General features: G+C 72.0%; 47 protein-coding genes and 2 riboswitches (1 of these 49 only partly in view). Of the genes, 17 read left to right on the top strand and 30 right to left on the bottom strand.

Translation table 11 applies throughout. The features are described from left to right. Positions 1-90, bottom strand: partial view of a biotin synthase BioB gene (bioB, locus tag FF041_RS26520; protein ID WP_153525180.1) — the 5' end (the start) only. 1,071 nt of this gene lie to the left of the window's left edge; only the first 90 of its 1,161 coding nucleotides appear in the window; the start codon lies at positions 88-90; its stop codon lies beyond the left edge, outside the window. A gap of 206 nt (positions 91-296) precedes the next feature. On the opposite strand from bioB, the gene FF041_RS26515 reads away from it, so the two are divergent. Both FF041_RS26515 and FF041_RS26510 read left to right on the top strand, forming a co-directional pair. Next, on the top strand, positions 297-1,463 hold the full coding sequence (locus FF041_RS26515; protein ID WP_153525179.1) for an 8-amino-7-oxononanoate synthase: 1,167 nt from the start codon (positions 297-299) through the stop codon (positions 1,461-1,463). A 208-nt stretch (positions 1,464-1,671) separates the two neighbouring features. Next, positions 1,672-2,103, top strand: coding sequence for an ATP-binding protein (locus FF041_RS26510; RefSeq protein ID WP_153525177.1), 432 nt, complete (start codon positions 1,672-1,674; stop codon positions 2,101-2,103). A gap of 171 nt (positions 2,104-2,274) precedes the next feature. Here the strand turns inward: FF041_RS26510 and FF041_RS26505 are convergent, their stop codons facing one another. The 4 genes from FF041_RS26505 to FF041_RS26490 all read right to left on the bottom strand — a co-directional run bounded on the left by FF041_RS26505 (position 2,275) and on the right by FF041_RS26490 (position 6,797). Next, positions 2,275-2,751, bottom strand: coding sequence for a C40 family peptidase (locus tag FF041_RS26505; RefSeq protein WP_153483977.1), 477 nt, complete (start codon positions 2,749-2,751; stop codon positions 2,275-2,277). Positions 2,752-2,754: 3 nt separating this feature from the next. After that, a riboswitch (cyclic di-AMP (ydaO/yuaA leader) is annotated at positions 2,755-2,909 on the bottom strand. A 442-nt stretch (positions 2,910-3,351) separates the two neighbouring features. After that, positions 3,352-4,020 carry a hypothetical protein gene (locus FF041_RS26500; RefSeq protein WP_153525204.1) on the bottom strand — a complete coding sequence of 223 codons (669 nt, stop codon included), beginning with the start codon at positions 4,018-4,020 and terminating at the stop codon, positions 3,352-3,354. Beyond that, positions 4,020-4,358 (bottom strand): hypothetical protein, encoded by a 339-nt coding sequence (locus tag FF041_RS26495; RefSeq protein ID WP_153483976.1) that lies wholly within the window; start codon positions 4,356-4,358, stop codon positions 4,020-4,022. Before FF041_RS26495 ends, FF041_RS26500 begins: the two co-directional genes overlap by 1 nt. 3 nt (positions 4,359-4,361) lie before the next feature. Beyond that, complete coding sequence (locus FF041_RS26490; RefSeq protein ID WP_323392773.1) at positions 4,362-6,797, bottom strand: glycoside hydrolase domain-containing protein; 2,436 nt, start codon at positions 6,795-6,797, stop codon at positions 4,362-4,364. A gap of 435 nt (positions 6,798-7,232) precedes the next feature. Here FF041_RS26490 and FF041_RS26485 point away from each other — a divergent pair, with 435 nt between their 5' ends. Next, positions 7,233-8,810: an alpha/beta hydrolase gene (locus tag FF041_RS26485; protein WP_323392771.1), complete on the top strand. Its 1,578-nt coding sequence runs from the start codon at positions 7,233-7,235 to the stop codon at positions 8,808-8,810. A 158-nt stretch (positions 8,811-8,968) separates the two neighbouring features. Here FF041_RS26485 and FF041_RS26480 read toward each other — a convergent pair whose 3' ends face one another. Further along, complete coding sequence (locus tag FF041_RS26480) at positions 8,969-9,676, bottom strand: lysophospholipid acyltransferase family protein (protein WP_323371772.1); 708 nt, start codon at positions 9,674-9,676, stop codon at positions 8,969-8,971. A gap of 550 nt (positions 9,677-10,226) precedes the next feature. On the opposite strand from FF041_RS26480, the gene FF041_RS26475 reads away from it, so the two are divergent. From FF041_RS26475 to FF041_RS26460, 4 genes are all read left to right on the top strand, one after another. Beyond that, positions 10,227-10,742, top strand: coding sequence for a lytic polysaccharide monooxygenase auxiliary activity family 9 protein (locus tag FF041_RS26475; protein ID WP_153525171.1), 516 nt, complete (start codon positions 10,227-10,229; stop codon positions 10,740-10,742). A 114-nt stretch (positions 10,743-10,856) separates the two neighbouring features. Continuing rightward, positions 10,857-10,943, top strand: a riboswitch (cobalamin riboswitch). Positions 10,944-11,111: 168 nt separating this feature from the next. Then, complete coding sequence (locus FF041_RS26470) at positions 11,112-12,194, top strand: FecCD family ABC transporter permease (RefSeq protein ID WP_323392787.1); 1,083 nt, start codon at positions 11,112-11,114, stop codon at positions 12,192-12,194. After that, a complete protein-coding gene (locus FF041_RS26465) occupies positions 12,194-12,988 on the top strand; it encodes an ABC transporter ATP-binding protein (protein WP_153525168.1) in 795 nt (264 codons plus the stop codon). Before FF041_RS26470 ends, FF041_RS26465 begins: the two co-directional genes overlap by 1 nt. A gap of 61 nt (positions 12,989-13,049) precedes the next feature. Next, positions 13,050-14,072, top strand: a complete 1,023-nt coding sequence (locus FF041_RS26460; protein WP_153525166.1) for an ABC transporter substrate-binding protein — start codon at positions 13,050-13,052, stop codon at positions 14,070-14,072. A gap of 48 nt (positions 14,073-14,120) precedes the next feature. Here FF041_RS26460 and FF041_RS26455 read toward each other — a convergent pair whose 3' ends face one another. Both FF041_RS26455 and FF041_RS26450 read right to left on the bottom strand, forming a co-directional pair. Beyond that, positions 14,121-16,004, bottom strand: coding sequence for an NAD-binding protein (locus tag FF041_RS26455; RefSeq protein WP_153525203.1), 1,884 nt, complete (start codon positions 16,002-16,004; stop codon positions 14,121-14,123). 214 nt (positions 16,005-16,218) lie between these two features. Further along, positions 16,219-17,637 carry an FG-GAP-like repeat-containing protein gene (locus tag FF041_RS26450; RefSeq protein WP_194292187.1) on the bottom strand — a complete coding sequence of 473 codons (1,419 nt, stop codon included), beginning with the start codon at positions 17,635-17,637 and terminating at the stop codon, positions 16,219-16,221. Between the two features lie 268 nt (positions 17,638-17,905). Here FF041_RS26450 and FF041_RS26445 point away from each other — a divergent pair, with 268 nt between their 5' ends. The 3 genes from FF041_RS26445 to FF041_RS26435 all read left to right on the top strand — a co-directional run bounded on the left by FF041_RS26445 (position 17,906) and on the right by FF041_RS26435 (position 20,510). Continuing rightward, complete coding sequence (locus tag FF041_RS26445; RefSeq protein WP_228388641.1) at positions 17,906-18,367, top strand: hypothetical protein; 462 nt, start codon at positions 17,906-17,908, stop codon at positions 18,365-18,367. A gap of 284 nt (positions 18,368-18,651) precedes the next feature. After that, positions 18,652-19,902, top strand: a complete 1,251-nt coding sequence (locus tag FF041_RS26440; protein WP_153525162.1) for a wax ester/triacylglycerol synthase domain-containing protein — start codon at positions 18,652-18,654, stop codon at positions 19,900-19,902. Continuing rightward, complete coding sequence (locus FF041_RS26435; protein ID WP_153525160.1) at positions 19,899-20,510, top strand: hypothetical protein; 612 nt, start codon at positions 19,899-19,901, stop codon at positions 20,508-20,510. The genes FF041_RS26440 and FF041_RS26435 overlap by 4 nt, the downstream gene beginning before the upstream one ends. 269 nt (positions 20,511-20,779) lie before the next feature. On the opposite strand, the gene FF041_RS26430 is transcribed toward FF041_RS26435, so the two are convergent. Further along, entirely contained in the window at positions 20,780-21,850 is a 1,071-nt protein-coding gene (locus FF041_RS26430) for a polyprenyl synthetase family protein (protein ID WP_153525201.1), read from the bottom strand. Positions 21,851-21,943: 93 nt separating this feature from the next. Next, complete coding sequence (locus FF041_RS26425) at positions 21,944-23,035, bottom strand: polyprenyl synthetase family protein (protein ID WP_323392767.1); 1,092 nt, start codon at positions 23,033-23,035, stop codon at positions 21,944-21,946. 422 nt (positions 23,036-23,457) lie between these two features. On the opposite strand from FF041_RS26425, the gene FF041_RS26420 reads away from it, so the two are divergent. Further along, positions 23,458-24,012 (top strand): ATP-binding protein, encoded by a 555-nt coding sequence (locus FF041_RS26420; RefSeq protein ID WP_153525199.1) that lies wholly within the window; start codon positions 23,458-23,460, stop codon positions 24,010-24,012. Here the strand turns inward: FF041_RS26420 and FF041_RS38180 are convergent. The 5 genes from FF041_RS38180 to FF041_RS26400 all read right to left on the bottom strand — a co-directional run bounded on the left by FF041_RS38180 (position 23,998) and on the right by FF041_RS26400 (position 28,508). Beyond that, positions 23,998-24,156, bottom strand: a complete 159-nt coding sequence (locus FF041_RS38180; RefSeq protein WP_194292186.1) for a hypothetical protein — start codon at positions 24,154-24,156, stop codon at positions 23,998-24,000. The two genes, FF041_RS26420 and FF041_RS38180, sit on opposite strands and share 15 nt — an antisense overlap. A gap of 64 nt (positions 24,157-24,220) precedes the next feature. Then, on the bottom strand, positions 24,221-25,177 hold the full coding sequence (locus FF041_RS26415; protein ID WP_153525158.1) for a cytochrome c oxidase assembly protein: 957 nt from the start codon (positions 25,175-25,177) through the stop codon (positions 24,221-24,223). A gap of 169 nt (positions 25,178-25,346) precedes the next feature. Beyond that, positions 25,347-26,372, bottom strand: coding sequence for a 6-phosphofructokinase (locus FF041_RS26410; RefSeq protein WP_153525156.1), 1,026 nt, complete (start codon positions 26,370-26,372; stop codon positions 25,347-25,349). Between the two features lie 137 nt (positions 26,373-26,509). Beyond that, positions 26,510-27,238, bottom strand: a complete 729-nt coding sequence (locus tag FF041_RS26405) for a type 1 glutamine amidotransferase (RefSeq protein WP_153525154.1) — start codon at positions 27,236-27,238, stop codon at positions 26,510-26,512. A gap of 31 nt (positions 27,239-27,269) precedes the next feature. Further along, positions 27,270-28,508 carry a MurT ligase domain-containing protein gene (locus FF041_RS26400; RefSeq protein WP_153487499.1) on the bottom strand — a complete coding sequence of 413 codons (1,239 nt, stop codon included), beginning with the start codon at positions 28,506-28,508 and terminating at the stop codon, positions 27,270-27,272. A gap of 114 nt (positions 28,509-28,622) precedes the next feature. Here FF041_RS26400 and def point away from each other — a divergent pair, with 114 nt between their 5' ends. Next, the gene (def, locus tag FF041_RS26395; RefSeq protein WP_153525153.1) at positions 28,623-29,180 is read left to right on the top strand and encodes a peptide deformylase; all 558 of its coding nucleotides are present in this window, start codon (positions 28,623-28,625) and stop codon (positions 29,178-29,180) included. Between the two features lie 269 nt (positions 29,181-29,449). On the opposite strand, the gene FF041_RS26390 is transcribed toward def, so the two are convergent. After that, the gene (locus FF041_RS26390) at positions 29,450-30,127 is read right to left on the bottom strand and encodes a TetR family transcriptional regulator (RefSeq protein ID WP_153525151.1); all 678 of its coding nucleotides are present in this window, start codon (positions 30,125-30,127) and stop codon (positions 29,450-29,452) included. A gap of 180 nt (positions 30,128-30,307) precedes the next feature. Here FF041_RS26390 and FF041_RS26385 point away from each other — a divergent pair, with 180 nt between their 5' ends. Beyond that, a complete protein-coding gene (locus FF041_RS26385; protein ID WP_153525149.1) occupies positions 30,308-31,546 on the top strand; it encodes an acyl-CoA dehydrogenase family protein in 1,239 nt (412 codons plus the stop codon). 108 nt (positions 31,547-31,654) lie between these two features. On the opposite strand, the gene FF041_RS26380 is transcribed toward FF041_RS26385, so the two are convergent. The 3 genes from FF041_RS26380 to FF041_RS26370 are packed head-to-tail and all read right to left on the bottom strand — an operon-like array spanning position 31,655 to position 35,605. Then, a complete protein-coding gene (locus FF041_RS26380) occupies positions 31,655-32,140 on the bottom strand; it encodes a glutathione peroxidase (protein WP_153487505.1) in 486 nt (161 codons plus the stop codon). 32 nt (positions 32,141-32,172) lie between these two features. Continuing rightward, positions 32,173-33,051: an acyl-CoA thioesterase gene (locus FF041_RS26375; RefSeq protein ID WP_153487506.1), complete on the bottom strand. Its 879-nt coding sequence runs from the start codon at positions 33,049-33,051 to the stop codon at positions 32,173-32,175. 40 nt (positions 33,052-33,091) lie between these two features. Continuing rightward, positions 33,092-35,605 carry a DEAD/DEAH box helicase gene (locus tag FF041_RS26370; RefSeq protein ID WP_323392762.1) on the bottom strand — a complete coding sequence of 838 codons (2,514 nt, stop codon included), beginning with the start codon at positions 35,603-35,605 and terminating at the stop codon, positions 33,092-33,094. A gap of 173 nt (positions 35,606-35,778) precedes the next feature. Here FF041_RS26370 and FF041_RS26365 point away from each other — a divergent pair, with 173 nt between their 5' ends. Continuing rightward, entirely contained in the window at positions 35,779-36,570 is a 792-nt protein-coding gene (locus FF041_RS26365; protein WP_153525146.1) for a metal-dependent hydrolase, read from the top strand. Positions 36,571-36,753: 183 nt separating this feature from the next. Here the strand turns inward: FF041_RS26365 and FF041_RS26360 are convergent, their stop codons facing one another. From FF041_RS26360 to FF041_RS26345, 4 genes are all read right to left on the bottom strand, one after another. Further along, positions 36,754-38,535 (bottom strand): ABC transporter ATP-binding protein, encoded by a 1,782-nt coding sequence (locus FF041_RS26360; RefSeq protein ID WP_153525198.1) that lies wholly within the window; start codon positions 38,533-38,535, stop codon positions 36,754-36,756. A gap of 20 nt (positions 38,536-38,555) precedes the next feature. Continuing rightward, positions 38,556-40,349 (bottom strand): ABC transporter transmembrane domain-containing protein, encoded by a 1,794-nt coding sequence (locus tag FF041_RS26355; protein ID WP_153525144.1) that lies wholly within the window; start codon positions 40,347-40,349, stop codon positions 38,556-38,558. Positions 40,350-40,522: 173 nt separating this feature from the next. Further along, a complete protein-coding gene (locus tag FF041_RS26350; protein WP_153525142.1) occupies positions 40,523-41,971 on the bottom strand; it encodes a Gfo/Idh/MocA family protein in 1,449 nt (482 codons plus the stop codon). Positions 41,972-42,130: 159 nt separating this feature from the next. Further along, on the bottom strand, positions 42,131-44,335 hold the full coding sequence (locus FF041_RS26345) for an MMPL family transporter (RefSeq protein WP_153525140.1): 2,205 nt from the start codon (positions 44,333-44,335) through the stop codon (positions 42,131-42,133). 498 nt (positions 44,336-44,833) lie between these two features. Between FF041_RS26345 and FF041_RS26340 the strand changes: the two genes are divergently transcribed. Next, the gene (locus FF041_RS26340; RefSeq protein ID WP_323392758.1) at positions 44,834-45,298 is read left to right on the top strand and encodes an SRPBCC domain-containing protein; all 465 of its coding nucleotides are present in this window, start codon (positions 44,834-44,836) and stop codon (positions 45,296-45,298) included. A gap of 91 nt (positions 45,299-45,389) precedes the next feature. Further along, the gene (locus tag FF041_RS26335; RefSeq protein WP_194292185.1) at positions 45,390-46,652 is read left to right on the top strand and encodes an FAD-dependent oxidoreductase; all 1,263 of its coding nucleotides are present in this window, start codon (positions 45,390-45,392) and stop codon (positions 46,650-46,652) included. A gap of 83 nt (positions 46,653-46,735) precedes the next feature. Here FF041_RS26335 and FF041_RS26330 read toward each other — a convergent pair whose 3' ends face one another. From FF041_RS26330 to FF041_RS26300, 7 genes are all read right to left on the bottom strand, one after another. After that, a complete protein-coding gene (locus FF041_RS26330; RefSeq protein WP_153525138.1) occupies positions 46,736-47,962 on the bottom strand; it encodes a cytochrome P450 in 1,227 nt (408 codons plus the stop codon). Between the two features lie 224 nt (positions 47,963-48,186). After that, positions 48,187-48,588, bottom strand: coding sequence for a hypothetical protein (locus tag FF041_RS26325; protein WP_153525136.1), 402 nt, complete (start codon positions 48,586-48,588; stop codon positions 48,187-48,189). 307 nt (positions 48,589-48,895) lie between these two features. Continuing rightward, positions 48,896-49,942 (bottom strand): ketoacyl-ACP synthase III family protein, encoded by a 1,047-nt coding sequence (locus tag FF041_RS26320; protein ID WP_153525134.1) that lies wholly within the window; start codon positions 49,940-49,942, stop codon positions 48,896-48,898. Positions 49,943-50,020: 78 nt separating this feature from the next. Further along, positions 50,021-51,595 carry a phosphopantetheine-binding protein gene (locus FF041_RS26315; protein WP_153525132.1) on the bottom strand — a complete coding sequence of 525 codons (1,575 nt, stop codon included), beginning with the start codon at positions 51,593-51,595 and terminating at the stop codon, positions 50,021-50,023. Continuing rightward, the gene (locus FF041_RS26310) at positions 51,585-53,177 is read right to left on the bottom strand and encodes a class I adenylate-forming enzyme family protein (RefSeq protein ID WP_153525130.1); all 1,593 of its coding nucleotides are present in this window, start codon (positions 53,175-53,177) and stop codon (positions 51,585-51,587) included. The genes FF041_RS26315 and FF041_RS26310 overlap by 11 nt, the downstream gene beginning before the upstream one ends. Continuing rightward, complete coding sequence (locus FF041_RS26305) at positions 53,174-54,226, bottom strand: ketoacyl-ACP synthase III family protein (RefSeq protein WP_153525128.1); 1,053 nt, start codon at positions 54,224-54,226, stop codon at positions 53,174-53,176. Before FF041_RS26305 ends, FF041_RS26310 begins: the two co-directional genes overlap by 4 nt. A gap of 210 nt (positions 54,227-54,436) precedes the next feature. Next, entirely contained in the window at positions 54,437-55,681 is a 1,245-nt protein-coding gene (locus FF041_RS26300) for an MFS transporter (RefSeq protein WP_153525127.1), read from the bottom strand. 183 nt (positions 55,682-55,864) lie between these two features. Between FF041_RS26300 and FF041_RS26295 the strand changes: the two genes are divergently transcribed. Then, entirely contained in the window at positions 55,865-57,427 is a 1,563-nt protein-coding gene (locus FF041_RS26295; protein WP_153525125.1) for an MFS transporter, read from the top strand. Positions 57,428-57,543: the final 116 nt, after the last annotated feature.

The raw sequence follows: 57,543 nt of genomic DNA, 5'->3' as shown, positions 1-57,543 counted from the left end.
GTCGGAGGTCGCCAGTACGGCGAGCGCCTCTTCACGGGTCGGCGGCTCGCGCCGCAGCCCCTTCTCCACCAGCGTGTTCAGCAGGTCCATGACGCCGATCCTGGCGCACGGGAGACGCCCGGGGAAAGGTGGAACCCCACAACAGACCCTGGCCGACGTGTGTGCAGGACCACATTCGCCGTGCGGACGGCCCCGGCTAGGGTCTGTGCGCTGCCTACAAAAAGCCCTTCGCGCCACCGAATCCGTCAATCCCCCGGTGCCCCGGGGACCTTCGCACCGGAAGAGGCCCGACGACCATGACCCAGGATCCTTTCGAGTGGATCGAGGACGAGTCGCGCCGTCGTGAGCGGGCGGGCCTCACCCGGGTGCTCCGGCCCCGTACCGCCGGGGCCCGGCCGCTCGATCTGGCCGGGAACGACTATCTGGGCCTGACCCGCCATCCGGAGATCACCGGGGCGGCGGCCGAGGCGGCCCACCGCTGGGGCGCGGGCGCCACCGGCTCCCGGCTGGTCACCGGCAGCACCGCGCTCCACGCCGAACTCGAAGCCGAACTGGCCGCGTTCTGCGGATTCGAGGCCGCGCTGGTGCTGGCCTCCGGCTACGCGGCCAATCTCGCCGCGGTGACCGCGCTCAGCGGGCGGGAGTCGCTCATCGTCTCCGACGCGGGCAATCACGCCTCCATCGTGGACGGCTGCCGGCTGTCGCGCGCCCGGACCGCGATCGCCGCGCACACCGACCCGGACGCGGTGGGCAAGGCGCTCGACGCCGAGCCGGGGCGGCGCGCGCTCGTGGTCACGGACTCGGTCTTCTCGGTGGACGGGGACGTGGCTCCGCTGGCCGCGCTCGCCGAGCTCTGCCGGGCGCGCGGCGCGGCGCTGCTGGTGGACGACGCGCACGGTCTCGGCGTACTCGGCGACGGCGGGCGGGGCGCGCTCCACGCGGCGGGTATCGCGGGCGGCGCGGGGGTGGTCGCCACGCTCACCCTCTCCAAGTCGCTGGGCAGCCAGGGCGGTGCGGTCCTCGGACCGGCCAGGGTGATCGGCCATCTGGTCAACACCGCCCGGACCTTCATCTTCGACACCGGTCTGGCCCCGGCCGCCGCCGGAGCGGCGCTGGCCGCGCTGCGGCTGCTGAAGCGCGAGCCGGAGCGCGCGGACCGGGTGCGCTCAGCCGCGGGAGCGCTCCACCGCGGTCTCACGGCACGGGGTCTGACGGCCGTCCGGCCCGACGCCGCCGTGGTCTCCGTACGGGCGCCGTCGCCCGAGGCGGCGGTGGAGTGGGCGGCGCGGTGCGGGGCCGCCGGTCTCGCCGTCGGCTGTTTCCGTCCTCCGTCGGTGCCGGACGGCATCTCGCGGCTGCGGTTGACGGCCCGCGCCGATCTGACCGGCCCGCAGATCGCACATGCGGTCTCGACGGTCGCCGGGACCGCGCCGCCCGACGCGGTGGGCGCTCGGATGCTCTGAGCCGGATGGGGGGTGTCCCTGACGATCCTGCACGCCACGTCGCAGAGTTCACCGTTTTGAGCGACAGATATCTGCACATCTTGGTGGATCGCCGCATCCGGGGACACGAGGAATGGCAGTCTGGCGGCCAGCGCAATCCGTGGCCGCCCGCGTCATTCCCCGGCTTCGAGTTCGGAGCCCGGCCGCGGTGGGGAAGGGAAGCGTCGCCATGGCAGACATCCGGGAAGCCTCCGTCACTCTGCCGAGCGATCCCGCCTCGGTGGCCGCGGCACGGAGATTCGCCGCCGACGTCGTCGCGGAGTGGGGACTGCCGGCCGGCGGCGATCCCGTCCACACCGTCAGGCTGATCGTCTCGGAACTCGCCACCAACGCCGTGCAGCACACCTTCGGACAGTCGCCCGCCTTCACGGTCGATCTGGCGCTGGAGCTGGGCGACGGGCTGCGCATCGGGGTGACCGACAGCCATCCGCGCCAGCCGCAGCGGCTGCCCGCGGCGGTACGCCAGGACAACGGCCGCGGCATGGCGATCGTCCGCAGCCTCACGGCGGAGGGCAGGGGGAGACTCACCGTCACCCCCACCCCGCAGGGCGGCAAAACGGTCTGGATCGCGCTGCCCTGGGCCGCCCCGGCCCACAGCTGAGAGCGCGCGCCACCGGCCCTGCGCGCGCCACCGGCCCTGCGCGCGCCACCGGTCCCGCTCGTCCTGGCGGTCCTGCGTGTGCGCGCCGGTCCTGCACGGAACCGCCGGTCCCGCGCATCCCGGCGGTCCCGTGCGGCCCGCCGGGGCCTTCACGGGATCGCCGGGAGACCGTCAGCCCACCCGGCCGTATCTGACGTTCTTGCTCCAGATCTTGTCCAGCTTCACCCAGGAACCCCGCTTGGGCGAGTGCCAGATCTTTCCCTTCCCGGCGTAGATGCCGACGTGGTAGACGTACCCGCCGGAGTGGAAGAAGACCAGATCACCGGCCTTGCGCCCGGACGCCGACACCCGCTTGGTCCGGTTGTACTGCTGCTGTGCCGTGCGCGGGAGCTTCTTGCCCGCCTTCTTGTACGAGTAGAGGGTCAGCCCGGAGCAGTCGAAGCGAGAGGGCCCGGTGCCGCCGTACCGGTACGGCGAGCCCTTCTTCGACGCCGCCACCTCAAGCGCCTTGCCCGCGTGGGAGGACGCGGCCTGCGCCTCGGGGGTACCCCCGGGCACCAGGAGCGAACCGCCCATGGCGGCGAGGGTGAGGGCCGAGACGGCCCCCGCGCGGCTCATCAGAAACGGGACGTTTGTCTGCGCACTCATGCGCAACCCTTCGTCAGCCGCCTGTGAAGGATGACCTGTCGGGTTCGGGCGGACGAAGGTGCCCGGCCGCTTGACGCGGCTTCACCCCGAGGGACTGCCGGATGCCGGCTGCCCCGTACTGCCTGGGTCCTCCACTCCTGCCGAAGCACTTCCTGTCGACCAGTCATCCGAAGCGGCGGCAGGACTCGGCGTCCGCCCGGACCGCCCCGCCGAGGTGACGGGGGCTTGTCGTCCCAGGGATCTTGACCCACGGCATGGCGAAATTCCGAGCAGAAACGGCGATATGTGAGTTTTACCACCCTTGCTCTGTTCAGGTGGACATGGCCGGGAAGGGGTCCGGCCCACGACACCTGAGCATGCCCGTACCAGCGGCGGAATAGTGCATTCCGCAAGATCGTCCTTCATGATGCGCAACTCGACCGCAAATGCAAAGGGAGCCGTGCATACATCAAATGGGCCAGTCCTCCTGGTACCCGAATGGCGGTTGACGCGGTCCGGAATCAGACCCTCGGGCCTCGGAGACGAGCGGGAGCCCGCTCCGGTATGTGACCGGAGCGGACTCCCGCTCGATGGCGACCGCTCGCCGCGGTGCGGAGGGCGTTACGCGGTGCGGAGGGCGAACTTCTTCGCCTGCGCCCGTCGCTTCGGTTCGAACGCGTCGACCGCGCCCGCACCCTCACCCGGACTGTCGTTCCAGCCCTGGATCTTCCGTGCGACGCCCTTCAGCTTCGGGTGACCGGGCTTGAGCGCGATCTCGAAGTGGGACTCCTTGGGCGTGCTCAGATCACCGCCCCACACCACGGCTCCGTCCAGCTCCACCAGGATGTCCCGGACGATCACCAGTTCCCGCGGGTACAGACCGCCCTTGACGCCCACCGGGTAGCCCTCCGGGCGGATCGCTATCGCCGTGCCGGACAGATAGTTCGACTCGTACCGCGCGCGGGTCCGGCGCGACCGGGTGTGGCCGTGCACATCCCCCCGCCGGAGCTGGTCGATCTCGTAGTGGAAGCGGCGGGCCACATGCAGCAGGATCACGGCCGTGTCGCCGCCGGCGAGGCGCACGGTGCGACCGCTGCCCTCGATGGCGAACTCCTCGGCCTCTTCCAGCACCGGCCAGCCGTTCGCCGACCGGTTTCCCCGCCACACCCCGGACGCCGCCGGGGCGGCGGCAGCCGCGGGACCGGCCGCGCCGAGCGACCCGAGTACTGCCACACCGGCCGCCGCGCCGGTGGCGCCGACGAACCGGCGCCGTGAGAATTCGCGAACCATCACGACTTTTCCCTCCTCATTCTCAGACGGGAGGCCGCAGACCACACGGCGGCCCCCACACACGCCACGCTCAGCGATGACAGGACGACGATCGCCGGGTTCACCCAGACCGGAACGAGGTCGTAGTCGGCGTCGCACTTGCTGGTCAGCGGGAACCGCCCCTGCTGCTCCTCCAGATGCTCGTCGTGGTATGCACGGTCGAGCGGGCGCCCGACGGAGGCACAGGTCTCGACGATGTCGAGACCGCTGGAGAAGACGCCCGTGAACCATGAGACGCCCAGCAGCGCCGTGGAGGCGATGGCCAGCGCCAGCCACGCCACTGGACCCAACCGACGCATTGGTCACTTCCTTGCAGAGCGCCTCTCGGCGCGCGCCTCGGCAGCGCGCAGATAGGCCTGATGGTTCTTCCGGTACGTGGCCGCCTTCCGCGCCTCCGCACCGGTGCGGGCGAGGAGCGTATCAACGAAGCCCTGTTCGAACGGCTCCAGTTCGCTGGCGCTGAGCATCACGGGAAGGGTCTTGATGCCGCCCCGATACGTGACCAGACCGCCCTGCGCCAACACGACTTCCTTGTCGTCCGTCGCGGTGAGGATGTTGTGCGCCAGGAACTTGGCGTCCGTGGCGTTCCCGTTGAACCGGCCCTGCCAGTACCGCTGGAAGCGCTTGAGCCCTCCGCCGAGGTGGTAGAGCTCCCGGACCGCGGTGGCGATGTCCTTGCCGCCGCGCACCGCATCGGCCAGCAGCCAGGCGTCCGCGTCCTCGATCAGATCGTTGAAGCCGAAGGAGGAGGCCACCCCGACCTTCGCCAGATTCGCCATGGCGAACGCATGGCCGGAAGGGTAGGTGGACAGGGCATGACGCCACTCGGCGTAGAACGTCAGAAGGTCGCCGCCCCAGCCCGCGACATCGCCTTCGTTGACGGAACGGGGATTGGCGGGCTTCCACGACACGTAGTGGCCGTTGGCCGATGCCATCAGGTGTTCCGCGCCCAGTTCATGCCCGGTGAACGGATCCGTGAACTCCGTCTTCACATACATGCCCTTGGAATTCGCGAACTTCACGAATCCGCTGTCGTAAGAGCCGATCAGGATGTCCCAGTCCCAGTCGCCGTACCGCTTGTGGCGTATGTACTCCATGACGAGCTTGTTCGGGTCGCCCTTGCCGTACTCCCTGGCGATCTGGAGAAGTTGTGTGACGTAGCTGATGAACTCGTCCGCCGGTCCCGTGGGCCGGTTGACGGAGCCCTCGCCCGGATCCGCGCCCGAGACCGCGTTGCGGTCCAGGTCGAAGGTGTCCGCCCCGTTGACGACCTTGAATTCCTTGATCTGGTTGTAGGACCAGTTCGCCGGGATCGGGAAGCCGAGATTCCCGGAGAAGCCCCAGGACATACCCGAGACAAAGGAATAGCGGGCACCTGTCTGCTTCGTCACGTTCGCGCAGACGTTCCGCGATCCGTAGACGCCGTGGACATACCGCTTGCCCTTGCTGGCCAGGCCGGCGGCGACACCGTGGAAGTAGGTGACGATGCCCTCGGGGCTGCCGTCGATCTCCTGCTGGGTGGCGTCGTAGTCCACCGCGAAGTAGATCGTCGTGCCCCGGTTGAAGCCGTAGCCGACACAGGCGTCATGCGCCTTCAGGGCGTGCTGGAATCCCGCGGTGTAGGTGAAGTCGCTGAGCCTGCGCGCGTTGTCCTGATAGATCGGGAAGACCCGCAGCCCCGCGTCGAAGATCGTCTTGAGCTCCCCGGGCTTGATCTCCTTGTCCAGGGTCGAACCCGGCGGGTCGTACACATAACGGCCCACGAGCAGATAGCCGTTGTCCTTCAGATACTTCGCCCGCGAGGGGGTGATCTCGAACCGGGTGTCGCTGCCGTTCACCGGACGGTCCGGGTCGCCCGTCGACACCAGGAGCTGCGCCCAGGTCTGATAGTCCCCCCGGCCCGACTCCGGCCACAGCTTGGAGAACGCCTGGAAGACCGACACCCACTCGGCGAGCTTGGCGTCGAAGGTGCTGCGCCAGGTCGTGGGAGTGCCCGGGTCGCTGCCGCCGGACGGCACCGGCGAGTTGAACACACACGCGGCCGAGAACATCTCGACGAAGATGCCGGAGTCGCCCTGGGCCAGATTCTTCGTCTTCAGCGCGGCCTGCGTCGCCGGACCGAAGTTCCCGTTGGGAGTGGCGATGCCCAGCTCGTACTGGAGACCGGTCATCAGCGCCTTCTGCACATCGCGGGAGTAGATCCCGTCGCAGGGGCCGATGCTGTAGGCGCTCCTCTGCCAGTAACGGCCGTTCAGCCAGCGCTGGATCGAGCGGATCTCGTCGGTGCCCGTGCCCACCCTGACATAGGCGTCCATGTTGAGGATGCACTTGAAGATGGCCGGGGTGGTCTGGCCGCCCGCGGTGCCCATGCCGCCGTCGGGCAGGCCCATGTCGAGACGCAGGTTCTTCACGGCCTCGGTGGTGACCGCGCCGTACTCGCCGAAGCCGTTGGCGCCCCAGTAGCCTTTGCAGAACAGGCCGTGCTGGATGATGCGGACGATATTACTGTTCGTGTTCCAGCCGAACCCGATGTCGCCGAGGGCCTGGAGCTTGGCGATCGTGGTGGGCCCGAAACTGGCGACCAGCGGGCTGATGCCCAGCTCGTGCTGGAGGCCCATGGTCAGGGCCTCCATGGTGGACCAGCCCGTACGGCCGTCCTCCGGGCACCGCTTGTATCCGGCGACGCTCCCGTAGGTCGCGTTCACCCATTTCTGGGCGTCGAGAACTTTCGCGTCCACGTTCAAACTCCGTTCTCCGGCTTACACAGTTCGCGTCGCAGAGCTCCTCGACGGAGGTCTCGTCGGGCGCAAATGGTGGTGCTGGTGGGGAAGTTGACGCTACGGGATTGATGATCTTCCCGTCCTCTCCGCAGGCGTCGGCGGCGGTGATAAGCACCGCGGAGGCGGCGATAGGCGCCGCGGTGGCGGTGATAAGCACCTCCCGCACCGCGCCCCGCGCCGTCCGGAGGCGGAGGGCGACGGCCCGGCCGGTCAACAGGCGGGCCCTCGCGCGGTGATTCGGGTCCGCGCCCCGCTCGCCGCGGTCTGTACCGCTGAGCGGTACATCACGTACCGGTTATTGGTTCGGTAAAGAAACACCTGTCCTATCTGTTGCCGACGACACCCGAGACGGGAGTATTCGCCCAGGTCCCGACAACAGAAGGCGAGTTCCAGGTGAGACGCACAGTGGTGTCCGGTGTGACCGGCACTCTGATAGCGGGTGCGCTCATAGCGGGCGCGGTCGCGGCTCCGGCCGCGACCGCGGAGACCCGTCACAGCGGCTGGTCCGAGGCGCGCGGTGTCCAGCTCGCCGCCGAACGCGCCGCCGCGCAGGGCATCGACTGGGCGGACTGCCCCGCCGACTGGGGAATCCCCAAGCCCATCCAGTGCGGCTGGGTGACCGTGCCGCTCGACTACGCGCGGCCGAACGGCAAGCAGATCAAGCTCGCCGTGGACCGGATCGGGAACACCGGCACCAAGGAGGAGCGCCAGGGCGCGCTGCTCTACAACCCCGGCGGCCCCGGCGGCTCGGGGATGCGCTTCCCCACCCGGGTGACCAACAAGAACCCGCTCTGGGTGAACACCTCCAAGGCGTACGACTTCGTCGGCTTCGACCCCCGGGGCGTCGGCCGTTCCACCCCGATCTCCTGTGTCGACCCGCAGGAGTTCGTCAAGGCCCCCAAGGCCGACCCGGTCCCCGGCAGCGAGGCCGACAAGCGCGCCCAGCGCAAGCTCGCCGCCGGGTACGCGGCCGGCTGCGCCGAGCGCAGCGGCTGGATGCTGCCGCATATGACCACGCCGAACACCGCCCGCGACCTGGACGTCATCCGGGCCGCCCTCGGCGAGGAGAAGCTCAACTTCCTCGGCGTCTCCTACGGCACCTATCTGGGCGCGGTGTACGCGACGCTCTTCCCCGGCCATGTGCGCCGGATGGTCGTGGACAGCGTGGTCAACCCCTCGCGCGAGAAGATCTGGTACGAGGCCAATCTGGACCAGAACGTCGCCTTCGAGACCCGCTGGGACGACTGGAAGGAGTGGGTCGCCGCGAACGACGCGACCTACCGCCTCGGCGACACCGCGGAGAAGGTCGACGAGCAGTGGCAGAAGCTGCGCGCCGCCGCCGCGAAGGCTCCGCTCGGCGGCGTCGTCGGACCGGCCGAGCTGACCAACTTCTTCCAGAGCGCGCCCTACTACGACTCCTCCTGGGCGCCGGTCGCCCGGATTCTGAGCAAGTACGCCGCCGGTGACGCCCAGGCGCTGATCGACGCCGCCGGGCCCGACCTCTCCGACACCGCGGGCAACATCCGCTCGGAGAACAGCAACGCCGTCTACACGGCCGTCGAGTGCGCCGACGCCAAGTGGCCGACCAGCTGGCGGAAGTGGGACCGGGACAACACCCGGCTCCACCGCGACTACCCCTTCCTGACCTGGTCGAACGCCTGGATGAACCTTCCGTGCGCCACCTGGCCCGCGAAGCAGAACACCCCGGTGGACGTGAAGACGGGCAAGGGTCTGCCGGGCGTGCTCATCGTGCAGGCGGAGCGCGACGCCGCCACCCCGGTCGGCGGCGCCTATGAGCTGCACAAGCGGCTCAAGGGCTCGCGTCTGATCATGGAGAAGGACGCCGGTTCGCACGGTGTGACCGGTATCGCCAACGCCTGTGTCAACGAGCGCGTCGACGCCTATCTGCTCAGCGGCAAGCTGGACAGCCGCAATGTGAGCTGCGACCCGCACGCCGCGCCGAAGCCGTGACGGCGGCGCGACAGGCAAAGTGATTCCGGGGGAGTGACTCCGGGGGAGGGGCGGCTGTCGGCCGCCCCTCCTTCGTCGTCCGCACCGGGGCCCTCATGTCCTGAGCTGGGGTCCTCGCTCCTTGGGCCGGGGTCCTCAGCCCCTGCGCCGGGGGGTCCTCACCCCCTGCGCCGGGCCGCCTTCTTCGCCTGCTCCAGCTCGGCCTTGACCTCCGCCGCGTACCGGTCGACGTACTCCTGACCGGAGAGCCCGAGGATCGCGTACATGATCTCGTCGGTGACCGCGCGGATCACCGCCTTCTCGTTCTCCATGCCCTCGTAACGGGAGAAGTCCAAGGGCTTGCCCAGCCGTACGGTCACCCGCTTGATCTTCGGCAGTCTCTGACCGGGCGGCTGGATCTCGAAGGTCCCCACCATGGCGCAGGGAATCACCGGCACCCCCGCCTTGAGCGCCATCACCGCGACGCCGACCTTGCCCTTGTAGAGCCGTCCGTCGTGCGAACGGGTCCCCTCCGGGTAGATCCCGAGCAGCTCCCCCTTGCTCAGGACCCCGAGGCCCTCCCGGATCGCCGCCTGCCCGGCCTCCTTGCCGGAGCGGTCCACGGGGATCTGCCCGGCGCTGCGGAAGAACGCGGCGGTCAGTCGGCCCTTGACCCCGGGCCCGGTGAAGTACTCCGCTTTCGCGAGGAAGGTGATGCGCCGTCTGAGGATCGCCGGAAGCAGGAAGTGGTCAGAGAAGGAGAGATGGTTTCCGGCGACGATGGCCGCGCCGTCTTCGGGGATGTGCTCCAGCCCCTCGATCCGGGGGCGGAACATCAGACGCAGCAGGGGCCCTAGTACGACGTATTTGAGCACGTAGTAGAACACGGGGAGCTCCCAACTCTACCGGGCTGGCCTGGAGGGGATTCCCCGGTGAGGGCCGTGTGCACGCGTGGCTCATCACCCGCAGCCATGTCCGATCGTACTCATCCCGGTCGCTCCGGGAGGGCCTGTGCCCAAGGACGGCGCCGCCGAGTGCCGAGTGCCGAGCGGATCGGCGGGATTCCTGTGCTCCGCCGGCCGGACACTCCGCTTCGGGGCCATCACCCGGTGATGGAGCGGCCGCGCCGGTTCTCACCGGGCGACGGGTCGCGCCCGTGCGCGGGGTGCTCTGAGTGCTCCAGATGTTCCGGGCGTTCCCGGTGTTCCCGGTGTTCCGGGTGAGACAGGGAATCGCCCCCTCCGGCCCCTCTTGACCGTGAGCTGTCAAGCGCTATGGTCCAGACCAAGGGATGATGATGTACCCCGCCGAAGAAGTGCCGACTGCCGGATCCCCCACGGCCGGTTGCCGCATCGGCGGGCCTATGTCCTCCTCCTGGCGTGGTCCTGCTCGACGAGGCCCACCCCGGCGGCGGGCCTCCTCACCCAAGGAGCCGACATGCACAGCAAGAAAAAGCTTGCCATCGCCATCGGCGCGGGAATCGCCCCCCTCCTCGCCGTGAGCCTGCCGGCCGCCCCGGCCGGCGCGCACGGCTATATCTCCTCGCCCCCGAGCCGACAGGCCCAGTGCGCCGCCCGTACGGTGCCCTGCGGCCCGATCAAGTACGAGCCGCAGAGCGTGGAAGGGCCCAAGGGCCTGCGCAGCTGTAGCGGCGGCAATGCCGCCTTCGCCGAGCTCGACAACGACGGCAAGGGCTGGCGCGTCACCCCCGTGAGCCGCACCACCAGCTTCAACTGGCGTCTGACGGCCCGGCACGCGACCAGCACCTGGCAGTACTACGCGGGCGGAAGGAAGATCGCGGAGTTCGACGACGGCGGCGCACGCCCCGGCGAGACCGTCACCCACCAGATCGACTTCGGCGGCCTGAGCGGAAAGCAGAAGGTCCTCGCCGTCTGGAACATCGCCGACACCGCCAACGCGTTCTACGTCTGCGTCGATGTGAACGTCGGCTGAGGCGAAGCGCGCGGGCCGCACGACCGGAGCGGGGGCGCGGCGGGAGACGGTCCGCCCGCCGCGCCCCCGCACCACAGCACACCCGGGAGAGGGGTAGGGTGCAGAAGCCCTGTGGGGGAAGTCCGGTCGAAATCCGGCGCTGACCCGCAACGGTAGGCGGGCCCGACGACTGACAGTCCGGGCCCGTGAGCCCGAATACCCACGGCGGCGGAAGGCTCCTGTCAACTCGCCGTGGACTGCGAGAGGTCGCCGCGCCCGGCGCACCCCGCCCCGGACCGCGCTTCCTGGCGCGGACACACGGTCCCGAGGGCGAAGGCGACCCGTCCATTGGACATACGCACCGACCACGGCCCCGCCGCGCCGCCCGCCGTGGAACACGCCGGAGCCGCACCGGGGAAGCACGATCCCGCACCGCCCCGGCGCACCCCCTGCCTCCCGCTCCTCCTCGTCCTCGGGGCCGCCCTGCCGCTCTCCGTCGTCTGCGGCGCGGCCATCGGGGCCTCGGGCATCGGCGCCGGCGACGTACTGCGCTATCTGGGGGCCGGGCTCACCGGCGGGACCATCGCCCCCGCCGATGTGCCCTCGTACACCATCGTGTGGGAACTGCGCCTTCCGCGCGCCGTGCTCGCGGCCGTGGTCGGAGCCGGACTGTCCGTCGTCGGGGTCGCCGTGCAGGCGATGGTGCGCAACGCCCTCGCCGACCCCTTCGTCCTCGGCATCTCGTCCGGCGCCGCCGTCGGAGCCAACGCGGTCCTCCTCTTCGGCACCCTCGGCGCACTCGGCGTCTGGGCGCTGTCCACCGCCGCCTTCGCCTCGGCACTGCTCGCCATGGCCCTGGTCTACGCCATCGCCCGGACGGCCCACGGGCTCACCCCGCTGCGGCTCGTGCTCACCGGCACCGCACTGCACTACGGCTTCTCCGCCGTCACCACCTTCATGGTGTTCGCCGCCGAACGCGGCGAATCGGCGCGCTCGGCCATGATGTGGTTGCTCGGCAGCCTCGGCGGGGCGACCTGGGCCGCCGTGCCGATCGCCGCCGGGGCGGTGCTCGCCGCGCTGCTCCATCTCACCCTCTCCGCCGGACGGCTGAACGCGCTCGCCATGGGCGACGAGACCGCCGCCGCACTGGGGGTCGACGCGGGCAGGCTGCGCAGGGAGCTGTTCCTCGTCACCGCCGCCGCCACCGGTGCGATCGTCGCCGTCAGCGGAGCGATCGGCTTCGTCGGACTGATGGTCCCCCACGCCGTACGCATGCTGGTCGGCGCCGACCACCGCCGGGTGCTCGCGGTCGCACCGCTGGCCGGGGCCGTGCTGCTGGTCTGGGTGGACATCCTCTCCCGTATCGCCCTGGCCCCGGCCGAACTCCCGGTGGGCGTGCTGACCGCGGTGATCGGCGTGCCCTGCTTCGTCCTGCTCATGCGCCGCCGCGGCTCGGCCATCGGAGGCCGCTGATGCGGATCGACGTCGACGCCGTCACGGTCACCGTCGCCGGAGCGCGGCTGGTGGAGGACATCACTCTGGCGGCGGACAGCGGACAGCTCGTCGGCCTGGTCGGACCCAACGGCAGCGGCAAGTCCAGCCTGCTGCGCTGCGTCTACCGCGCGCTGCGCCCCACGGCGGGCGTCATCCGGCTCGACGGCGAGGATCTGCACGCCATGAGCCCGGGAGAAGGCGCGCGCAGAGTCGCCGCGCTGCCGCAGGAGACCGTGGGGGAGTTCGACTTCACGGTCGCCGAGACAGTGGCGATGGGACGGCTGCCGCACCAGGGCGTGACCGCCAGGACCACCGAGCGGGACCGTGCCGAGTGCCGGGCCGCGCTGGCCCGGGTCGGCGCCGGTCATCTCGCCGACCGCGGCTTCCTCACCCTCTCGGGCGGCGAGAGACAGCGCGTCCTGATCGCCCGGGCGCTGGCGCAGCGCCCGCGGATCCTCGTCCTCGACGAGCCCACCAACCATCTCGACATCGCCCAGCAGCTCGATGTGCTGGCCCTGGTCGGCGGCAGCGGGCTCACCGTGCTCACCGCGCTGCACGATCTCAACCTCGCCTCGGTCCACTGTGATCTGCTGTACGTCATCGACCACGGGCGGATCGTCGCCTCGGGGCCGCCGGCACAGGTGCTCACCCCCGCGCTGCTGGCGGAGGTGTTCGGTGTGCGGGCCCACCGCGTCCGGCACCCGGAGTCGGGGGCGGTGCAGCTGCTGTTCGACCGGCTGCCGGTCCCGGTCTGCCCGGCCGCTCCGTCCTGAGCCGCGGCCCCTGCTCCCGTTCCCGTTTCTCTTTCTGTACGACCAGCAAGGAGTCACCGCCATGCCCCGCCGTCAGCTGCGCTCCGCCGCTCTCGCCCTCGCCGCCGCGCTCGTCCTCACCGGATGCGGAGCCGAGGTGAGCGAGGAGCCGGACGGGAGGGACACGGCCGGTGCGGGCGGTCGCTATCCGGTGACCGTCGAGAACTGCGGTGAGCGCAGAACCTTCGCCAAGGCCCCGGAACGGGTGGTCACCAACGACATCGGCATCACCGAGATCATGTTCGCTCTCGGGCTGGAGGACCGGATGGCGGGCTATGTGATGCCGGACGACAAGGGCGATCTCGACGATGTGCCGTGGCGGGACGCATACCGCGACACCCCCTGGCTGTCGAAGAAGCGGATCAGCAAGGAACTGGTCCTCGACGCCCGCGCGGATCTGGTCTTCGCCGGATGGAACTACGGCTTCGACGAAGGCGAGGGCTTCACCCCCGCGACCCTGGAGAAGCTCGGCGTCGGCTCGTATCTGCTGACCGAGTCCTGCCGCAACGGGCGGGACGGAGCGCGCGGCGTGATGCCTCCCCTCGAAGCCCTCTACACCGATCTGCGGAATCTGGGGAAGATCTTCGACGTCGAGGACCGGGCCGGGAGGCTCGTGGCCGGGTTCAGAGAGCAGGTCGCCGACGCCCGGGCGGGCACGCCCGAGGGGGCCGACCGGCCGCGTGTCTTCCTTTACGACGACGGGCGCGACAAACCCTTCACCTCGGGCCGATACGCCGGGCCGCACGATCTCATCACCAAGGCGGGCGGCGACCATGTGATGAAGGACCTCGAAGACAGCTGGACCACGGTCGGCTGGGAGACCGTCGTGGCGCGGGACCCCGAAGTGATCGTGATCAATGACTACGGGGCCACGACCGCCGAGCAGAAGCGGAAGTTCCTCACGTCCTACGCTCCGCTCGCCGGCGTCTCGGCCGTCAAGAACGACCGGTTCATCGTCCTCGACTACGTGGATCTGGTGGAGAGCCCCCGCAACCCGGCCGCGATCGCCGAACTGGCCCGGGAGTTCGCAGACTTCGCCCGGTGAGCCGGTCGCCCTCGGCGCCGTGGCGCACCGGGGGAGCGGCACGCCGGGTCAGCGGCCGAGGAGCTGTGCCAGACCGCGCCGGGTCGTGGCGAGCACCACCCGGTCATCGGGGCGCAGCACATAGCCGGGGTGCAGATCCCAGGCGAGTCCCGGGGCGTCGGCCACCCCGTCGCCGCGCGGCGGCTGGGCCGCGAGGTCCGCGCGGCGTTCCGCCGGGTCCGTGGTGTCCAGGGCGATGACCCGCCACGCTCCGGGCCGGAACGCCTCCGCGACGGTCCGCCCCTCCAGCTGCGGATTGCCCGCGACGTCGAGCGCGGCGAAGAGCAGCACCCGGCGCTCCACCGGGATGGCTCCCAGGACCTGACGTCCCATCATGGCGACGGCGAAGGAGGGAGCGGCGAGGCTGGAGACGCTGCGGCTGCGGGTCAGGGCGCCGGGGTGCGCGGAGCGCAGGGTGCGGTACACGGCGCTGGCGAAGTCGTCGTCGTACAGCCGCAGCACCACCCGCAGATCGGCGCTGACGGACCGGGCGTACAGCGCGGCCTCCAGATTGGTGGCGTCGGTGCTGGTCAGGGCGAGCAGGGCGTGGGCGCGGTGGACGCGGGCGCTCTCCAGCACGCCCTCCTCCGTGACATCCCCGACGACCACGGGGACGCGCAGCGAACGGGCGAGCGCGATGCCCCGGGCGTCCGGGTCGGACTCGACGCACACCACGGGGATGCCGAGCTCGCGCAGTCTGCCGAGCACCCTGGTACCGATCTTGCCGAGACCGAGCAGCACGATATGCCCGGTCAGAGCCCGGGGCGGGCGGCGTAGGGAGGTCGCGGTGCGGAAGGCGCCCATCGCCTCCAGCAGCGCGGCGATCAGCACGGGGAGCAGCAGCAGTCCGACGAATCCGGCGAGCAGCTGGAGCACCTGCCGGCCGACGGGCTCCTGTACGGCGGGGTCGCCGATGCCGAAGAGATCGAGCAGGGTCAGATAGGAGGCCAGCAGCGGGTGGTCGTCGGTGGTGAGCCAGCCCGCCACGGCGAGCGCGACGGCGGCTGCGGCGATCCCGGCGAGCGACCAGCGCACCCGGCGGGAGAAGATCGAGGCGACGGGCAGTGCGGCGGTGCTGAGCCGTTTGGGCGGCAGGGCCCCGCCGGTGTGCCGGACCGCCTCCAGGGCGACGACGGCGCGGCCGGTGGCCGCGGTGACCGCCGCGTCGTCCGGCAGCAGTCGGGGGCCTTGCTCGCCGCTGTTGTCCGAACCCTCGTTGCCCGCCGGGTCGTTGGCGGTGGCCGACAGCAGCGCCAGTGCGCACAGCCCCGGATCGGCGATCTCGCCACGTCCCGGCGGGGTGCGCTCCACGGCCCGCAGCAGCAGTCCATCGGCCTGGACGACCTTGCTGGTGCCGGCCACCGCCGTGGCGGCGAGCGCGGGGGCGGCGGTGTCGGCGTCGGACAGGACCGTGGTGGAGGCGTCCAGCAGGCGGGCGTCGAGGTCCGGGGCGGCGACGGCGGCGGCCTGGTCGAGGAGCGCTTCCAGCTGCTGGCCGAGCTTGCGGTTGTAGAGCCGGATCACCAGCCGCAGCCGGGGGTTGAGACGCCTGGCGATCAGCGCGGTACGGATGTTGGTCTCGTCGTCCTCGTACATCAGCGCCAGCGCGGTCGCCCGCTGGACGCCCGCCTCGGTGAGCACCGAGCCGTCGGTCTCCACGGCTTCCATGACATACGTGCCCGGTTCGGCGGGGGGCTCGGGGGCGGCGGCGCGGCTTCTGGCCGCCGGCAGCCGGCCGAAGGCCGTCAAGGCCCGGATGCCGCGGGCCGCGGGCCGCCTTCCGGCGGGCGGCGACGGCGCCGCGGGAACGACGAGTGTCACCCGTTCCCGGTACACCTCGCTCAGCTCGGTGGCGAGGCGATGCGCGAGGGCGTCGTCGCCGCAGACGACCATATGGCCGCCCGGCGAGGACGGTTGGGGCTGCTGGGATATGAGGGACACCTGGTCATCATGCCGTGGGGCGGTGGACGCCCGCCGTCCTGGCGGGACCGGGGAGTTTCCGATGGGTCGGGCTGGAGTGAGCGAGCGGGGGCCGGTGCGGGGGGCCTCGGCCGGACCTCCGTGCCGGGGGCGCGAGGGGCCCGGGGCTGCCGGGCCCCTCGCACGCTCAGTTGACCAGATCCGAGCCGAAGTAGGACAGCCCGGACACGCCGCCGACCGTCCCGGCGTTGAACGAGGCCGAACCGGTCGCGGTGACGCCGCTCTTGTCCGTACGGAAGCGCCACACCGCTCCCGCGCCCTTGTCCTCGGCGAAGGCGGAGGCCGCCAGCTCGCTCCGGCCGTCGCCGTCGATGTCGCTGAGCCTGACGGCGTATCCGAAGCCGTCCTGGGCCTCGTCGCTGCCGGGCACGCCCTTGGTGCTCTGCGCGAAGCTCTTGGCCCCGGCGCCGGTCAGGCCCTTGGCCGAGCCGCGCAGCACGGTCACCGTGCCGGTCTGCTTCACCTTGCCGATGCTCTCCCCGATCGAGCCGATCGCCACATCCGCGTAGCCGTCGCCGTCGGTGTCGCCCGCCGACACGGACCAGCCGAAGAAGTCGTTCTTCTCCGCGGTGCCCGGGACCCCCTTGGTGTCCTGGTTGATACGGACCCGGGCGCGGTCGCTCAGACCGTTCATGGCGCCGTACGAGACGGTGATCCCGCCGCCCAGCGTCCCGGTCGGCTCCTCGGAGGACTTCTCCGCGAAGTTGCCGGTGACGACGTCGCCGTAACCGTCCTTGTCCACGTCGCCGATGGCGGCCGAGTAACCGCCGGGCACGAGGCCGGCCCTCCGCAGCCCCTTCCCGCCCGCGGTCAGCACGGCGCCCCTCTCGTGGCCCAGGGCCAGCAGTTCCGTGCCGGGCCGGCCGTCGACCTCCCCCGCGACGATCCGGTCGACCACGCCGTCCTGGCCGAGGGCGTCCATGTCCTGCCGGCCCTCGGCCACGCCCTTGCGGCTGATCGGGCCCTTGAAGACATGCAGTCCGTCGAATACACCGTTGAGCACGGCGATATCGGCCGCACCGTCGCCGGTGAAGTCGCCGACCGCGACATCCCAGCCGAACGCGTTGCGGCTGTCGGGCAGCGGCGAGGAGAGGTCCGTGCCGGACCCCAGGCCCCGCGCGCCGCCCCAGACGACCGTGACGGAACCGCTGTCGTCGGTCTTGCCGACCTGGTCGGCATGGACCCCGACCACCAGATCGGTGTAGTTGTCGCCGTCGAGATCACCCGCGGCCAGCATGTCGCCGAACATGTCGCCCTGCTCGGCCGCGCCGGGTATGCCCGGGGTGTTCTGGTGGATGAGCGCGCTCTTGGCCGTGTTCAGGCCGGACTTGCCGCCGTAGACGATGGAGACGGAGCCCGCGTTCGACTTCCCGCCGACCTTGGCGAGGGGCGCGGCGATCGCCAGATCGCGGTAGCCGTCGCCGTTGAAGTCGCCCTGAAGGCCGGAGGGCGCGGCCGTCGCGGGGCTCGCCGCGACGACGAGCAGTCCACCGGTGACGGCTGCGGCCGACGTGGCCGCGATAAGCGTACGCAAGGTCTTGCGCAAGGTGTTTCCCCAGGTCAAGGGTGCGCTCCCCGCGCACCGCCAGAGCCCGCGCAGCGCGGGTCGGCGCATGGTACGCGCTTGCTGTGACGGTTCTCAAATATGCTGTCGCCGCGATCCCCGGGTGCGGCCCGGTGGGCGGCGTCCCAGGGTCGCACCAGGACCGCGCCAGGACCGCGTCAGGACTCCGTCCCGTGCCGAACTCGTGTAAGTACGGCGGGCCGTTGGAGGAAATGGCCGCCCCACCGGGTCCGCCCAGGCACTATGAGGCATGGTCACGCACGATCCCGCCCCCGAGACGAACGGTTCACCGAGCGGGCCGGAGCCGGCGGCCGCCCACGACGCCACCACGGGATCCGGCTACTACGCCGGGGCGAACGAGGTCGCCCGGCGCCTTGAGGCGACGGGACTGACACCCCCGCGAGCCGAGCGGCACGGGCGACGGCGGGGCCGCTTGTCGGGTGAGTTCTGCACGGTGGAGGCGACCCCGCGGGACCACTGGCCCAAGGGAGCGGTGCTCTGCGTCGAGGTCGTCCACCATCCGGCCGCCGAATACCGCTGGCGGTTCGGCGAGAGCGACCCGCCGAACGCCGCCGAGCACCGCTGGGAGCGGCTGAGGACGGTGGCCGGGGTGCTGAGAGCGGCCGGGTACACAGTGGAGATCGTCGAGCGCGACGGCTGGCGGCCCGGACAGCAGGCCCTGCGCGTGGCCCGCTTCTCCCCGGCGACCTAGCGAACCCCGCTGGGCGCCCGATGCCCCCGGGCGCGGTCACCGTGCGTGCGTTTCGACGGCGTACGGCGGCTTGTCCCGCTGACCGTCGGTGACGGCTCCTCGGGTGTCGTCCGTGCCTTGGCGCACCGTCAGCCGTTAGATCTGGCGGGCGCCGCTCCGCGGAGCGGACGCCCCGCGCCCATCAGCTCCCGTAGCGCGGCGCGGGACCCACGGGCCCGCCGGCAGAGCCGAATGCGCGGGCGGACGGCAGGCGCTCACCGCCGTTCTCACAGAAAGACACAGGCATGACGACGCCACCCGCTCCCAACTTCGCGGATCTCATCTTCCACCGGCTGTCCGAGGAGGCGGCCCACGCCGATGTGGGCTGCACCATCGGGGTGGCGCTCCATCTGGAGGGCCCGGTCCCCAAACCGTCCAAGCTCCGGGCCGATGTCGCCGCCCGTATCGGCGCGCTGCCCTGTCTCACCCACACGCTGAGCGGCAGACCGCCGAAATGGGCGCCCGCGTACCCCGATCTGGAGCGCCACATCGGCGAACACCGCCTGTCCGAAAGCCCCGGCGCGCTGGAGGAGGCGATCCAGGAGCTGCTGCGGGAGCCCCTGCCCGCCGACGCCCCGCCCTGGCGGCTGATGGTGCTGCACGGCCATGCCCCCGGCGCGTCCGTCCTGCTCTATCTCACCCATCACGCCGTCCAGGACGGCGGCAGCGTGGTGGCGGTGCTGGAAACCCTCTTCGGCCCCCCGCTGCTGCCCTCACAGCACTCGACCACCGCCCGGATGCCCCGGATCCGCGTCCGGCAGGCATATCGCAGCATCGCCCCGATCATCCGCTCGGCCCGCCCGCACGGCTTCTGGGACTCCGAGAGCCACCCCCTCTCCACCGGCCGCCGGCTGATGTGGGCCGAGGTGCCGGTGGCCTCGCTGCGCGCGGCGGCCCGGCTCGGCAAGTGCAGCGCCAACGACGCCTATCTCACCGCCCTGGCGCACGCGATCGCGGGCTGGGCGGCCGAGCACTGGCCGGGCGCGGCGGACGCCCCGCTGCCCGTCATCGTCCCGGTCAATCTCCGCACCCCGGAGGAGGCCGTGCTGCCGGGCAACCGGTGCTTCGCCGTCCGTGTCGACCTGCCCGGCGGGCCATCGCCCCTCGCGGAGCGGCTCGACGGCGTCGTCCAGGCCACCACCCTGCTGAAGTCCGTCTCCCACCGCGCCGTACTGCACAAGATCACCGACCTTGTCCCCACCTGGCTGATGCGGCGCATCGGACTGCGGGGCCTGCGCCCGGGCTGTCTCTCCATCGGCTGCTCGTTCCTCTTCCTGCGGCACCGGCTGGAGTACGGCGGCGCCCGCGCGGTACGCGTCGCGCCCGTCATGTTCTGCCCCGAAGGCACCCCGCTGACGGTGAGCCTCGCCTGGTACGGACAGCTCGCCACCGTCTGCTTCCGGATCGACGCGGCCCTGCCCGGCGGCGACACCATCCCGGCCCGCTGGCGCAGAGCCGTCGAGGAACTGTCGACCCCCGTGGGGGAAGCGGTATGAGCGAGATCCGGGCCGGGGCCGGCGATGTCGTGGCGCGCGGGGAAGCGCGCCTCGCGGGCCGGATCAGCGACTGGTGCGAACCCAGGAACTGGATGCTGTTCGCGACCCCGCTGCTGGGCTGGCACGCCGACGGGCCCGCCGGCTGCGGCTGGGGCCTGGTGGCCGCCGTGTTCACCGGGGTGATCCCGCCGCTGCTCATCACGGCGGGCGAACGCCGCGAGCTCTGGGGCGTGCGGCTCAGGCGCAGAGCCGACCGGCTGGCCGCCGCGCCCTGGATCGTGGCCTCGGTCGCCGTCGGCACGGCGCTGCTCTATCTGCTGGGCGCGCCCGCGCCGGTCCCGGCCGTGCCCGCGGCGATGCTCGCGGTGCTGCTCGCCCTCGCGGCGATCACGACGGTGTGGAAGGTGTCCGCCCACTCGGCGGTCGCGGCGGGCGTCAGCGCCATTCTCATGCTGACCTACGGGTCCTGGACGCTGCCGCTGGCCGCCGTGACCACGGCGACCGCCTGGTCCCGGATCCGGCTGGGCCGGCACACCCCCGCGCAGGCCGTGGTCGGCGTCACCGTGGGAGCCGTGGTCGGCGGGCTGGTCTTCGCCCTGCTGCGGTAGGCCGCCTCCACGGGGGACTGCTGCGGTGGGCCGCCTCCATGGGGGTCCGGCCCGCCCGGGCCGGCGGCCCGGGCCCGCCCCCGCGGACATCCGTGTCACGCGGGGGCGAGCCCGTGCCCGTACAGCTGTGCCGGGCGCGGACAGTCCGGGCGTACAGCCATGTCGAGCGCGGACGGTACGGCCGTACCGCCGTGCCGGGCACGGACGGTCCCGGGCCGCCCCACGGCCCGTACGGCCGATACACGGCGCGGCCCGGACCCCGCCGCGTATCAGTGCGTCCGGTCCACGCTCCACAGCGGCAGCGCCTCGAAGAACGCGACCGGCTCCGCCCGCCACCACGGCCGCCAGCCCGCGGCCTCGGCGGACGCCGCCTCCGCGTACCGGCGCATGTCCGAACGGAGCGACCGCTCGATGCCCCGCTCCCCGGCGAGCTCCCGGATCCGGCCGATCGTCTCCCCGGTGCAGCCCCGGTCGCCGAGCGCGGACTCCACCATGGCCCGTTCCCGCCCTGACGTCCCGGTCAGCAGCGCGCGCACGGTGTAGGTGCGGCGGCCCTCGCGGATATCCGTGCCCGCGGACTTCCCGGTGACCGACTCGTCCCCGAAGAGATCCAGATAGTCGTCGCGCATCTGCTCATAGATCCCGACCAGCAGGGCGTACCGTCGCAGCCGCTCGTCGTACGGGGCCGGGTCCTCGCCCGCGGCCAGCAGCCCCAGCCGCAGCGGCGCGAGGATGGAGTACCGCGCCGACTTGTACTCCGTGACCGTGTGCAGCAGCTCCTCGTCGGGCAGCGGGCAGAAGTCCCGCTCCAGATCGATGACCTGGCCCACCACCGCGTCGGACGCCGCGCCCAGCTGCACCCCGATCATGGCCTGCCGCAGCTCGGCCGGGACCTCCGCGTCGAGCAGCACCTGAAGCGAGAGAAAGGCCGCGAGGTCTCCCGCCAGCACGGCCAGCCCCAGCGCGGTCCGTTCCCGGCCGGGGAACTCCTCGCGGTACGCGTAGTAGATCGAGGGCCCGCCCCGGCGTACGGGGGCGTCGTCGATGATGTCGTCGTGCACCAGCCCATGCGTCTGGAGCAGCTCGATGCTGAGCGCGGCGGCGTCGAGCCCGGGGAGATCCTCCTCGTCGGTCGCCAGCCGGGCCGCCTCGTGCAGCAGCGCGACCCGCAGCCGCTTGCCGCCCCGCAGCGACTGGTCCCGCAGCAGTTCCAGACAGCGGGGGGTGAACCGGCTCAGCGCGGGGGCGCCGATCCGCTCCCCGAGCTCGTCGAAGTAGGCCGCGAACCGTGCGTCGAACCGCTGCCGGTATCCGGCGAGCCGCTCCTGTGTCCGGGCCATGACCATGACGGCGTCGTTCAAGAGGACCCTCTCGAAGGTAGGAGGGGGGCGCGGCGGCCGGAGCACCCGGAGCCCGCGCCCGGCGGCGCTGGTTCACGCCGTGTACTGGGTGGCGGTGACGGCGAGCTCCCGCAGCGCGGCGGCTGCCGCCGGCGGGAGGGGCGCCGCGTCGAGGACGCCGAGGCACTGATGGTAACGGGCGGAGATCATCTGCTCGACGGCGTCCCGCGCCCCGGTGGAGCCGAGCACAACGCGGATCTCGGCCGCCCCGCCCTCGTCGAGGTCCGCCCGGCCCACCAGCGCGCGCAGCCGCACCCGCTGCGCCGCCGTCGCGGACCGCATCGCCAGGGCCATCAGGACGGTGTGCTTCCCCTCCCGCAGATCGTTCAGCCCCGGATCGCTGCTTCCGTCGGCGGAGCCGTACACGTCCAGCAGATCGTCCCGCAGCTGGAATGCCTCGCCGAGGGGGACGCCGAACGCCGTACAGAACTCCAGCGCCGCCTGGCCGCCGCCGCCCACGGCGACACCGAGCTGAAGGGGCCGCTGGATGGTGCCCGCGGCGGTCTTGTACCGGATGATCCCGAGGGCGGACTCGACGTCGTCGTCCACCCGCTCGGCGCCGAGTAGATCCCGGTACTGACCGAACATCACCTCCGCCAGCATCGCGTCGTTGACCCGGTGCACCGCCCGGAGCCGCTCGGCGGGCAGGCCCAGGGTGTGCAGCAGCTCCTGCGACCAGATCAGCGCCAGATTCCCGGCCAGCAGGGCGCCGCCCGCGCCGAGCCGCGCGGCGCTCTCCAGCCTGCTGTGCCGGGCGGCCAGCGCACGGTGGACGGCGGGCCTGCCGCGGCGCACGGCGGAGTCGTCGATGATGTCGTCGTGGATGAGGACGAAGGTCTGGTAGAGCTCCAGCGACGCCGCCGCCCGCAGCACCGCCGTCATATCCCCCCGGCCCCCGGCCGCGTACCAGCCCACCACACAGAGCAGGGGCCGCACCCGCTTTCCCCCCGACGCCAGGAAGTCCCGCAGAATCCTGACGACTTCCGGCGGATGGCCGCACCCGGCCGCGGTCGCCGCTTTGGCGGCGAGGAACTCCTCCGCCACCCGCTCGACCTCGTCGCGTACGACGGTCAGATCAATCGGTCCGGCGGTGCGAGCATCGGCGGTGTCAACAGCAGACGTCACAACGATCACCCTTCCAGTGCGGGACCCGGGGCACGGCGAGCCAGGGCGGCGGCCGGCAGCCGGGTCGTGGACGTCCCGTGGACGGCGCCCGCCCCGCCCGCCCCGGCCCGCGCGCGGACCGGGGCGAGACGGCGAGCGCCGGGGAAGCCGGGCCTCAGGGCCTGTCCGATGTCTGATGTCTGATGGACCAGGCGAAACCGGCGAGAACCATCGGACGGGCCCTGAGGCCCATGCCGGGAAAACGATGGGGACAACCCGGAGGACACGACATCAAAGGTGCCTTCCGCCCCCTGTTGTGTTGCGGTCATGCGTGCCCGGCGTCACCCTTGTCAGTGACCTGGAAGCGACAGGCGGTCACTCTTCGCACTCGGGGGTCCCGCACCTGGAGAGGCCCGGCCCGGTCGCGGTGAGGAGCCATGGCCATGCACGTTCAGGCCGTCTGCCGGTACACCCTGGAAGTACGGGCGACCACCGAGCGGATCCCGGGAATCCGGCGCATTCTCGCGGCGCATCTGAGGCACTGGAAGCTGGAATCGCAGATCGCACCCGTCTGCCGCGCGGTCGGCGAGCTGCTCGGCAATGTCGTACGGCACGTTCCCGGGGACAAGACCTGTGTGGTGGAGCTGCGCTGGACCGGCCGCAGACTGACCGTCTCCGTCGCCGACCGCGGGCGCGGTCTGCCGCGGCTCACCAGCTGCTGTCCGGCGAAGGGCGGGCTGGCCGCCGTCGCCGTCCTCAGCGACAGCTGGGGCACCTGCGCCACGGAGACCGGGAAGGTCATCTGGTTCAGCCGCCTGGTCGCACAGCCCGGGAATGTGCCGCGCACCGCGCACGGACCGAGACGGACCGTGCCGGAGCTCATGTCCCGGCCGCTCAGCGAGCCCTCGCAGGAACCGGACCGGCCGGGCGCACCCGCACCCGAGCCCGCGCCCGCCATGGGCCGGACGGAAGCGCGGGCGGCCTCAGGCGCCCCGTGAGGCGACCATCCCGACGGTCACCAGGCCGAGCACCACCCAGCCGAACCAGAGCCAGCCGTTGCTGCCGAGTGCCACCGTGTATCCGGTCACGACCACCAGGGCCCCGACCGTGAGCACTCCCATCGCTTTCGTGGATCCGGACATGCGCGCCCTCCTCGGACGACGGCGGTCGCCGAAGGTCATCGTCGCCCCGGACCCCCGGTTCGCGCTACCGCCCGCGGGCGTTCAGGGAGGCGAGATACGCGTTGTACGCCTCCAGCTCCTTGTCCCCGTCCCGGTCGGCGGCCCGGTCCGTACGCCTGGCCTGCCGCTGCTCGGAGCGGTACCACTGGAACACCAGCGCGATCAGCACCAGCACGGAGGGAATCTCGCTGAACGCCCAGGCGATCCCGCCCGCCGCGTTCTGATCGGCCAGCGCGTCGATGCCCAGCGAGGCCGGAGGGCTGGTGTACGCGTCGACCATCGGCTCGCTCGCCATCATCAGCGCGATGCCGAAGAAGGCGTGGAACGGCATCCCCGCGAACAGCTCCAGCATCCGCATCACATACCCCGGCCGGTGCGGACCCGGATCCACCCCCATGATCGGCCAGAAGAAGACCAGACCGGTGGCGAGGAAGTGCACCATCATCGCGATATGCCCGGGCTGCGACTCCATCAGCAGATCGAAGAGCGGAGTGAAGTAGAGCCCGTACAGACTCGCGATGAAGAGCGGAATGGTGAACGCGGGATGAGTCACGATCTTCATATAGCGGCTGTGCAGCAGGGCGAGCAGCAGCTCCCGCGGCCCCTTGCGGCCCCGGCCCGCCACCGGCAGCGCACGCAGCGCCAGCGTCACCGGCGCGCCGAGCAGCAGCAGGATCGGCGAGATCATGCTGATGATCATGTGCTGCACCATATGCACGCTGAACATGACCATGCCGTAGTCGTTCAGCTTGGTGCACATGGCCAGCGCCACCGTCAGCACACCGCTGACGAAGAAGACGGTACGGCCGATCTGCCAGGAGTCGCCGCGCCTGCGCAGCCGCACCACACCCCAGCCGTACAGCGCCAGCGCCAGCAGACAGCCGGTCAGGAAGAACGCGTCCGGGGAGAACTCAAGCCCCCGGGCCAGCGTGAACGGCGGAAGATCCATCTCCATCGATGATCCGTGCCCGCTGTGATCCATCCGCCGGCTCCTGTTTCGTCCTGGTTGTGCCCTTGCCGGGACCAGAGTAGAACCGCCCCCGGTCGCGGCTGCGACCGGGGGCGGCTCAGTGGCGTACGGGGGCCGGTTCAGTGGCCTGCGGAGCGGCTCAGTGGTGTCCGGGTGGCGGCTCAGTGGCCTCCGGGGCGGCTCACAGCACGCACTGGGCCTCGGCGTACCGCTCGGCCGGGACGGTCTTCAAGGTCTCCACGGCCCGCGACAGCGGCGCCATCGTGATCTCCGTGCCACGGAGCGCGGTGAGCATGCCGAACTCGCCGCGGTGCACCGCCTCCACCGCGTGCCAGCCGAAGCGGGTGGCCAGCACCCGGTCGTACGCGGTCGGTGTGCCGCCGCGCTGGACATGGCCGAGGATCACCGGCCGCGCCTCCTTGCCGAGGCGCTGCTCCAGCTCGACGGAGAGCTGCCGGGCGACGCCCGCGAAACGCTCATGGCCGTAGACGTCCTTGCCGCCCTCGTCCCAGTCCATGGAGCCCTCGCGGGGCTTCGCGCCCTCGGCGACCACCACGATGGCGAACCGCTTGCCCGCCGAGAACCGCTCGCCGACCCGCGCGGTCAGCTCGCCGATGTCGAAGGGCCGCTCGGGCACCACGATGGCGTGCGCGCCGGCCGCCATGCCGGAGTGCAGCGCGATCCAGCCGGTGTGCCGGCCCATGACCTCCACGATCAGCACCCGCTGATGCGACTCCGCCGTGGTCTTCAGCCGGTCGAGCGCCTCGGTGGCGACCCCCACGGCGGTGTCGAAGCCGAAGGTGACATCGGTCGAGGCGATGTCGTTGTCGATCGTCTTGGGCACGCCGACGATCGGCAGTCCGCCCTCGGAGAGCAGATGGGCCGCCTTGAGCGTGCCCTCGCCGCCGATCGGGATGATCGCGTCGAGGCCCAGATCGGAGACATGGCCCTTGGCGCGTTCCACACCGTCGCGCAGATGCTCGGGACGGACCCGCGAAGAACCGAGGATGGTGCCGCCGCGCGCCAGGATGCCGCCCACCGCGTCCAGGTCGAGCTTGCGGTAGTCGCACTCCAGAAGACCCCGCCAGCCGTCGTGGAAGCCGATGACCTCGTCACCGTGGTCGACGACTGCGCGATGCACGACGGAGCGGATGACGGCGTTCAGGCCGGGGCAGTCGCCGCCGGAGGTGAGCACACCAATGCGCATTGCCCGAAATACCTTTGCAACGTGGGCCGACTCCCGGACCACGTCGTCCGGCTGGATCCCCGTCACCCTACCGGCGCGGGGTGGCGCAAATCGAATGGGGCGTCCCAACTGGTGGGACGCCCCAGGGAACGCTCGGATCAGGCGGGCTGAGAAGCGGAGCTGATGCGCTCGTTGCGCAGCGCCTCGTACCAGCGGTCGTCCGTGGGCGGGAGGGCGTTCACATCGAGGGCCAGCTTCAGCAGCAGATCGGCGATCTGCGGATTGCGGGCCATCACCGGGCCGTGCATATACGTGCCGAAGACGGTGTCGTTGTACGCGCCCTCGGTGCCGTCGCCGGTGCCGTTGCCCCGGCCGATGACCGTACGGGCGAACGGGCGGGCCGTGGGGCCGAGGTGGGTGATGCCCTGGTGGTTCTCGAAACCGGTCAGCTGCGGCAGACCGAACCGCGGGTCGATGTCGGCCAGTACGTCGCCGACGCACCGCTCGCCCTCGCCGCGGGTGGACACCACGTCGATCAGCCCGAGGCCCGGCTCCCGCTCGCCCAGGTCGTTGATGAACTCATGACCCAGGATCTGATAGCCCGCGCAGACCGAGAAGATGATCGCGCCGTTCTCGGCGGCGCGGTTGAGCCCGCCGTCGCGGCGCAGCCGCTCGGAGGCCAGCCGCTGGGGCCGGTCCTCGCCGCCGCCGATCAGATAGATGTCGCCCGAGGTGGGGATCGGCTGGTCGCTGCGTACGTCGATACGCATCACATCGAGACCGCGCTGCCGGGCCCGGCGCTCCACCACCAGGGCGTTGCCCTGGTCGCCGTAGGTGCTGAGCAGATCCGGGTAGACCCAGACCAGACGCAGACTGCTGTCACTCATGCTGTTACGTCCTCTCTTCGGGACCCGGGGGTCAGTTGCCGACACGACGGCGCACATCCTGGAAGGCGGTGTAGTTGGCGATCAGTTCGATCCGTCCGGGCGGGGCGCTGCGGACGGCCTCGTCCACGGTGTCGCAGACCCGGAAGTCCAGACCGGCGACCTCCAGACGGACGGCCAGGTCGAGCCGGCGGTCGCCGATCACGAAGATCGGGTGCCCGGCGAGCCTGGTGTAGTCGACGTCCCAGAGCCAGGAGGTGTCCGTGCCGTCCGCGCCACGGGCGTTGACGGCCAGGATGACCGGCGTCGGCGGCGGGTCGATCAGCGAGAAGGTCTCCAGCCAGCCGGCCGGGTTCTTGGCGAGCAGCAGCCGCAGTTCGCGGTCCATGAAGCTGACCACGTCGTACCGTCCGGCGACGGCCTGTACGGAGTACATCCGCTCCAGGGCGACCTGCGGGGGCACGCCGAAGCAGGCCGCCACGGCCGCGGAGGTCGCGGCGTTCGCCTTGTTGGCGCGGCCCGGCAGCTGGAGGCGGATCGGCCAGGCCGAGCCGTGCGGATCGAGGACGTAGTCGCCGTTCAGCACCCAGCTGGGGGCGGGGCGGCGGAAGCCGCACTCGCCGCAGAACCAGTCGTCGCCGGGGCGCTGCATCACACCGCCGCAGGACGGGCAGGACCAGGCGTCGTCCTTCCACTCCTGGCCGGCCGCCACCCACACCACGGTGGGGGAGGAGGAGGCGGCCCAGACGATCAGCGGGTCGTCCGCGTTGGCGATGACGATCGCCTTGGACCCGGCGAGTCCCTCGCGCCACTTCTCGGCGAGCATCCGGGTCTCCGCGGCGCGGTCGAGCTGGTCGCGGGAGAGGTTGAGCAGCGCGATCGCCTTGGGGGTCACATCGCGGGCGACCCCGGCGAGGTACTTCTCATCCACCTCGATGACGCCGAATCTGGCGTCCGATCCGCCCGCGAGGGCGGAGGTGATGCCCGCGGGCATATTCGCGCCGAGCGCGTTGGACACGACCGGTCCCGCGGCGCGCAGCGCCTCCGCGATCAGCCGGGTGGTGGTGGTCTTGCCGTTGGTGGCCGACACGAGGACGACGTCCAGGTGCTGCGCCAGTCGCCCCAGCAGATCGGGGTCGAGCTTGAGCGCGACCCGGCCGCCGATCACCGAACCGCTGCCGCGTCCGGCCGCGCGGGAGACCGCGGCAGCGGCTCTGCCCGCCGTCACGGCGAGCTTGGCGCGCGGCGTCAGTGGCTCCGAGTTGCCTGACATCGTCCTTGATCCTCCTTGCATCGGTCGGCCCAAGCCTATCCAGGTCCGGGCCCCGGCCCGAACCTCGGCACCGCCCGGAGCGCGGAGGTCATGGCTGAACGTACGCTTGCGGCCATGCGAAACCGTCCTATCCCCGGCAGTTCCGGACTCGTGCGGCCCATGAGCCTGCTCGGGGACACGGCGCTGCACACGCCCTGTGAGAGTGTCACCGACTTCGGTCCCGCGCTCGGAGAACTCGTTAATGACATGTTCGCGACCATGTATGCGGCTCAGGGAGTCGGGCTCGCGGCGAATCAGGTGGGCGTCGGGCTGAAGGTGTTCGTCTACGACTGTCCGGACGACGACGATATCCGCCATGTCGGACATATCGTCAATCCGCGGCTGGTGGCGGCCGACGGGGTGGCGGTGCGGGGGCCCGAGGGGTGTCTGTCGCTGCCCGGTCTCGAAGCGGGGACGGAGCGGTTCGACCGGGCCGTGGTGGAAGGGGTGCTGATGGACGGGAGCCCGGTGCGGGTGGAGGGCACGGGGTTCTTCGCCCGGTGCCTCCAGCACGAGTGCGACCATCTGGACGGCATGGTCTATCCGGACCGGCTGCACGGCTGGCGCAGGGCCCGGCTGGCACGGGCGGTCCGCCGGGCTCCCTGGTCGTCGCCCGGCGTCCCGGCCCGGTGAGCGTCCGGTGAGGGCCCGGGGCGCGGCGGAGCGCTCCGGGCGTGGGGCGGCTTGAGGGAGCCGGGGATCGCCAAGGGGTCCGGCCCGGTGCACGGTGGAGTACGGGGGCGGCTTCAGGTGGTCCGGACCGCCTTCAGGAGCGGGGTGCGGCGCAGTGCGCAGGGGCGGCTTCAGGATCCGGACGGTCATCAGGGCCCGGACCCCCGACAGGCCCTAGGGGTCCGGACCGGACCGGTCCGGACCGGGGCACGTGGGGCTCCGGGCGGGGTTCAGAAGCCCGGACCGCCCGCCTTGTCCGAGACCGCCGCCAGCCGGCCCCACAGCAGATCCGCGAGGCATCGCACCAACTCCGCGCGGGAGCAGGGGCGGTCCCCGAGCCACCAGTCGCCTGCCGCGTGCATCATGCCGACGATCCCGTGCCCCCACACCCGCGCCAGCCGCTCGCCCTCAGGGCCCAGCTCCACCCGGTCGTGGATCACCTTCGCCAGCTCCTCGCCCAGCCGTCTCAGCAGCGGCGCGGAGTGGCGGCCGACGTCGAAGCCCGTCTCCCCGCTCCCGGCCCCGGCCGCCGCCCCCGTCTCCGGCTGCGGCGTCTCCGCCGGGTGCATGAGGAAGCGGTACACCTGCGGCCGGGCCTCGATCGCCGCGAGATAGGTGTCGAGCGTCGCCTCGACCCGCTCCCGCCGCTCCGCGGGCGCGTCCAGCGCCAGCCGCAGCGAGTCGAGCAGGGCGTCGGTGTGCCGCTTGGCCAGCGCCCGGTAGAGCCCGCCCTTGTCGCCGAAGTGCCGGTACAGGATCGGCTTGGTGATCCCCGCCTCCGCCGCGATGGCGTTCATGGACGCTTTCGGGCCGTCCCGGAGCACCACCCGATCCGCGGCTTCCAGCAGCTCCCGGCGGCGCTGCTCGGCCGGCCGGTCCCGTTCGGACGGCTGCTGTCTGGTCTCCATAGGCCCTTCTCCCCGCCCGAGCGATTCCGTGACGCCTGCGCAAACTAACACCCCCGCCGCTCGGCCGGGGTATCCCCCCGGAGTCGGTTGACACCCTCTACCACCCGGTAACAGACTGCGGTTACCGCAAGTAACAAGTGTGGTCGAAAGACGGCGGGACACCGCAGTACTGGAGGGGATATGGCCGGGTTCACGCTCGAACTCAACGATGACCAGAAACAGCTCCGCGACTGGCTGCACGGCTTCGCGGCCGAGGTGATCCGTCCCGCCGCGGCCGAGTGGGACGAGCGGGAGGAGACCCCCTGGCCGGTCATCCAGGAGGCGGCGAAGGCCGGAATCTACTCCCTCGACTTCTACGCCCAGCAGTACTTCGACCCCACCGGCCTCGGCATCCCGATAGCGCTGGAAGAGCTCTTCTGGGGCGACGCGGGCATCGCCCTCTCCATCGTCGGCACCGGACTCGCCGCCGTCGGCGTCCTCGCCAACGGCACCGAGGAACAGATCGGCACCTGGGTTCCCCAGATGTACGGGGACGCCGACGACGTCAGACTCGCCGCCTTCTGCTCCTCCGAACCCGACGCGGGCTCGGACGTCGGCGCGATGCGCACCCGGGCGGTCTACTGCCGGGCCACGGACGAATGGGTGCTCAACGGCGCCAAGACCTGGGTGACCAACGGAGGCATCGCCCATGTCCATGTCGTCGTCGCCGTGGTCGACCCGGAGTGCGGCTCCAAGGGCCATGCCTCCTTCATCGTCCCGCCGGGCACCCCCGGGCTGAGCCAGGGCCAGAAGTTCAAGAAGCACGGCATCCGCGCCTCCCACACCGCCGAGGTGGTCCTCGACGACGTCCGCATCCCCGGCCACTGCCTCCTCGGGGGCAAGGAACGACTCGACGAACGCCTCGCCCGCGCCCGCGAAACAGCCCGCGAAACCGCCGGCACACCGAGCGAGCGGGTGAAGAACGCCGCCATGGCCACCTTCGAGGCGTCCCGCCCCGCCGTCGGCGCGATGGCGGTGGGCACCGCCCGCGCCGCCTACGAGATCGCGCTCGACTACGCCGGCACCCGCACCCAGTTCGGCCGGCCCATCATCGACAACCAGGGCATCGCCTTCCAGCTCGCCGATATGCGCACCCGGATCGACGCCGCCCGCCTCCTGGTGTGGCGAGCCTCCTGGATGGCCGCCGCCGGCAAGCCCTTCACCTCGGCCGAGGGCTCGATGTCCAAGCTGTACGCCAGCGAGACGGCCAAGGACGTCACCGCCCGGGCCATCCAGATCCTGGGCGGCAACGGCTTCACCCGCGAGTACCCGGTGGAGCGGATGCACCGGGACGCGGCCATCTACACGATCTTCGAAGGCACCAGCGAGATCCAGCGGCTGGTGATCGCCCGCACTCTGTCGGGCCTGCCGATCCGCTGAAGCGGCCCGGGGACCGGGGACCGGGACCGCCCGGCCCCCGGACCACCGCGAGCGCGCCAGAGCCAGGGCCAGGCGGCCGGGACCTCGACGAGGCTCCCTACAGCAGCGTTACAGCAGCGCCTCGATCGCCGCGACGACCTCGGGCGACTCCGGCTCCGTACCCGGCCGGATCCGCGCCACGACCGCGCCGTCCCTGCCGATCAGGAACTTCTCGAAGTTCCACTGCACATCGCCGGCCGCGCCCTCCGCGTCCGCGGACTTCGTCAGCTCCGCGTACAGCGGATGCCGCCCGGGCCCGTTCACCTCGCTCTTCTCCAGCAGCGGGAAGGTCACCCCGTAGGTCGCGGAGCAGAACGTACCGATCTCCTCCGCGCTCCCCGGCTCCTGCCCGGCGAACTGATTGCACGGCACGCCGACCACGGTGAACCCCCGGTCCCCGTACCGCTGCTGGAGCCGCTCCAGCCCCGCGTACTGCGGCGTCAGACCGCACTGGGACGCCACATTCACCACCAGTACCGCCTGGCCCCGGTACTCCCCGAGAGAGGCCGGCTCACCGGTGAGCGCACGCAGCGGAATGTCATACAGGACGGTCATCCGAACTCCTCTGAAGTGGGAAAAACAGCTGATCAGCCAGTCAGTGGGCGGAAGAGCCCCTCCTGCACCACCGATACGATCAACGCGCCCTCACGGTTGTAGATACGGCCGCGCGCCAGCCCCCGCCCGCCCGTGGAGACCGGGGACTCCTGGTCGTACAGAAACCACTCGTCGGCCCGGAACGGCCGGTGGAACCACATCGCGTGGTCCAGCGACGCCATGTCATAGCCCCGTCGGCCCCAGAGCGGCTCCACCGGGATCCGCACCGCGTCCAGCAGCGTCATATCGCTCGCGTACGTCAGCGCGCAGGTGTGCACCAGCGGATCGTCCCCCAGCGGGCCCACCGCCCGCATCCACACCGCGCTGCGCGGATCGTCCTCCTTCTCCTTGATCTCCGCGGGAGTCCAGCGCAGCCGCTCGGTGTAGCGGATGTCGAAGGGCAGACGCCGCGCCATCCGCTCCAGCGCCTCGGGCAGCGCCCCCATGTGCTCGCGGACCTCCTCCGCGACATTGGGCAGGGACTCGGGATCCGGGAAGTCCAGCCGGGGCGGCAGCTGATGCTCGATGCTGCCCTCCTCCGGGCGGTGGAAGGACGCGGTCAGATTGAAGATCGTCCTGCCCTGCTGGATCGCGGTGACCCGGCGGGTGGTGAAGGAGCGGCCGTCCCGCACCCGCTCCACCTGGTAGACGATCGGCACCCCGGGACGGCCCGGCCGCAGAAAATACGCGTGCAGGGAGTGCACCGGGCGCTCCCCGTCCGTGGTGCGCCCGGCCGCGACCAGCGCCTGGCCCGCCACCTGTCCGCCGAAGACCCGCTGCAGGGACTCGTTGGGGCTCAGCCCGCGGAAGATGTCGACCTCGATCCGCTCCAGATCGAGCAGATCCACCAGACGCTCGGCCGGGTTCGTCATCGGACGTTCTCCTGTGTCTCGAACGGTTTCTCGGGGGCGGTCAGAGCTGTCCGACCGAGGTGACGCGGACGACCGCGCGGCCCTCCTCGTCGGAGGCGGCCAGATCGACCTCCGCGCTGATGCCCCAGTCATGATCGCCGTTCGGGTCGGCGAAGATCTGCCGGACCCGCCAGAGACCGTGGGCCTCGTCCTCCTCGATCAGCAGCAGCTTCGGGCCGCGCGCGTCGGGGCCGGTGCCCAGCTCCTCGTACTCGTCCCAGTACGCGTCCAGCGCCTCGCCCCACGCCTCCTCGTCCCAGCCGGACTCCGCGTCCAGCTCGCCGAGGTCGCCCGCCCGGTCCAGCGCGGCTAGCTCCACCCGCCGGAACATGGCGTTGCGCACCAGCACCCGGAAGGCGCGGGCATTGGCCGTGACCGGCTTGACCTGGTCGGCCTTCTCCTGGGCCTGCTCGGCGGTCTCCACCTCCGGATTGGCCAGCTGCTCCCACTCGTCCAGCAGGCTGGAGTCCACCTGGCGCACCATCTCGCCGAGCCAGGCGATCAGATCCTCCAGATCCTCCGACTTCAGATCGTCCGGGATGGTGTGCTCCAGCGCCTTGTACGCGCCCGCGAGATAGCGCAGCACGATGCCCTCGGTCCGGGCCAGCTCGTAGAACGAGGTGAACTCGGTGAACGACAGCGCCCGCTCGTACATGTCGCGGATGACGGACTTCGGCGAGACGGGGTGGTCGCCGACCCACGGATGGCTGGTGCGGTAGAGCTCGTACGCGTGCCAGAGCAGCTCCTCCAGCGGCTTGGGATACGTCACCTCCTGGAGCCGCTCCATCCGCTCCTCGTACTCCACGCCGTCGGCCTTCATCAGCGCGACCGCCTCACCGCGCGCCTTGTTCTGCTGGGCGGCGAGGATCTGGCGCGGATCGTCGAGCGTGGACTCCACGACCGAGACCATGTCGAGCGCGTACGAGGGGGACTCCGGGTCCAGCAGCTCGAAGGCGGCCAGCGCGAAGGTGGAGAGCGGCTGATTCAGCGCGAAGTCCTGCTGGAGGTCGACGGTGAGCCGGACGATACGCCCCTGGGCATCCGGCTCGTCCAGCCGCTCGACCACCCCGCCGGCCAGCAGCGAACGGTAGATCGCGATGGCGCGGCGGATATGGCGCAGCTGGTTTCTGCGGGGCTCGTGATTGTCCTCCAGCAGGCTGCGCATCGCGTCGAAGGCATTGCCGGGCCGGGCGATCACCGACAGCAGCATGGTGTGCGTGACCTTGAAACGCGAGGTCAGCGGCTCGGGATCGGAGTCGATCAGTTTGTCGAAGGTCGTGTCCGACCAGGCGACGAAGCCCTCGGGGGCCTTCTTGCGGACGACCTTCCGCCGCTTCTTGGGGTCGTCGCCCGCCTTGGCGAGCGCCTTCTCGTTCTCGATGACGTGCTCGGGGGCCTGCGCGGCGACCAGACCCGCCGTGTCGAATCCCGCCCGGCCCGCCCGGCCCGCGATCTGATGGAACTCACGCGCCCGCAGGGTGCGCACCCGATTGCCGTCGTACTTGGTGAGCGCGGTGAACAGCACGGTGCGGATCGGAACGTTCACCCCGACGCCCAGCGTGTCCGTGCCGCAGATCACCTTCAGCAGCCCGGCCTGGGCCAGCTTCTCGACCAGCCGCCGGTATTTGGGCAGCATCCCGGCGTGGTGGACGCCGATGCCATGGCGTACATAGCGCGAGAGATTGCGGCCGAATTTCGTGGTGAACCGGAAATTGCCGATCATCTCGGCGATCTGGTCCTTCTCCTCCCGTGAGCACATGTTGATGCTCATCAGGGACTGCGCCCGCTCCACGGCCGCCGCCTGTGTGAAGTGCACGATGTAGACGGGGGCCTGCCGGGTGTCGAGCAGCTCGGTCAGCGTCTCCGTGATGGGGGTGCGCCGGTATTCGTACGACAGCGGGACCGGGCGGGTCGCGGACCGTACGACGGTGGTGGGGCGGCCGGTGCGCCGGGTGAGGTCCTTCTCGAAGCGGGAGACGTCGCCGAGCGTCGCCGACATCAGGATGAACTGCGCCTGCGGCAGCTCCAGCAGCGGAATCTGCCAGGCCCAGCCCCGGTCCGGCTCGGCGTAGAAGTGGAACTCGTCCATCACCACCTGGCCGATGTCGGCGTCCTTGCCGTCCCGCAGCGCGATGGAGGCGAGCACCTCGGCGGTGCAGCAGATCACCGGCGCGTCCGCGTTGACGGAGGCGTCGCCCGTCAGCATGCCGACGTTCTCCGTGCCGAAGAGCTTGCAGAGATCGAAGAACTTCTCCGAGACCAGGGCCTTGATCGGCGCGGTGTAGAAGGTGACCTGGTCATGGGCGAGCGCGGCGAAATGCGCGCCGGCCGCGACCAGGCTCTTTCCGGAGCCGGTGGGGGTGGAGAGAATCACATTGGCCCCGGAGACCACCTCGATCAGCGCCTCTTCCTGAGCCGGGTAGAGCGAGATGCCCCGATTCTCGGCCCAGGAGGAGAAAGCCTCGAAGAGGGCATCGGGGTCGGCGTCAGGCGGCAGCTGATCAATGAGGGTCACACCCCCCATCTTGCCTGTCCTCCCCCCGGTTCGGGGAACCGGGCGGCGGACAGAAGATCACGAACGATACGCTGGCCAGTCAACTGGGCCCGACGGCACGGGCGACGGGGCTCATCGCGATGGGCGACGGCCGTCCGTGCGGCGGCGGGATCGACGGGGCGGGGAAACGAATCATGATGGGACCGGCGCACTCGCTGTCCGGGGCGGCCGCCTGGCTGGGGGTGGGGGCGGCGACCGCCGCGGCCGGCCACCCCATGCCCTGGCCGGTGCTCGTGGTCGGAGCGCTGGTCTGCGCGGGGGCCGCGCTCGCACCGGATCTCGACCACAAGGCGGCGACGATCTCCCGGGCCTTCGGGCCGGTCTCCCGGATCCTCTGCGAGATCGTGGACAAGCTGTCGTACGCGGTCTACCAGGCGACCAGGAAGCCCGGGGACAAGCGCAGGACCGGCGGTCACCGCACGCTGACCCACACCTGGCTGTGGGCGGTCGTGATCGGCGCCGGGGCGTCGGCGCTGGCGGTCGCCGGCGGCCGGTGGGCGGTGCTCGCCATCCTCTTCGTCCATCTGGTGCTGGCCGTGGAGGGTCTGCTCTGGCGGGCCGCGCGGGTCTCCAGCGATGTGCTGGTCTGGCTGCTGGGCGCGACCAGCGCCTGGATTCTGGCGGGGGTGCTGGACCAGCCGGGCAACGGCTCGGACTGGCTGTTCACCGGGCCCGGCCAGGAGTATCTCTGGCTCGGTCTGCCCATCGTGCTGGGCGCGCTGGTGCATGACATCGGGGACGCGCTGACCGTCTCGGGATGCCCGATCCTCTGGCCGATACCGGTGGGGGGCAAGCGCTGGTACGCGCTGGGCCCGCCGAAGGCGATGCGCTTCCGGGCCGGCAGCTGGGTGGAGCTGAAGGTGCTGATGCCCGTCTTCATGATCCTCGGCGGGGTGGGCGGCGCGTCCGCGCTCAATGTGATCTGAGCGCCGCCCAGCTCGCCGGGATGGCCGTGCCCGAGCAGTCGCACACCGTCAGCGCCATGAACAAGGCGGAGCTCGTCGGCGTCTGACCCGCCGGGGCGGATGCCGGGCCTCTGCCGGGCGGGCATGGACGGAACGGAGGCCCGGGACACACCGTGTGTCCCGGGCCCCTTCGGTAGATCGCCGCTATCCGTGCCAGGACCGCCAGAGCGCCGCGTACGCGCCGTCCACCGCGACCAGTTCGTCATGGCTGCCCAGCTCGCTGATCCGGCCCTCCTCCACCACCGCTATCACATCCGCGTCATGGGCGGTGTGCAGCCGGTGCGCGATCGCGACCACCGTACGGCCGTCCAGCACCCGGGAGAGCGACCGCTCCAGATCGCGCGCCGCGCGCGGATCCAGCAACGAGGTCGCCTCGTCCAGCACCAGGGTGTGCGGGTCCGCCAGCACCAGCCGGGCCAGGGCGATCTGCTGGGCCTGCGCGGGCGTCAGAACGATTCCCCCCGAGCCGACCCGGGCGTCGAGCTCCTCGGGCAGCGCCCGCGCCCAGCCGGCCGCGTCCACCGCGGCGAGCGCCGCCCACAGCTCCGCGTCCCCGGCCCCGGCGCGGGCGAGCAGCAGATTGTCCCGCACCGTGCCCACGAACACATGGTGTTCCTGATTGACCAGGGCCACATGCTGCCGCACCCGCTCGGCGGTCATCCGCGACAGCTCCGCGTCGCCGAGCGCCACCCGGCCCGAGCGGGGCGCGTAGATGCCCGCGAGCAGCCGGCCCAGGGTCGACTTCCCGGCCCCGGACGGTCCCACCAGGGCGAGTCGGGTGCCCGGAGCCACGTCCAGGGAGACCTGGTGGAGCACATCCACTCCCTCCTGGTAGCCGAACCGCACGTCCTCCGCGCGCACATCGCGGCCGTCCGGCCGGATGTCGTGATCGCCCGCCGCCGGCTCGATCTCCCGGATGCCCACCAGCCGGGCCATCGAGACATGGGCCACCTGGAGCTCGTCGTACCAGCGCAGAATGGTGGCGATCGGGTCCACCAGCATCTGCGCCAGCAGCGCGCCCGTGGTCAGCTGGCCGACGCTCATCCAGCCCTGGAGGACGAACGAGCCGCCGATCAGCAGCACCGAGACCAGCACCGTGGTGTGGGTGAGGGTGATGACGGGGAAGAAGACCGACCGCAGAAACAGGGTGTACCGCTCCCAGCCGGCCCACTCGGCCACCCGCTGGTCGGAGAGCGCGATCCGGCGGTGACCGATCCGGTGGGCCTCCACGGTCCGCCCCGCGTCCACGGTCTCGGCGAGCACGGTGGAGACCGCGGCGAAGCCCGCCGCCTCGGAGCGGTAGGCGATCGGACCGCGCTTGAAGTACCAGCGGCAGACCACGATCAGCAGCGGCAGGGCCACCACCACCGAGAGCGCGAGCGGCGGCGCGGTCAGCGCGAGCCCGCCGATCAGCACAGCCGCCCACACCACACCGATGGTGAGCTGGGGCACGGCCTCGCGCATGGCGCTGGCGAGCCGGTCGATGTCGGTGGTGATACGCGACAGCAGATCGCCCGTGCCGGCCCGCTCCAGCACCCCCGGCGGCAGCGCCACCGACCGTACGAGGAAGTCCTCGCGCAGATCGGCGAGCACCTCCTCGCCCAGCGTCGCACCGCGCAGATGCATCATCCTGATGAACACGCTCTGCACGACGAGCGCCACCGCGAACACCGCGACGGTGCGCCCCAGATGCAGCTCCCGCGCTCCGTCGCTCAGCCGCTCCACCAGGGAGCCCAGCAGATGGGGGCCGACCATGGACGCGATCACGGCGACCGTGTTGAAGGCGACCAGCAGCACGAAGGCGCGCCGGTGCCGCCGCATCAGCTCGCGGACGTAGGCGCGCACGGTGGCGCTGCTGCCGATGGGCAGCGTGGGGGCCGACTCCGGCGCGGCCGGGTCGTACTCGGGCGGTGTCACCCGGAGCATCTTCCATCCCTTCAGGGGGCTCATGCGGACTCCACCGGCTTCGCGAGCCCGCCGTCCGCCGTTCGCGGTCCGCTCTCGTCGCCGCTCTCCCGGGTGACGACGGCCCGGTAGCGGCCCTCGCTCCGCAGCAGTTCGCGGTGGGTGCCCACGGCCGCCACCGTCTCGCCGTCCATCAGCACCACCCGGTCCGCCAGCTCCAGCAGCAGCGGCGAGGAGGAGAGGACCACGGTGGTGCGCCCCTCGCGCAGCCGCTTGACGCCCGCCGCGATCCGCGACTCGGTGTGCGAGTCCACGGCCGAGGTCGGCTCGTCCAGCACCAGCACCCCGGGGTCGGTCACCAGCGAGCGGGCCAGCGCGAGCCGCTGGCGCTGGCCGCCGGAGAGCGAGCGGCCACGCTCGGTGATCCTGGTCTCCATCGGGTCGGCGTCCTGGTCGGCCGAGGCCCGCGCCAGCGCCTGGAGCACATCGCCGCACTGAGCCGCCTCCAGCGCGTCGGAGGCGGAGACCTCCCCGGAGGCGGGGACGTCGAGCAGCTCCCGCAGGGTGCCGGAGAGCAGCACCGGCTCCTTGTCCTGGACCAGCACGGCCGTACGCGCCGCGGTCAGCGGCAGTTCGTCCAGGGGCGCCCCGCCGAGCAGCACGGAGGGCCGGCCGCTGTCGGCCGGGTGCCCGCCGAGACGTTCGGCGAGCAGCCCCGCCGCGTCCGGGTCGCCGCAGACCACGGCCGTGAGCCGGCCGGCGGGGGCGAGCATCCCGGTCACCGGGTCGTACAGATCGCCGGTCGGGGCGGCGGTGTGCGCGGCGCCGGAGCCTGCGGTGTCGCGGCGCAGCGCCAGCACCCGGGCCGCGCGCTTGGCCGAGGGCTTGGAGTAGGAGTACGCCATCGCGATCTCCTCGAAGGTCCGCATCGGGTGGGCGGCGAGCAGGACCGCGCTGTAGACGGTGACCAGCTCGCCGACCGTCACCCGGCCGTCGAGGGCGAGATGCGCTCCGTACACCACCACCGTGAGCATCAGCGCGCCGGGCAGCAGTACCTGGATCGCGGAGATGAGGGACCACATGCTCGCGCTGTGCACGGAGGCGCGGCGCATCTCCTGCGAGGCCCTGCGGTAGCGGTCGAGGAAGAGCTCCTCGCCTCCGATGCCGCGGAGCACCCGCAGTCCGGCGACGGTGTCCGAGGCCAGTTCGGTGGCGATGCCGGCCTTGTCGCGCTGGATGTCCGCCCGGCGGGTGGCGACGGGCAGCAGCGGCAGCACGGCCAGGGCGATCAGGGGTATGCCGATCGCGACGACGGAGCCCAGCGTGGGCTCGTAGATCACCAGTCCGACGCAGACGGCGATCAGCGCGACGGCGGCGGCGAGGAACCGGGAGACCGCCTCCACGAACCAGCCGATCTTCTCCACGTCGCCGGTGGAGACCGCGACGACCTCGCCCGCCGCGACCCGCCGGGTCAGCAGCGAGCCGAGCTCCACGGTTCTGCGGGCGAGCAGCTGATGGACCCGGGCCGCGGCCGTGATCCAGTTGGTGATGGTGGAGCGGTGCAGCATGGTCTCGCCGAGGGCGATGACCGCCCCGAGCAGCATCAGCAGCCCCGCCGCGTACATCAGCCGGGTCCCCGAGCCGTCCACGGTCGCCTGGACCGCCATGCCCACCCCGAGCGGCAGGGCGGCCACGCCGAGCTGGCCGATCAGGCCCCACAGGAGCGAGTTGAACTGGCCGCTCAGCTGGTTGCGGCCGAGCCAGAGCAGAAACCGTGGGCCGGAGCGGACGTCTGGGTCACCTGGATCGGTATACGGAAGGTCGCGAATTTGCATGACGTCCCAGCGCGGTTCGAGGTCGGCACAAAGAGTGCAAGACTCGCTGTTCAGGGCCCGTCTTCGCAATTCGATATCGCGGGGCCCCCGTATATCACGCCAGGCGGCAGGAACGGTTCCGCCATGCCGGGAGGCCCGGTGCGGGCCCCCGATAGGGGCCCGCACACCTTTTCTCAGTCCGAAGGTTTGTCCGAATCCACACCTGTGCGGTCCTTGCGCCACTCACCGCGGGTGAAGTCGGGGATGGGCAGCGGCGTGCCCTTCGCCCTGATCGAGGCATGGCTCAGCGGCACCGGCGCCGTCCAGGTCGCCGCGTCGTACACATCGAAGTCCGGCACCAGACCCAGCCGCATGCACTGCATCAGCCGGAAGATCATGATGTAGTCCATCCCGCCATGGCCGCCCGGCGGATTGGCGTGCTCCTTCCACAGCCAGTGGTCCCAGTCGGCGTACTTCCCGAAGGCGCCCCACTGGTGGTCGGTGTGGTCGGGCTCCAGATAGATCCGCGCCGGGTAGTCCTCGAAGACGCCCTTGGTGCCGCCGAGGCTGTTGATCCGGCTGTAGGGATGCGGCGTGGACACATCGTGCTCCAGCCGGATGATCCGGCCCTTCGCCGTGCGGAGCATGCTGATCGTGCGGTCGGCCCCGATATACGTCTCCTTCCAGCTGGGGTCGCCCGGCGGCATATGGGCCTCGCGGTACTCGGCGAGCCCCAGCGCCGGGGTGCCGAAGCTGGCGATGGACACCACCCGGTCGCCCCGGTTGACGTCCAGGTAGTTGGCGACCGGGCCGAAGCCGTGGTTCGGATAGAGATCGCCGCGCAGCCGGGTGTGCCACTGCCGCCGCCAGGGGCCTTCGTAGTAGTCCGGGTCGAACATCAGCTCGCGCAGATCGTGGTTGTACGCCCCGGCCCCGTGCAGCAGCTCGCCGAAGAGGCCCGCGTGCGCCATCCGCAGCACCCGCATCTCGTTTCTGCCGTAACAGCAGTTCTCCAGCTGCATACAGTGCCGCCGGGTGCGCTCGGAGAGATCGACCAGGGCCCACAGCTCGTCCAGCCGCATCGCCACCGGGCACTCCACGCCGACGTGCTTGCCGTTCAGCATCGCGGCCTTCGCCATCGGGAAGTGGGACTCCCAGGGGGTCGCCACATAGACGAAGTCGAGATCGCCCCGCGCGCAGAGGTTCTCGTAGTCGTCCTCGCCCTTGGTGTACAGGGCGGGCGCGGGCTGACCCGAGGCTGTCACCCGGGCCGCCGCGCGCTCGGCCTTGGCCCGGACCGGGTCGCACAGGGCGATCACCCTGACCCCGGGCTGGGCGAGAAAGAGATCGATCATGCTGCCGCCGCGGTTGCCGAGACCGATGATCCCGACCCGTACCGTGCTGCGGCCCTCGAAGGGCACCCCGGCCATGGTGGCGCCGCCCTTGCGGGCGGGGGCCGCTCCGGCCGGTTCCCCCGTATTTCCGGCGGCCCCGGCGCTCTCCCCGGCTGCGGCGGGGCCGGTACCGAGGGCGCCGATCGCGAGGGAGGCGCCCGCCGCCCCCGCCGTGGTCCGCAGCACACGACGACGGCTCATCGAGCCGTCGTCGTCACTGCCGTGGTCCTGTGCTGCTGCGTCGTTCATCGAGCCTCCACGAGAGCTGATGGTGCGCGGCTGGTCATGATCCTTCGCCAAGGACCATCGTCGCCGGGGCGCGCGGTGCGCAAGAGCCCCGTTTGGACTCTCGCGCACCAACCCATGGACTCTCCTCGCCGCCGGGAGGCGCGACGGCCGAAGATGTTCCTAGGCCACCGGCTCCGGGGCCTTCTCGCGGGAGGCCGGTCCGCTGTCGGGTACGGGCACGGGGGCCGCCGCCTTCGAACGGTCCGGGAACACCGAGCGGTGGAGCCTGCGCAGCGGGGCCGGGGCCCACCAGTTGGCCGCGCCCAGCAGCGCCATCAGCGAGGGCACCAGCAGCGCCCGCACCAAGGTGGCGTCGATCAGGACGGCGAACGCCGCGCCGAGCCCCAGCTCCTGGATGAACACCAGTCTCGACGCGGCCAGCGCGCCCACCGGCACACAGAACAGCACCGCCGCCGAGGTCACGATCGAACCGGTGCGGGAGAGACCGTGGGCGACCGCCGCCCGCTCGTCCATCCCCAGCGCGCGCGCCTCCTTGATCCGGCTGAGCAGAAAGACGTTGTAGTCCGTGGAGAGCCCGAAGGCCAGCGCGAAGACCAGCAGCGGAGTGGTGGCCTCCAGACCGCTCTGGGCGGAGAAGCCGAGATTGCCGTCCTGGAAGACCCAGACCAGGAACCCGAACGCCGCACCGGTCGTGAGCGTGTTCATCACCAGCGCCATCAGCGGCAGCACGATCGCACCGGAGAAGGCGAAGAGCAGCAGCAGGGTGACCCCGGCCAGGATGCCGCCCGCCAGCGGCAGACTGTCGCCGATGCTCTCCCGCTGCGCCAGGAAGTCCGCCGTCATACCGGTGTGGTTCGCGGGATACGGCGCGGTCAGGTCCCGCACCTCCTCGACGGCGTCCAGCGCCCGGTCGTCCAGCGGACTGCCCGCGAGCACCGCGTCGATCTCCCAGTGCTTCCCGTCCAGTTCGAAGGGCGCGGCGACCGACTCCACCCCGGGCACCTTCCCGATCCGCTCCGCGAAGGAGTCGAGCCGGGCCCGGTCCTCGGCGCCGTCGGTGCGCAGCACGATCTGGAGGGGCGCGGTGGCCGGCTCCGCGAACTCCCGGTCCAGGACGGCGGCCACCCGGCCCGCGGTGGTCTCCTGCGGCAGCAGCGACGGGTCGACGCCGGTGAAGCGCACCCCCGCCAGCGGAGAGGCGATCAGCAGCAGCACACCCGTGGCGACCACGGCGAACATCCCGGGCCGGCGCATCACCGCCGACGCCATCCGGTGCCAGCGGCCCTCGGTGGCGGCGGAGGCACCGGCCGAGCGCTGCCAGCGGCGCGGCGCCAGCGCGTTGATCCGATGGCCGAGCACGGCGAGCAGCGCGGGCAGCCCCACCAGCGCGAAGAGCGCCGCCGACAGCACCGTGATGACGCCCGCGACGCCCATGGAGCGCAGATAGGGATGGGGGAAGGCGGTCAGCGCGGCCAGTGCGGCGGCCACCGTCAGAGCGCTGAACAGCACGGTGCGGCCCGCGGTGGCCACCGCCCGGCGAATCGCGTCGCCCCGGTCCCGGCCGGCGGCGACCTCCTCACGGAAGCGGGAGACGATCAGCAGCCCGAAGTCGATGGAGAGACCGAGACCCAGCGCGAAGGCCAGACTCATCGCCCCGGCGGACACCGTCATGAAGTCCGTCGTCAGCCGGAGGCCCGCCATGGTGAGCAGCAGCGAGACGATGCCGCCCAACAGCGGCACCAGGGCCGCCACCAGACCGCGGAAGACCAGGAAGAGCACGACCAGGACGATCGGGAAGGCGATCAGCTCGGCGTTGGACACATCCTCGTCGGAGATCTCGCCCACCTGGACGTGCCCGGGGGTGGCGCCGCCGAGCGAGGCGCTGTCCCGGAGCGCGGGATCCTCCGCGATGGCTTTCTGCAGGGCCTCCTCGGCCGCCACGGCCTGCTTGTCCGTGATGGGCCGCACCGCGCCCACCACCACCGTGCTGCGGCCGTCCCGGGAGATCAGCGCCGGGCCGCCGAGCTCCGACGAATAGTCGAACACCTCCTTGACCTCGGGCCGCGAGCGCAGCAGCTCGCCCGCCGCGGCGACCGCCTCGGGCGGAGCGGAGCCGGGCTCCACCCGCTCCCCGGTACGCACCAGCAGCACATAGCCCTGCTGGGAGTCGATGCCGGTGGCGCGGACGATGGTCTCGCGGGCGACGACATTGCCGCCGCCCGGATCGTCGTAGTCCGAGAGGCCGTTGGTGAGTTTCTCCGACACGCTGCCGCCGTAGGCGGTGGCCAGCACGGTGACCACAAGCGCCAATAACAGAACGGCGATCCGTCGGCGGTGGAGGGCCGAGCCCAGAGCGGAGAACATGGTGTCCTTCCTTCCGCCGGCCCCGCCGGGGAACGGGCGGACGCACGGGGAGGGTGGGGTGGGTGCGGATGGGCGCGTGGACGGCTCGCGCCGTAGGCCCGGCCAGCGGGCAGGGCGCGTACGGGCCGCGTAGCGTCCATCCTCGGGCCGGCCACTGGATTTCCGCTGAAGCGTCCGGGCCCCGAGGCTGCGCGGCGGCGCTGAAGGATCGCTAGAGCCGGCGCCCGGGGGAGCGGCGGGGGCCCCGGCGGCCCCGGTAGCGTCGCGACCCGGGGGCCGTGACCGCTCCGGCCCGGGAGGCCGTGCGCACACCGCCCCGGCGGGACTCCCCGCCGGGCCCGTGCGTCCACCGTCCCAGCCGGGGCCGCACCGCCCCAGCTGAAAGCCGCACCACCCCGGCCGAAGGCCCCACCACCCCGGCCGAAGGGCCCAGGACCCCAGGACCCCACCGCGCCGTTCCCGCCGGGACGCCCCCGGCGGGAACCGGAAGGACACCCCGTGCGACTCGTGCGACTGATCACCTCCACCGTCCAGATCCACGCCTCCCCCGCCCAGGTGTGGGAGACCCTCACCGACTTCGACCGGTTCCGCGAATGGAACCCCTTCCTCGTGTCGGCCGCCGGCCGGGCCGAGCCCGGCGCCCGGCTCACCCTGCGGATGCGGCTGCCCGGCAGCGGCCGGGAGACCGTCTTCACGCCGACCGTCCTCGTCAGCGACCCCGGCCGGCTGCTGCGCTGGCGCGGCCGGCTCGGCGTACCGGGCCTCTTCGACGGAGTGCACAGCTTCGAGCTGACCCCCCGGGACGGCGGCACCCGGGTACTCCAGAGCGAACGCTTCAGCGGAGCGCTGGTCCCGTTCGCCGGTGCGCTCCTCACCCCGTCCGAGCGCGGCTTCGCCGAACTCACCGACGCCCTGCGGGCCCGGGTGGAAGCGCGGAACGCCCCCGCCGCGAAGGCGGACTGACCCCGCCCCGGGCACGCTGCCTGCAAGGAGAGCTTTAGGAGCCGGCCGGAGGATCGACCGACCATGACTCCGCTGGAGAGGCAGCAAAACGATGACAGCAGAGCTGACCGCACAGGTGTGCGTGGTCGGGGGAGGACCGGCCGGGCTCACGCTCGCCATGGAGCTGGCCAAACGCTCCGTCTCGGTGGTGGTCCTGGAGCAGAGCGGGCACTTCAACAGGTCGTTCCGCGGCGAGTCGGTCTCCCCCGACTCGGTGTGGCTGCTCGACCGGCTCGGACTCCTCGACCGCCTCGACGGGGCGTACGCCCAGATGCACCACATGGAGATCACCGACGGCGGCGGCACGGTGCTGCGCGCCGACTTCTCCGACTTCGCCTATCCGCACCCCTATCCGGTGGAGCTGCCCCAGCCCGCCCTCCTCACCGCCCTCGCCGAGGCCGCGGGCGAGCACCCGGGATTCACCCTGCGCCAGTCGGCCACCGCCGTCGGCCTGCTCCGCGAGGACGGCGACAGCGGCCCGGTGACCGGGGTGCGCGCCCGTACCCCCGAGGGCGAGATCACCGTACGGGCCCGGCTGACCGTTGCCGCCGACGGACGGTTCAGCAAGATCCGCGAGATGTCCGGGCTGCCGTACGAGAAACTGCCGCTGGACCGGGACGTCATCTGGCTGCGGCTGCCCTTCCCCGCCGAGTGGGACGGCAACACCTACCGCATCCGCATCCGCGGCGGTGAACACGGACTGTTCATCCCCACCCACCCCGACAGCGTCCGGGTGGGGCTGAACATCCCCAAGGGCGGACTGCGCGAGCTGCGCGCCCAGGGCCTGTCCGCGCTCCACGAGCGCATCGACCGGCTCGCCCCCGAACTCTCCGGCGCCGTACGGGAGACGGTCACCAGCTGGTCGGACACCTCCATGCTGGACATCTTCACCACCGTGGTGCCGGACTGGTCCATGCCCGGCCTGGTGCTCATCGGCGACGCCGCGCACACCCTGACCCCGATCCTGGGGCAGGGCGTCAACCACGCCGTCATCGACGCGGTCACCCTCGCACCGCTGGTGGGAACCGCGCTGTCCGGCGGCGGGGACACCGCCGAACTGCTGCGGGCCGGCCAGGAGTTCCAGCGGGTACGTGAGGAGTCGGTACGCCTCTCCCGCGCGCTCCAGCTCCGCCAGGAACGCCTCTTCGCTCTCGACGGGCGGTGGGGCGGCGCCTTCCGCCGCGCCCTGTACCGGGTGGTGAACAGCAGCCACACCCTCCAGCGACGGGTACTGGCCAGGGCCTACTTCCAGGTCCAGCGGCCGGGCCCGGTCGTCGCCCGCAAGGTGGTGCACCAGAGCGCGCCGCGCGCCTGACCGCCGCGCCGCACCCCGCGCAGACCGCTGCCCGGGTCCCCGCCGAAGGGGCCCCGGGCAGCGCCGTGTTCACCGGCGGCGCCTCACCAGGCGACGGGCAGCCGGCTCAGCGCGTGCACCATCATCCCGGTGGTCATGGAGAGATCGCCGACCTCGCCCGCCAGACTCAGCCGGGGGAAGCGCCGGATCAGCGAGGAGAGGGCTATCTGGAGCTCGGCCCGGGCGAGGGCCGCGCCCAGGCAGAAATGCGCGCCATGGCCGAACGCCAGATGGGAGGAGGCGGACGGCCTCGACGGATCGAAGGCGCCGGTCGCCGCACCGAAGCGGCCCGCGTCCTGATTGGCCGAGCAGACCGCCGCGATCACACCGCTGCCCCGGGGGATGACGGTGTCCGCGATCTCCACATCCTCCAGGGTGATCCGGAACGGACCTCCGTCGCCGATGGGGTTGAGCCGCAGCAACTCCTCCACCACGTGGTCGATCGTCTCGGGCCGCTCCCGCAGCGCGGCCAGATACTCGGGGTGCCGCAACAGGGTCAGCACACAGGTGCCGATCATGCTGACGGTGGTCTCGTGCCCGGCCACCAGCAGCGTGATGCCCCTGGTGATCAGCTCGATCTCGCTGAGCCGTTCGCCGTCCTCGTCGTGCACGGAGACCAGCGCGCCCATGAGGTCGTCCGTGGGCTCCTTCCGCTTGCGCTCCACCAGCTCGCCCAGATACTGCACCATCGACATCCGCTGCTCCATCACCTCCTCGGGGGTGTGCGAGGTGAGCGAGACGAAGGCGTCGGACCAGCCGCGGAAGCGATCACGGTCCTCGAAGGGCACGCCGAGCAGCTCGCAGATGACCATCACCGGGAGCGGGAACGCGAAGACCGGATTGAGGTCGACGGGCGGGGAGAGCCGCTCCATGCCGTCCAGCAGCTCGTCCGTCATCTCCTGGATACGGGGCCGCAGATTCTGCACCCGGCGCGCGGTGAACTCACGGGAGACCAGCTTGCGCAGCCGGGTGTGCTCGGGCGGGTCCATGGTGAACAGGCTGCCGCCCATGGGCGGGGCCGCGGTCAGCCGGGGCGCCCCCTCGTCGAGCATCGCCGCCCGGCTGAACCGGAGATCGCTCAGCACGGTGCGGACGTCGTCGTACCGGCTCACCACATAACCGTCGTCGCCGCTGGGCAGCCGGACCTTGGCCACGGGGCATTCGCCGCGCAGCTTCTCGTAGACGGGCGGCACCTCCACCGCCGAGGGACGCGGGAAGGGATACCGCAGGCCGGTCTCGGGCTCGGCCGGGTGCGGAGAGGCGGTGTCCATCGAGAGCCTCCAGGGCTTCGGATCGGTCGGTGCTTCGCAGGGTCAGCCCGAGGGTCCCAGCGACCGCTTGCGCGCCGATAAAGACCGGCTGGCGCCGATGGCCCTCGCGTCGGGCCGACGCGACCCGGCCCTGTGCACCGGCGTACGGCAGCGGGCCCGCGGCCCCAGGGGGAGGGGCCGCGGGCCCGCTGCCGTACCGCTCGGACACCCCGGGGCGCCGGCCCTCAGCGCTGTCCGCCGTCCGCCGCGCGGAGCCCGAACCCCAGCGCCCGGGACAGCGCGATGGCGGTGAGCCAGGACATCCCGAAGGTGAAGGGGGCCGCGATGTCCTCCGGGGCGTCGCCCAGGAACGAGAAGACCACCATGACGGCGAAGGGGATCAGCGGACGGTTGAGCAGATTGTGCGCGGGCACCGCGCGCGGGGGCAGCAGCCCCGGCCCGCGCCGCCCGGCCAGCGTGGGCAGCAGCGGAAGAGCGGCGCCGAGGGCGGCGGCCGGGATCACCCAGCCGGTGTGCTTCACCACCTCGAAGACGTCCCAGGCCAGCAGCAGCACGCCCAGCGTGCCCCACGCGAAGCGCACCGGCCCCGGCGTCGAACTCCGCCGCGTCCCGGTGGGTTCGGTCATCACCACGTAGATCTCCTCACATGCGAGGCGTTCGGACGGGCCGGCCCACCCGGCCGCGGAACCGAAGCCGTCGGGCAGCGCAGTATGCGCGGGTCCACTGGAGCACCGCTGAAGCCGCAGACGGCGGGCCGGGCCCCGGGGAGCCGCCGGGCGAGGAGCTCCCGCGGTCCCGCGGAGCGCGGCTGAGGCCACGGACGGCGGGCAGGGCCGGGCCCCGGGAGCCGCCGGACCGCCGCGGACCGGCGAGGAGCTCCCACGGGTCTACGGAGCGCCGCGGAGCTCCCACGGGTACGCGAAGCCCGCCCGCTCACTCCCCGGCGCCGGGCGGCGCACCCCACTCCGGGGCCCGGACCATCTCCACCACCGCGCAGGTGCAGCTGAACCCGGAGCCGCCGCCCACGAAGAGCACCCGGTCCCCGGCTCCCAACTCCCCCCGCTCCAGCAGATCGTTGAACCCGGCGATCTGGTCCCCGGCCCCCAGATGCCCCACCCGGCGGGCGAAATCCCAGGTCGACCGCTCCACCGGAATGCCCAGCAACTGCGGCAGCTGCCACTCCAGCCTGCCGCGCCCGCTCGCCAGGGCCACCACCCGGTCGATCTCGCCCCTGGTGACGCCCGCGTCCGCCAGCACGGTGTCCACCACCGAGGTCACCACCGCCGCCACCCGCTCGGTCGCCTCCCGGACACTGCCCCGGGAGCGCACATAGTGCCCCACCCTGCCCAGCAGATCCAGCGGCTCCGCCGAGGGCAGCGGCCGTAGCCCAGGACCCCGGACCACCGCCTCCAGCGAGTTGTCCGCCCCGGTCGCCGTGGACACCAGCCGGGCGAAACCGCCCCGGCCGGAGAGCAGCAGCGCCGTGCCCCCGTCCCCGTACACAAAGCCCGGCTCGCTGCTCCACCGCTCGACCAGCGGCACGCCGAACCGGTCCCCGGTGGTCACCATCGCCGCACCGGCCCCCGGCCGCCCGCTCACCTGGCGGGCCGCGAGCTCCAGCGCGCCGAGCCCGCCGTTGCACTCCTGGTCGAGACCGATGGCCGGCACGCCCCGCCCCAGGGCGTGGCCCGCCACATAGGAGGCGGCGGGCCACATCTCCACACCCTGGAACCAGATACCGCTGTGGATCAGCAGATCCACCTCCGACCCGTCGAGCCCCGACCGCTTCAGCGCGGTCGTCGCCGCGTGGACCGCCATGTCCGGAGGCGCCATGGACTCATCGGCCACCGAGACGGAGACGATCTCGTCCGCCGCGTACTGCTCCGCGTCGTACCGGCCCGACTCCATGGCCGCGCGGGCGGATTCCGGTCCGCCCAGCCACACCCCGGTGCCCGCGACATACACACCTTCCCACCGCATGAGAACTCCCTTCTCGACACCGGCCGACGGGTCGCCGGCCGTCTTGCCTCTCCGGGGCCGGGCGCCGGCCCGGTCCCGTCAGGCGGGGCCGACGGTCTGCTCCCGCAGGGCCGACACCACCCGCCAGAGCGAGGCGGGGGTGGCGAAGGTCGCGGCCACCAGGTCCGCGTCGGGGATCGCGATGGAGTACTCCGACTCCACCCGCACCAGCACCTCGACCATGGCGAGCGAGTCGAGCCCCGCGGCCTTCAGACTGCTGTCGGGGCGGAGCGGCCCCTTGGCGGAGAGCCGGGGCAGCACCTCGTGCAGCAGGGATTCATACGCCTCGTCCCAGGCCGGAGCCGTGGCGTCGGGGGCGGTCGCCGTGGCGGCGGTGGTCTCGGTCATGGGGTTCGCGTCCTTCGCACGGAGGCCGTCGAACGGTTCGACGGCATGGCGGGTCAGCGCCAGTCGGGTGGCGGATACGGTCTCGCCGCCGTCCACCAGGACTTCGGCGGGCGCGGGATGGCCCAGGAAGCCGAGCAGGCTCGCCGAGAGCCCGTACGCGCCCACATTGGGGAACACCAGCAGATCCCCCGAGCGCACCCCCGGCAGCCGGGCGGCGCGGGCCAGCACATCGGCCGGGGTGCACAGCGGCCCGGCGAGGGTCACCGACCCCTCGTCCGGGGCGTCGACGGCATGCTCCGGGCCGGGCTCCAGCGGCTGCGCGGAGAGCGGCAGCAGCCGCCCCAGGCCGGAGAGCCCGCCCAGATGGTTGATCCCGGAGTCGAGGACCGCGTAGTCCTTCCCCCGGCTGTGCTTCACATCGGTGACGGCGGTCACCAGCCGGCCGCTGTCGCCGACCAGATAGCGCCCGGACTCGAAGGCGACCACGGGCTCCCCGTCGCGCCAGCCGGGCAGATTCTCGTCGAGCACGGCGGCCAGCGCCGTCCGCAGCTCCCGGTAGACCGGGCGTTCGCCGGGGGTGGCGTACGGCGCGGCGAAGCCCCCGCCGAGGTCCAGCAGATGCAGGGGAACGCCGAGTTCGTCACGGAGCTCGGCGGCCGTGCGCACGCTCTGCGCCAGCTCGGCCCGGAGCCCCTCCTCGTCCCGGGCGTTGGTCAGCGGGAAGAAGTGCATCCCCACGATCCGGGTGCCCCGCGCCAGCAGCCGGGCCCGTTCGCCGCGCAGCCCGTCGAGATCGAACCCGAACTGGGAGGGAGCTCCGGTCATCCGCAGCCCCGCCTGGCCCGGAGCGCCCGCCGCGTTGATCCGCAGCACACAGTCGGCGGTGACGCCCTGTGCCACGGCGGCCTCGCCGATCCGCTCCAGATCGCCGAAGGACTCGGCGGAGAAGGTACGCATACCGGCCGAGATCGCCTCGTCCAGCTCGGCCCGGACCTTCCCGGGGCCCGAGTACATCAGCTCGGCCGCCGGATGGCCCGCCGCCAGCGCGGCGGCCAGCTCCCCGCGCGAGGTCACCTCGGCGCGCGCCCCGCCCCGGCGCAGCTCGGCCACCAGACCGGGGTGCGGATTGGCCTTGAGCGAGTAGTAGACCCGGCTGGGCTGGGGCAGGGCCGCCCGCAGATCCTCCAGCGCGGTCCGCACCCGGGCCAGGTCGTAGACGTAGAGCGGGGTGCCGTACCGCTCGGCGAGTTCTCGGTCAGTCGCCATCGCTGTCCTCCACGAGCCGCCTGCGCAACTCCTTGCGGTCGGTCTTGCCGTTGGGCGTCAGCGGGAGGGCGTCCAGGACCCGGCACACATCCGGCACCTTGGCCGCCTCAAGACGGTCGCCGAGGCGTGCCAGCACCTGTTCGCCGGTCAGCCCCGGGCGTTCGCCGACGACGAAGAGCACCATGTCGCGGTCCTCCTCGGGCACCAGCAGCGCCGCCTCCCGTACCCCGTCGATGTCCAGCGTCGCCGCCTCGATCTCGACGGAGCTCATCCGCGCCCCGCGCCGTTTGAACAGATCGTCCCGACGGCCCTGGAAGTAGACATGGCCGTCGTCGTCCAGCCAGCCGTAGTCGCCGGTGTGCAGGGTGACCGCACCGCTCGCCGGGTCGCGGCGGAAACGGAGCGCGGTCGGCTCCGGGGCCCGCCAGTAACCCGCCATCACATGCGGTCCGCGCACCGCGATCTCGCCGATCTCACGCGGCGGCAGCGGCCGGCCGTCGTCGTCCAGGACCAGCACCTCGGTGCCCGGCAGCGCGGGCCCGACCGACCCGGGCCTGGCGAGATCGCCGTCCGGCTCCAGCACGGTGATCCGCTTGCACTCGGTGGTGCCGTACATGGGCGCCACGGCCGCGCCGGGGAACGCCTCCCGGAGCGAGGCGATCAGCGGGGCGTTGAGCGCGGCCCCGGTGTTGGTGAAGAGCCGGATCCGGGTGGGTCTGCGGTCGCGCGAGGTCAGCCGGACCAGCAGTTCGCCCAGCGAGGGCACCAGCGGGACGACGCTCGCCCCGTGGTCGCGGGCGAAGCCCAGCAGCCGGGGGTGGTCGGCCGGTCCCGACAGCAGCAGTTCGGCTCCGGCCAGCGCCGTGAGCAGGATCTGGTAGAGGCCGTAGTCGAAGGAGAGCGGTACGGCGGTGAGCACCACGTCGTCCGGCGTGTAGTTCAGCCGGGCCGCGATGGCCCGGGCCGCGAACACCACCGGGCCGTGCGGACAGGCCACCGCCTTGGGCGCGGAGGTGCTGCCCGAGGTGTAGATCAGCAGGGCGAGCCGGTCGGCCGGCACCGTGCGCTCCGTACGCGCCGCCGGGTCCACCGGGCCCGCCGTCGTCAGATCCAGGTCTCCCACCACGGCGACCGGGACCCCGGACGGCCAGAACAGCCCGTCGGCCCCGGTGCGCTCCGGCTCCTCCACCACGATCAGCGACGGAGCGGAGTCGGCGAGCACCGCCTTGAGGTGGAACGCCTTCATCCCGGGGTTGACCGGGACCAGGACCGCGCCCCGCCGCCAGGTCCCGTACAGCAGCGCGGTGAACTCCCGGACGCTGCCGACCCGGGCCAGCACCCGGTCGCCGGGGGCGACGCCGTAGCCGTCGAGGATCCGGGCGAACGCGTCGGCCGCGGCGTCGAGTTCGGCGTACGTCCACACTCCGTAGCGGTCCCGTACGGCCGGGGCGGCGGGCCTGCGGGCGGCGGCGGCCGTCAGAAACACCTCGGCCGCGTTGTCGACCCGAGGGGCGGTCCCGGTGCCCACGGCGTCGTCGATCAGCGCGGTGGCGGGGAAGGCGCCGAACACGGTGGCCGTCATGACCGCGCCTCCCGCCGCGCCGGGGCGGCCCAGCCGGGGGCGCCGGTGATCTCCAGTACGGCGCAGCTGGCCGCGCCGGGACCGGCGGAGAGCATCAGCACCCGGTCGCCGGGGCGCAGCGCGCCCCGCTCGGCGAGGTCGTTGAACGCGGCGAACTGGTCGCCCGCGCCCAGATGTCCGGTGCGGCTGCCGAACTCCCAGGTGGTGCGGGAACCCGGCACCCCCAGCAGCTGCTCCGCCTGCCGGCGCATCTTGTCCTGGCCGCCGGTGGGGACGACGGCCCAGGCGATGGCGGACGGGTCGGTCGCGGCGTCGGTGAGGGCGTCGTCGACGACCCCCTTCACCATGGCGACCAGCCGGTCGGCGGCCTCGCGGATGCCGCCGCCCCGGGACTGGAGATGGTGGGCGAACCGGGCGGCGTGGTCATAGGGCTCACCGGTGGGCAGCGGGGACAGCCCCGCGCCCCGGGCCAGGGACTCCATCCGGTTGTCGGCGCGGGTCGCGGTCGACAGCACCCGGGCGAAGCCGCCCTGGTTGGAGAGGACCAGCGCGGTGCCGCCGTCGCCGTAGACCAGCCCGGCCTCCGCGCTCCAGCGGTTGATCAGCGGTTCGGCGAACCGGTCGCCGGTGGTCAGGACGGCCGACGCCGCGCCGGTCTCGCAGTTCAGATGGCGGGCGGCCAGCTCCAGCGCCCCCACCGCCGCGTTGCACTCCTGCTTGACCTCGAAGGCGGGCACCGACCAGTGCACGGCGTGATCGGCGACATAGGACGCCACCGGCCACATGGTCTGGCCCTGGAACCAGACATAGCTGTGCAGCAGCAGCCGTACGGTCCGGGGGTCGAGCCCCGACCGCTTGAGCGCGGTGGTGGCCGCGTGGACGGCCATGTCGGGCGGTGTGACCTCCTCGCCGGCGACGCTGACGGAGACCAGGCCGTCGGCCTCGAAGTGCGCCTGGTCGTACACACCCGCCTCCACGGCGGCGCGGGCGGGATACGGCTCGGGGAGCCAGGCACCCGTTCCCGCCACGTAAACGCTTTCCCAGCGCATGGTTCTCCCATCGTCAGTGGGCTGTCCCCGGACACCGCCGCGCGTGCGGCACGCGACGGGTCTTCGGGATGTGCCCTCGCGGGGATCGTCCGCGCCGGTGCTATGGCCCGGCTAAAAGGCGAGGCGACGGACACGGGAAGCGGCCGGGGCGGACCGCTCGGCACTGCACAGAGGCCGCCCGGGGCCCGTACATACGGGCCCCGGGCGGTGTCAGCGGATCACGGTGGGTTCTGGTTCCGGCTCCGGATCGGGCTCGGTCTCCGGCCCCGAGGCGGGGGCCCGGGCGCCCACACCCTCCAGGGAGCGCGCCACCCACACCACCGAGAGCACGAGCACCAGCGGCACACACATCGCCGCCCGGTACGACACCGCGGCCCCGACCGCCCCGATCAGCGGCGGCCCGGCCAGAAAGCCCACGTAGTTGAAGAGGTTGACCCGCGCCACAGCCGTGTCCGGCGCCCCCGGCAGACTCCGCGCGGCGAGGGTGAAGAGCTGAGGGATCATCACCGAGAGACCCGCTCCCAGCACACCGAAACCGAACACCCCCGCCCATGGCCCCGGGGCGGACGCCACCAGCGCGAACCCGGCGGCGGCCAGCAGCGCGCCCGCCCGGATCACCGCCGCCGCGCCCCACCGCCGTACCCAGCGGTCCCCGAAACCGCGGCCCGCCAGGGTCGCCGCCATGTAGAGGCCGTACGGCAGCGTGGCCAGCGCCTGTGAACCGCCCAGCGTGTCCGACAGGAACTTGGCGCTCCAGTTCGTCGCGGTGGAGTCGGCGACCACGGCCACACCCATGATCAGACAGAGCGGCAGCAGCGGCTTCCAGGGAGTGCCGCGCCCCTGGCCCGCCCCGGCGGGCGGACCCGTCCGCCCGTCCGGTTCCGGCTTGTCGGTCACCCGGCTCAGCCGGGCGCCGGCCGCCGCCGCGACCGGCAGCAGCACCAGCACGGCCGCCGAGTACAGCGCGGCCAGCGAGAATCCCCGGTCGGCTCCAGCCCAGGCCAGGGCTGCGCCCGTGATTCCGCCGAGCCCGGCGGCGGCGTGGAAGCGCAGCATGATGCTGTGCCCGTAAGCGCGCTCGATGCCCACCGCGGTCATGTTGAGCGTTGCTTCGAGCGCGCCCACCAGCAGCCCGAAGACCGCGAGACAGACCGCGAGTTGCCATACCGCGCGGCCCGCCCCCACGCCCACCAGCGTCAGACAGATCACCGGCTGGAGCACCCGCACCGCGGTGGGCGCCGATATCCGGCGCACCAGCCGGGAAGCGGTGAGACTTCCCGCCCCCGCGAGCAGCGGCACCGCCGCGAGAACGAGCGGGAGCACGCTGTCGCTGAGGCCGTACCGGTCCTGGACCGCGGGAATCCGGGTGACCAGCAGGGCGAAGACCGCTCCATGGACGATGAAGACCAGCGATAGCGCCGAGCGTGCCTGCCGCAGCCGTGCCGGAACCTCCATGGCGCCCCCTTAGTGTCGGGCTCCCCCTCGGGCGGGAGCCGCGTCGGCGCGACGGTAGGGAACGGCCCTGAAGCCCCGCTTGAGCCATGCGGCCCCGGACGCCCCTCCGTGCAAGCCCCCCTTCAGCGCCCGCCCCGAGGCTGGTGAGGCCCAGCCTGTCCCGGAACGACGGAGGACCGACAGATGCACAGGACCGGTACGGACGGCACCGGCGATCCCCGGCGCTGGTGGATACTCGGCGTGCTCTCGCTCGCGCTGTTCGCGATCGTGCTCAACAACGGCCTGCTCAATGTAGCGATCCCCGGGATGATGCGGAGTCTGGACGCCGACATCGGCCAGGTGCAGTTCATCGTGGACAGCTATGCGCTCGCCCTCGCGGGGGCGCTGCTGACCGCGGGGACGCTCTCCGACCGGTACGGCCACAAGCGCGCCGCGCTCACCGGCACGGCCGTCTTCGGCGCGGGCTCGCTGGTCGCCCTGATCGCGGACGGCACGGGCCAGTTGATCGCGGCACGGGCCCTGATGGGGCTGGGAGCCGCCTTCATCATGCCCGGCACCCTCGCCGTGCTGGTCCATGTCTTCCCGCCGGCCGAGCGAGCGCGGGCGATCGGGATCTGGAGCGGGGCGTCCGCGCTGGGCGTCGCCGCGGGACCGGTCGTCGGAGGCTTTCTCGTGGGCCACTTCTGGTGGGGGTCGATCTTTCTGGTGAATCTCGTGCCGGTGGCCGTGGTGCTGATCGCCGGGGCGCTGCTGCTGCCGGAGTCCGCCGCCGCGAAGCCGCGCCGCGCCGACCCGGTGGGCGCGCTGCTGGGCACCGCCGCCATGGTGGGGCTGGTCTTCGGCACGATCCAGGGGGCGAAGCACGGCTGGACCTCGGCGGCGCCGATGACGGGGTTCGCCGTCGCCGCCGCCGGGGGCGTCGCCTTCGTGCTGTGGGAGCGGGCGCACCCCAGCCCGATGGCAGATTTCGCGCTGCTGCGCCGGGCTCCGTTCATCGGGGCGAGCGTGAGCATTCTGCTGCTGATGTTCGGTCTGGCGGGCACCCTCTTCGTGCTCACCCAGCGCTTGCAGTTCTCCCTGGGGTACGGGCCGTTGAAGGCCGGACTCGCGGTGATGCCGGTGGCGTTCGCGGTTCTGCTGGGCACGCTGCTCTGCCCCGTGCTGGGGCGGCGGGCCGGGCCGCGGGGATGTGTGACCGCGGGGCTCGCCATCGGAGCGGTGGGCATCCTCGTCGTCGGACTGGCGGACCGCGGATATCCGCCGGTGCTGGCAGGGCTGTTGCTGGCGGGCGCGGGCATCGGACTGGCGATCGGGCCGACCACGGACGTGGTGATGTCGCTGGTGCCGCCGGAGCGCTCCGGGGCGACCGGATCGCTCGATATGACCATGCAGGAGCTCGGCAACGCGCTCGGGGTCGCCGTGGTCGGCAGCGCGCTCGCCCAGAGCTATACCGCCCAGGCCGGCGCGGCGGGGCTGCCGGACGCCGCTGCCCGCACCCTGGACGGCGCGCTGCGGATCGCCGAGAACGCGGGCGGGGCCGCCGGTCAGGAACTGGCCCGGACCGCGCGGGACGCGTTCGGCCATGCCGCCGGGATCAGTCTGGGCGTGGCGGCGGCCGTGGTGGCGTGCGGAGCGGTGATCGCCGCTCTGCTGATACCGGGCCGTAGGGAGGACACCGACGCCGTGGACGACACCGGCCCGGCGGTAGCGCCGGCCGGACAACCGGTTCCCGCGCGGCACAGTTGACGGACGGCGGGAGGGTGCCGCACGACCCGGCACACGGTCCGGGCGGGGCGTTCGAATCTCATGGGAGAGGTCCGCGCTGCCCGCCCACCCGGGACAGGCGGGCGGTTTCGACTTGC

The sequence above is a fragment of the Streptomyces jumonjinensis genome, from assembly GCF_009600885.1.
GTDB classification, from domain to species: Bacteria; Actinomycetota; Actinomycetes; order Streptomycetales; family Streptomycetaceae; genus Streptomyces; species Streptomyces jumonjinensis.
Note: the sequence above shows the minus strand (reverse complement) of the source record. Positions and strands in the feature narration are given on the sequence as shown.

Coding starts and splice junctions, on each gene's coding strand:
- FF041_RS26335 (WP_194292185.1), top strand. CDS start 45,390: ATGACAGCAGAGCTGACCGCACAGGTGTGCGTGGTCGGGGGAGGACCG.
- FF041_RS26320 (WP_153525134.1), bottom strand. CDS start 49,942: ATGCGGTGGGAAGGTGTGTATGTCGCGGGCACCGGGGTGTGGCTGGGC.
- FF041_RS26430 (WP_153525201.1), bottom strand. CDS start 21,850: ATGGCCCGGACACAGGAGCGGCTCGCCGGATACCGGCAGCGGTTCGAC.
- FF041_RS26465 (WP_153525168.1), top strand. CDS start 12,194: ATGCGGATCGACGTCGACGCCGTCACGGTCACCGTCGCCGGAGCGCGG.
- FF041_RS26295 (WP_153525125.1), top strand. CDS start 55,865: ATGCACAGGACCGGTACGGACGGCACCGGCGATCCCCGGCGCTGGTGG.
- FF041_RS26455 (WP_153525203.1), bottom strand. CDS start 16,004: ATGGTCGTCTGCGGCGACGACGCCCTCGCGCATCGCCTCGCCACCGAG.
- FF041_RS26360 (WP_153525198.1), bottom strand. CDS start 38,535: ATGCTCCGGGTGACACCGCCCGAGTACGACCCGGCCGCGCCGGAGTCG.
- def (WP_153525153.1), top strand. CDS start 28,623: ATGCGAAACCGTCCTATCCCCGGCAGTTCCGGACTCGTGCGGCCCATG.
- FF041_RS26495 (WP_153483976.1), bottom strand. CDS start 4,358: ATGCGTCGGTTGGGTCCAGTGGCGTGGCTGGCGCTGGCCATCGCCTCC.
- FF041_RS26390 (WP_153525151.1), bottom strand. CDS start 30,127: ATGGAGACCAGACAGCAGCCGTCCGAACGGGACCGGCCGGCCGAGCAG.
- FF041_RS26445 (WP_228388641.1), top strand. CDS start 17,906: ATGGTCACGCACGATCCCGCCCCCGAGACGAACGGTTCACCGAGCGGG.
- FF041_RS26410 (WP_153525156.1), bottom strand. CDS start 26,372: ATGCGCATTGGTGTGCTCACCTCCGGCGGCGACTGCCCCGGCCTGAAC.
- FF041_RS26385 (WP_153525149.1), top strand. CDS start 30,308: ATGGCCGGGTTCACGCTCGAACTCAACGATGACCAGAAACAGCTCCGC.
- FF041_RS26365 (WP_153525146.1), top strand. CDS start 35,779: ATGATGGGACCGGCGCACTCGCTGTCCGGGGCGGCCGCCTGGCTGGGG.
- FF041_RS26475 (WP_153525171.1), top strand. CDS start 10,227: ATGCACAGCAAGAAAAAGCTTGCCATCGCCATCGGCGCGGGAATCGCC.
- FF041_RS26355 (WP_153525144.1), bottom strand. CDS start 40,349: ATGCAAATTCGCGACCTTCCGTATACCGATCCAGGTGACCCAGACGTC.
- FF041_RS26400 (WP_153487499.1), bottom strand. CDS start 28,508: ATGTCAGGCAACTCGGAGCCACTGACGCCGCGCGCCAAGCTCGCCGTG.
- FF041_RS26310 (WP_153525130.1), bottom strand. CDS start 53,177: ATGACGGCCACCGTGTTCGGCGCCTTCCCCGCCACCGCGCTGATCGAC.
- FF041_RS26505 (WP_153483977.1), bottom strand. CDS start 2,751: ATGAGTGCGCAGACAAACGTCCCGTTTCTGATGAGCCGCGCGGGGGCC.
- FF041_RS26435 (WP_153525160.1), top strand. CDS start 19,899: ATGAGCGAGATCCGGGCCGGGGCCGGCGATGTCGTGGCGCGCGGGGAA.
- FF041_RS26500 (WP_153525204.1), bottom strand. CDS start 4,020: ATGGTTCGCGAATTCTCACGGCGCCGGTTCGTCGGCGCCACCGGCGCG.
- FF041_RS26300 (WP_153525127.1), bottom strand. CDS start 55,681: ATGGAGGTTCCGGCACGGCTGCGGCAGGCACGCTCGGCGCTATCGCTG.
- FF041_RS26305 (WP_153525128.1), bottom strand. CDS start 54,226: ATGCGCTGGGAAAGCGTTTACGTGGCGGGAACGGGTGCCTGGCTCCCC.
- FF041_RS26460 (WP_153525166.1), top strand. CDS start 13,050: ATGCCCCGCCGTCAGCTGCGCTCCGCCGCTCTCGCCCTCGCCGCCGCG.
- FF041_RS26415 (WP_153525158.1), bottom strand. CDS start 25,177: ATGGATCACAGCGGGCACGGATCATCGATGGAGATGGATCTTCCGCCG.
- FF041_RS26345 (WP_153525140.1), bottom strand. CDS start 44,335: ATGTTCTCCGCTCTGGGCTCGGCCCTCCACCGCCGACGGATCGCCGTT.
- FF041_RS26420 (WP_153525199.1), top strand. CDS start 23,458: ATGCACGTTCAGGCCGTCTGCCGGTACACCCTGGAAGTACGGGCGACC.
- FF041_RS26440 (WP_153525162.1), top strand. CDS start 18,652: ATGACGACGCCACCCGCTCCCAACTTCGCGGATCTCATCTTCCACCGG.
- FF041_RS26510 (WP_153525177.1), top strand. CDS start 1,672: ATGGCAGACATCCGGGAAGCCTCCGTCACTCTGCCGAGCGATCCCGCC.
- FF041_RS26515 (WP_153525179.1), top strand. CDS start 297: ATGACCCAGGATCCTTTCGAGTGGATCGAGGACGAGTCGCGCCGTCGT.
- FF041_RS26380 (WP_153487505.1), bottom strand. CDS start 32,140: ATGACCGTCCTGTATGACATTCCGCTGCGTGCGCTCACCGGTGAGCCG.
- FF041_RS38180 (WP_194292186.1), bottom strand. CDS start 24,156: ATGTCCGGATCCACGAAAGCGATGGGAGTGCTCACGGTCGGGGCCCTG.
- FF041_RS26325 (WP_153525136.1), bottom strand. CDS start 48,588: ATGACCGAACCCACCGGGACGCGGCGGAGTTCGACGCCGGGGCCGGTG.
- FF041_RS26315 (WP_153525132.1), bottom strand. CDS start 51,595: ATGGCGACTGACCGAGAACTCGCCGAGCGGTACGGCACCCCGCTCTAC.
- FF041_RS26350 (WP_153525142.1), bottom strand. CDS start 41,971: ATGAACGACGCAGCAGCACAGGACCACGGCAGTGACGACGACGGCTCG.
- FF041_RS26405 (WP_153525154.1), bottom strand. CDS start 27,238: ATGAGTGACAGCAGTCTGCGTCTGGTCTGGGTCTACCCGGATCTGCTC.
- FF041_RS26375 (WP_153487506.1), bottom strand. CDS start 33,051: ATGACGAACCCGGCCGAGCGTCTGGTGGATCTGCTCGATCTGGAGCGG.
- FF041_RS26330 (WP_153525138.1), bottom strand. CDS start 47,962: ATGGACACCGCCTCTCCGCACCCGGCCGAGCCCGAGACCGGCCTGCGG.